Raw genomic sequence first — 57,671 nt, 5'->3', positions numbered from 1 at the left:
GAGTCTTGTTTTGCGTTTTGCTGAACAAGACTCTTTTTGTATTTGTTAAATGGTAAGAAAGTATAAAATTACTTCGTAGTTTCATTCACTGTATGATGTTTATCTATGTGTAATCTCAAGCACCTATCCCCTCCAGGGTCACTTCACCATTTCACCCTAAGGTAAAAAGCGCCTTCGTGTAAAATGCCTCCAGTGCTTGTCGGGGATGATCAAGGCGCTTGCGCTTTTCTTAATTGTCTAGCTCCAGCGCCTATCCCCTCGAGGTCACTTCACCATTTCACCCTAAGGCAAAAAGCGCCTTCGTGTAAAATGCTTCCAGTGCTTGTCGGGGATGAACAAGGTGCTTGCGCTTTTCTAAATTAGTCAGCATGTTATAATAATAATAGGCTAAGTTTGGAAATAGGAGGAATAAGATGACAGTGACTGATCGTGAACAACAAGTTTTAAATGATATAATTGCTTGGGAAAGTCGATTCTCTCAATTGAACCCGACAGACTTTGAATTATTATATGACAAATGGCTGCATAAATCTTTTCAACTTCTTCCTGATGATATAAGAACAGAGTTTTTTGTGAAGCTAGATAACTGGTTATTTCATTTACATGCAATGATTCAAGGATCACAGCCACAAATAGATACGAGAGAACAAATCATTACTTCTGCAAGATTATTTGATGAAGACATAAATCAATTAACAGATTTACAAACATTATCCATAGATCAGCTTACATATTTATGTGAACAGCAAGTTGCCAAGAGTAGATTATATTCTTTTGTTCAAGGTGGGATTACTGGTACAGGAGGAGCTCCGTTTTTAGGAATAGATTTACCTCTTATGTTAATTATCAACTTAAGGGCAGTTCAATTAATTGCTATGTCATATGGCAATGAAATAAATACACCTTCCGAAATGATGACAGCATTGAAGGTATTTCACGGTGCGACACTTCCAAAAAGATTACAAGGCAATGCATGGGGAAATTTGTTGAACGATATGGAAAATTCAACTCAGTCATTTTTTTATGAAGGAAATGAAAAACTAATGAATGAAGAGTGGCTGGACCAACCTCTTAAACAGATACTAAAAACAATGATGATTTACTTTTTCCGTAGAAAAATGATTCAAGGAATACCAATTGTCGGTATAGCGATTGGAGCGGGTATAAACTATCAATTAACTAGAAATGTTACAACATTCGCACAAAAATATTACCAATACTCTTATCTACATAAGAAAGGTGGGAATCCTTTATGAGCACAATAGAACATAAAAAAGAGGCCCCAAAGCTGGTTAGATGTAAAGTGATAACAATTAGTGATACGAGAGATAAAATGACAGATAAAAGTGGACAATTAATGATCTCTTTATTAAAGGATAGTGGTCATCAAGTTGTTGATTATGACATTGTGAAGGATGAACAGCAGCTTATTCACCGTTCAATAATAGCTGGGTGTGATCAACAAGATATTGATGTTGTTCTCACAAATGGTGGCACTGGTATTGCAAGACGAGATGTGACTATTGAAACAGTTAAAGATATGATAGACAAGGAGATAGTAGGTTTTGGAGAATTGTTTAGAATGTTAAGCTACACTGAAGATATCGGTTCTGCAGCTATTTTATCACGTGCGATAGCTGGTGTAGCAGGTGATACAGCAATTTTTTCTACACCGGGTTCTTCTGGAGCCGTTAAGCTTGCAATGAATAAACTTATTCTTCCGGAGCTTGGCCATGTAGTCCGTGAAATACGAAAGGACTTATAGTATTTATTTAGTTGCAGTGCTAACATGTGCACCTATCCTCTCTAGTCACTTCACCATCGACCCGAAGGCAAAAAACGCCTTCGGGTCGATGGCTTCTAATAATCAAGGTGCCTTCGGCTTTTTCTTATTGTCTAGCTCCGCCTCCTAGCCTCTCGAGTCGTTTCACCTTTACATCAGAAGACAAAAAGCGTCTTCAGTCGTAAAAGTTCCAACGCTTGTCGAGTCTGACCAGTCGGCTCCGCTTTTCTTAATTGTCTAGCTCCGCCTCCTACCTCTCGAGTCGTTTCACCTTTACATAAGAAGACAAAAAGCGTCTTCAGTCGTAAAAGTTCCAACGCTTGTCGAGTCTGACCAGTCGGCTCCGATTTTCTTAATTGTCTAGCTCCAGCGCTATCCCCTCGAGTCACTTCACCCTTTCACCAGAAGGTAAAAAGCACCTTCTAGTGAAAGGCTTCCAGTGCTTGTCGGGGATGATCAAGGCGCTTGCGCTTTTCTTAATTGTCTAGCTCCAGGCGCCATCGGCTCGAGGTCATAAGTCAAGCCGATGAGAAAGTTAAAAAGCAACCTTCTCGTCGGCTTTTCTTATACTTGTCTTATGCTTGTCGCCGATGACGGGACGCCTTCCGCTTTTCTTTACACATGTATTTTTTCGGTTACATTTTGGTTGATTCGATACCATAGCCATAAATCATTAATAATGGAGGCTAATTCTGCTATTTCTGAATTGAGTATGCATGAACGCTGAAAATCATTTTCATTTCCAAGTGCCGCTTGTTTGTTATTTATTATCTTTTCTAAATCTGCAATACGGTCAGGGATTTTCCCTCGAACCTTCTCCCAATGCAACAATATTGCTTGCTGATCATTTTTAGTAAAGTCTTCCCAATTCTTCTGAAGTTTAGGAATGGATATTCCTAAACGTTTATCCATTATAAAATTTTCTATCATTAACGTTCCTCCAAGACTAGTTACTTATCGTTATTGTACATTACTAAGTTCTTTTTATCCAATAGAGAATTTTTGTACTTATTATAAAAATTCTATTGAAATCTTGTAAAAGTGCTGTTAATATGTATGAATAAATATAAGTTATTGAGAATAAATATACAAAATAAATGAGGGAGAGTTAAGATGACTAATCAAAAAATTGTTTTAGCATATTCAGGTGGCTTGGATACTTCTGTAGCAATTAAATGGCTTCAGGAGCATGGATACGGGGTTATAGCGTGTTGTTTAGACGTTGGGGAGGGAAAGGATCTTCAATTTGTTAAGGAAAAGGCGTTAAAGGTTGGAGCAATCAAATCATATGTCATTGATGCTAAGGAGGAATTTGCAAATGATTACGCTTTAATATCATTGCAAGCACATACGTTATATGAAGGGAAATATCCATTAGTATCTGCATTATCAAGACCACTAATTGCAAAAAAGTTAGTAGAAGTTGCAGAGCTTGAAGGTGCAGTTGCTGTCGCTCATGGTTGTACTGGTAAAGGAAACGATCAGGTGCGTTTTGAGGTGGCTATTAAAGCACTCAATCCTAAATTGGAAGTGTTAGCACCAGTTAGAGATTGGAGTTGGTCTCGTGAAGAAGAAATTGCATATGCAAAAAACAAAAACATACCTATACCGGTTAATTTGGATAGTCCATTTTCCATTGATCAAAATCTTTGGGGAAGAAGTAACGAATGTGGTGTACTAGAAGATCCATGGGTAGCCCCTCCAGAAGAGGCTTACGAACTAACAGCTAGCATAGACAACACGCCAACTATACCTGATATTGTAGAAATTAGCTTTGAGAAGGGGGTTCCTGTATCTTTAAATGGCAAAAAATACTCCTTAGCAGAGCTTATATTAGAATTGAATTTATTAGCTGGAAAGCATGGGGTAGGTAGAATCGATCATGTTGAGAATCGTTTAGTCGGTATCAAATCTCGGGAGGTGTATGAATGCCCGGGAGCAATGACACTTATAAAAGCTCATAAAGAACTAGAAGATATAACATTAGTCAAGGAAGTGGCACATTTCAAACCACTCATTGAAAAACAGCTCACTGAATTAATTTATAATGGACTGTGGTTTTCACCATTAAAAGATGCGTTACTTGCATTTTTAGCTGAAACACAACAGTTTGTGAACGGTATCGTACGTGTGAAATTATTTAAAGGGCATGCGATCGTTGAAGGAAGAAAATCGCCAAACTCATTATATGATGAAAAATTAGCAACCTATTCTACGGAGGACGAATTTGATCATTCTTCAGCAGTAGGTTTTATAACACTGTGGGGGTTACCAACGAAAGTGAGCAGTATCGTTAACAATGAGAAGGTGATAGTGTGAAGAAACTTTGGGGAGGCCGTTTTACACAAACAGCTGAGGAGTGGGTTGAAGAGTTCGGTGCTTCTATTCCCTTTGACCAAGAACTAGTAGAAGAAGACATTAAGGGTAGCCTTGCACATGTAGCGATGTTAGGTAAATGTGGAATATTACCTGAAGGTGATGTTCAAAAGATTAAGCAAGGGCTTCAGTTATTAGAACAAAAAGCATTAAACAATGAAATGTCTTTTTCTGTGAGTGAAGAAGATATTCATCTTAATATTGAAAAAATGTTAATTGAAGAGATAGGGCCTGTGGGTGGAAAGTTACACACAGGCCGAAGTAGAAATGATCAAGTAGCAACGGATATGCATTTATATTTACAAAAAAATGTGAATGAAATTATATTATTAATTTGTGAATTCCAAGCTGCACTTGTTACGCAAGCAGAGCACCATATTGAAGCGATTATACCAGGTTATACACATCTACAACGAGCCCAGCCAATATCCTTTGCACATCACTTAATGGCTTATTTCTGGATGCTTGAGAGGGATAAAACTCGATATAAGGAATCATTAAAGCGTATAAACCAATCCCCGCTTGGTGCTGGAGCATTGGCTGGAACAACATTTCCCATTGACCGTGAATATAGCGCTTCATTGTTAGGTTTTAATAGTATTTATGAAAATAGTATAGACGCAGTTAGTGATAGAGATTTTATTGTTGAATTTTTAAGTAACAGCTCTATGCTAATGATGCACTTATCACGCTTATGTGAAGAAATGATTTTATGGTCTAGTCAAGAATTTCAATTTATTGAAATCGATGATCGTTTTGCAACAGGAAGTAGTATTATGCCACAAAAGAAAAATCCAGATATGGCCGAGCTAATTCGTGGGAAAACTGGCAGGGTTTATGGAAATTTATTTGGATTATTAACTGTCTTAAAGGGGACGCCGTTAGCTTATAACAAAGATATGCAAGAAGATAAGGAAGGAATGTTCGATACTGTAAAAACTGTTATTGGTTCACTACAAATTTTTACAGGCATGATTGCATCAATGGTTATCAACAAAAATCAAATGTCAGCAGCGACTAAGCAAGATTTTTCAAATGCAACTGAATTAGCTGACTACTTAGCATCGAAAGGATTGCCATTTCGTGAAGCTCATGAAATTGTAGGGAAGCTTGTACTAACATGTATTGATAGAGAATTTTATTTGTTAGATTTACCATTCAATGAATACAAAAATGCATGTCATTTATTCGAAGAAGATATATTTGATTATTTGGACCCATATACTGCTGTAAATCGTAGAAATAGTGTAGGAGGGACTGGGTTTCGGGAAGTAGAAAATGCAATATTACAAGCTAAATTACGCTTAGAAAAAAAGTAATCCGGGGTTATAAAACCCTGGATCATTTATTATAGTTAATTATTCAAAAGTTACAAATCTTTTTCAGTTCTAACGATTAATACGTCACATTTTGCATAACGTGTAATCGCTTCCGAAACGCTTCCGATAAAAAACCTTTCAATTGCATTTAGCCCTGTAGCGCCACAAATGATAAGGTCTACATTGTGTTTAGGTGCTATCTCTTTTGCAATATGTGCTTTAGGTGACCCAAAGTCTATATCAATAGTTATTTCTTCTACACCAGCCTTATTTGCTAGATCTTGATATTCTCCTAGGAGCTCTGTAGCATATTTCTCAGCTCTTTCTGCTATCATTCTGTCATAAGTCTCAACCGTGGCAAATGATCTTGTATCAACAATATGTGTTAGAACAATACCAGCATTATTTCTTTTGGCAATTTCAACAGCTTTCTTAAAAGCCCATTCAGCCTCTTTTGACCCATCCACTGCGACTAGAATTTTGTTATAAGTTATGCTCATATAAAAATCACCCCTTAGGATTTATATTTCTTTATATTACCAGTATAGCATGTTAAAAAAATTAGAAACTAATGATGTCTTGAAAATATTATGACAATTAAAAAGGGGTGTTGATGATGAACAAACATAAAAATAATACAGGTACTAAAAATCAGTATAACTATTTCGAAGAGGCTTCAGAGGAAATTAGTCAACAAATAACAGAGGCATACTCAAGTGGTGTAATTGAGCAACGATATGATAAACAACAAGAAGCTGAGGATATTAATAATAAATAATAAATAGTAAATAGTATAAACTAAGACATCATGACTTAAGAGGTCATGGTGTTTTTGGTTGGGAAAATATACAAAGAGAAACATCTTGTAATATAATAACAATGTACAACTTTACATATATAGAACATAGTCAATTAATGTTGGAAAAAATACATGTAATGATATTTAGGGGGAGGGTGAAATTGTGAGACATGCACTGATTACTGCAGGGGCAAAGGGGCTTGGTCGGAAAGTAACAGAAAAACTGTTAGAGAAGGGATACTCTGTGACAGTGAATTATCGTACGTATGATAGAGCTGTTAAAGATTTTCAAGATCAGTATAAGCACTTGGACGACCGATTGCAATTTATCCAAGGAGATGTAACGGATAAAACAAATTTAATTCAACTTGTTGATAAAACAATGGAGAGGTTTGGACGAATTGACTTCTTAATTAACAATGCAGGACCTTATATTTTTGAACGCAAAAATCTTATAGATTATGAAGAGGCTGAATGGTATGAAATGATTGAAGGCAATCTTAATAGTGTCTTTCATTTGCTCAAAAAAACGCTCCCGATAATGCGAAAACAACATTTTGGTCGAATCATTACATATGGGTTCCAAGGTGCTGATGCTGCTCAAGGTTGGATTCATAGGTCTGGGTTCAGTGCAGCTAAAGTTGGCCTAGTATCATTAACTAAAACAATTGCATTAGAAGAGGCTTCATATGGAATTACTGCAAATATGGTATGTCCAGGTAATATATTGGGTGATATGAAGGAAGCTTCTATTTCGGACGCTAGAAGCATGACAGGTATGAATCACACACCAATAGGTAGGTCTGCTACAGGAGAAGATATTGCAAGAACGATTACTTTCTTATGTGAAAATGACTCAGACATGATAACAGGTTCTATCATTGATGTGACAGGCGGGGAAAATGTAATAAACAGATTTAGGTAATTCAAACCACCTATTTTTGTAGCATTTAACTCCATTGTTCTTACAATCAGGTGAAGGTGGTTCTCCACCTGATTGTAAAGTGTGGTTTTACTCGAAAAATCCTTGAAGCCAAGGTTCAACATCTAAGATTTCATCTCGCATTTTAACTGCAAGTTCTTGAATTTCAGCCTGAGCATGAGTACCAGGCTTTCTTTTGCTATAAAAACTTAAGAAAGATGTTAGATTGCATGTCATTACAATATTTGTATTTACAGATTGTGGCAAAATAGCACGTGCGTCTTCAGGCTTAACCTTCATTTCTATTAGTTTATTATACATATTTTGTATATCATCCATGTAAGTTGAAAAAACCTCTAATTGTTCTTCATTTAATGAAACAGGGCTTGAATAAGTAAAGCCACCACTTTTACTATCACTGCCGTAATTTACATACCTTTGAGATTCGATGGAATATGAAAAGCCAACTCTGTGGCGCGTTAATTGAGCCATAAGCGCTCTTGAAACACCTTCAAGAGCAAACGTAAATGAGATATGTTCCATCGTAGAAGTATGTCCGCTATGAACAATATGTCGTATTAATCTGTCCATATCATTTCCACTTCCACCATCTGTAGCAGGTTTGTTTAGGTATCTATGCCCTTCTTGTTCAACAATTTCGGTTGGTAAAAGATAGGAATAACAGTTTCTTATTGCGGTAAAGGCAACTAATTTGCCATCTGTTACCCCTAAGTCTAGTACATCTTTTAGTTGTTCTCGTTTTTTATTGGATAGCTGGGTGTGAGAAAATAATTCAACTTTCATAATATACCTCCTGATTGTCTTGGTCAGCCTGCTTTTCTTAATTGTCTAGCTCCACGCGCCATCGGCTCGAGGTCATAAGTCAATCCGTCAAGAAGGTTAAAAAGCAACCTTCCAGCCGTCTTGTCTTATGCTTGTCGCCGATAACCAGGCGCCTTCCGCTTTTCTTAATTGTCTAGCTCCACGCGCCATCGGCTCGAGGTCATAAGTCAATCCGTCAAGAAGGTTAAAAAGCAACCTTCCAGCCGTCTTGTCTTATGCTTGTCGCCGATAACCAGGCGCCTTCCGCTTTTCTTAATTGTCTAGCTCCACGCGCCATCGGCTCGAGGTCATAAGTCAATCCGTCAAGAAGGTTAAAAAGCAACCTTCCAGCCGTCTGGTCTTATGCTTGTCGCCGATAACCAGGCGCCTTCCGCTTTTCCTGCTTCATGTGGGATGATCAAGGCGCTTGCGCTTTTCTATATAATAGTTAACTCCTTAGGGAATTTTGTTAAGGTTTCAATGCCGTTTTCAGTAATTACGACATCGTCTTCAATTCTAACCCCACCTATTTCAGGTATGTAAATTCCAGGTTCAATAGTATATACCATCCCCGGTTGTAATAGCATGTTGTTAGTTGCACTCATTGAAGGATACTCATGTACTTCAATACCGAGTCCGTGTCCAATTCTATGAGTAAAGTATTCACCATATCCTGCACTAGTAATAATATCACGGGCAGTCTTGTCTACTTTTCCAACTTCAACCCCAGGTTTGCTAGCCTCAAGTGCAGCTAATTCTGCTTTTAAAACAGTCTCATAAATCTGCTGTTGTTGGTCACTTATGTTACCTAATGCTACTGTTCTTGTTATATCTGAGCAATAGCCATCAATAACAACCCCTAAGTCAAACAAAATAAAATCTCCTTGCTGGATTTTATCAGTACTTGGGTTTCCATGAGGAGAAGCTGTTTTCTTTCCTGTTAAGACCATTGTTTGGAAAGACATTTGTTGAATCCCTTTTTTCTTGAGTTCATATTCAATCGTAGCCAGAATCTCCATCTCTGTTTTACCCTCTTTAATCTCGGAAACTCCAACTTCAATGCCGTAATCAGCTAGTTCTGCAGCCTGTCGCAAAATGTCAATCTCTTTGCTATCCTTTAACATTCTAAGCGTGTTTAGTTTTTCTTCTGCACGAATAAACGAAGCATTTGGATATAAGCTCTGAAGTAATTCTAGACGGCTAACATTCAGGTGGTCTTTTTCTACTGCAAGTGAATGGATGTTTATTTTTCTTTTGGCTATGGCAGTAGCAATAAATTCCCACGGATTGTCGGTATCGTTATATCCTATAATTTCATATGTCCAACCTGCGTCTTTTACTTGCTGTGTTTCCATTTGTGGACACACTAGTATAGGTTCTTCTTGCTGAAATACAAGTAACGCTAATAATCTTTCATGAGGGTCACTCAAGAAACCGCTATAATAGAAGACATTTGACGGATTCGTAACAAAGCACATAGAGATATCTTGCTCCGTTAGCCACTCTGAGAGTAGTTTAAGACGTTGATTCATTTAACAACACCATCCCTTTTGAAAAATCTTATTAATCTTGAGCCTAGCAGGGAAAGGTGAGAATGTAAACAGTTAATTACGATTAGCAAACGAAAATTAGTTTGAAAATAACAGCTATAGGATTATACTCATGAGTGTAAGGAGATTTTCATACATATAAAAAAAGGAGGGATTTTTGTGCAAGTATCGTTTCATGGCCATTCAGTTGTTGTGATAGAAACGAAAGGCAAAAAATTGATCATCGATCCATTTATTAATGGAAACAATTTAACAGATTTACAAGTGTCAGATTTACTAGTAGATGTGATTTTAATAACACACGGACATAAGGATCATGTTGGTGATACCGTTCAATTAGCTAAAAAAAATGATGCACTTGTTATTGCTCCATATGAATTAGCTACTTTCCTAAGCTGGCAAGGTGTAAAGGTCCACGGTATGCATATCGGTGGGTCTTTTGACTTTGATTTTGGTACTGTCAAGCTAACACAAGCATTTCACGGCTCTAGCTACATAGATGAAGAAAAGAAAGAAATTATTTATACCGGTATGCCTAGTGGTATACTATTTAGCTCAGAGGGTAAAACCATATACCATGCAGGAGATACCGCGCTATTTTCTGACATGAAAATGATTGGTGAGCTGAATAATTTAGATGTTGCATTTATTCCTATTGGAGATAATTTCACGATGGGTCCTACTGATGCACTTGTTGCTGCGGAATGGTTGCAGGCAAAGCTCGTTGTGCCAATTCATTTCAATACATTCCCAGTGATTGAACAAAATGCCGAACAATTTGTTAGCCAATTAAAAGGTAATGGAAAAGTATTACAGGTAGGCGAAGGCATTCGCGTCTAGATTAAATAACTGTTAATCAACAAGATAAATTAACATTTGAATAATGGTTTATACATTGAATGTTGAAATAAAGAGTTTGTTTTGAAAGCGATCAAAACAAGCTTTTTTTATTTGAAAAGGGAATGAGTAAATCATAAAGAATATTATATAACAAGGAAAAATCTTTTTCGTAAATCATGTTGCGAATAGCAAAATAAGATTTTAAGCTAGTTTCATCCAATAATAACCAAAGATTCTTTTCGTAAGTTTTCTTGATACTTTTAACAGTTTGATGAGTTTTATGAAAGCTTAATAATTGTAAAAGTAGAGAAGATGGTACGAATGCTATTTGTATACGTGCTTATAGAACGAAAAGCAACAAATAATACGAAAACAGCCAGGTGAAACGTAAAAAAAGCTTTATTTAGGGGGATAAGATTGACTACTGAAATTATTTTTGCTTCGAAAAAATTGGGGCATATTACTGATACACAGTTACAGTCTATGCTTCATAGATTTAACTTAGGTAAATTTGTCTCTTCAGAAAAAACAGCAAATGGTGTTATGGGACAAACTTTGCTTGTTACGTCTACTGAAGGAAGGTTTGTTCTCAAAGGAAATCCGCTTTTTTCTGGGCAGTTTGCTGAAGAGAAGTTTTTTGTAGAAAAAATACGTGATCGAACAAGCATAGCTGTTCCTACACCTTATCTTGTTGATGATAATGAAGATATATTTGGTTGGAAATATGCAATCATGCCATTACTTCCAGGTAAACATTTAAGAGAAGTTAGTAGTAGGCTGTTTTTAGAGGACAAATTTAAAATTGCTGAAGTGATAGCTGAAACGCTTACTGCACTACATAGTTGGAAAGTAAATGACTTTGGTGAGTTAAATACGAAAGATTTCAGTATACGTCCTTTTGATGGTACATACAGAACATGGCTATATAACAGAATTAATTATTGGTTGAATGATGCAAAAAAGTATTCAACTATAACTACTGAAGACATATTGTGGGTAGAGGAATTATTAAACAGTGCAAAAGGATATTTTGATAGCATCACTTCACCCGCATTCGTTATGGGAGACTTTAAACCAGAAAACTTTTTGTTACATACAAATGATAGAGGATGGAGTATTAGTGGTTTATTTGATTTCACGAACTCCTATTTTGGAGACCCAGTTTCAGATTTAATAAAGATGCTCATACTGTATATTGATAATGGCGAACAGGAAATTGCACGACATTTATTGTCTGTATACTTACATAATGTAGAAGAAAAAGAATCTTATCAACAACGAATAAAAGTACACATGCTCCAACAAAATGTACTAGATTGGGGCTGTGCGAAAGCTATGGGGATGGTTACATGGAAGCATGATCTATCATTTTCTAACTGGGCACAACAATATGTTGAAGCAGTAGCCGATTTAATAAACTAATAACACATACATAATTAGATGTTTTACCCTGGTAACTTGTTCCACATGTGAAAGTAGGAAATACGAAAGAGCCTTTTCCTTTTGTAAATGAGAGGAATTTATCTATTTTATGTATCTACTCGATCAGCTACTTCTTTTTAAGGCATAAGGTGCATATTAATTAGTACAAACTCTATTTGAAAGGATTGAAACAAATGAAAAATAGACTGTTGCTATGCCTTCTTATTAGTAGTGCGATCATATATATTGCGGTACCCTCTTTGTCTTTTACAACAGATACCTTGCATGGTGTTTATTCGCTCGTCTGGATTAGCTTTGGGATCATTGTTATAGGAGGTAATTTAGTGGGATTGTTGTATTTACCTAAGAACAAATCATCACAAAAGGTTAGATTATCTAAAAATCAAGTAAAAAAAGTAAAACAGTACCAATAGCTTCATTGAATCAATTTGCTCACACCTTTATAATAAAGAAAAATAGGGTTAGATAATCCAAGCGGTGTCCATATTTGGTAGTGTAATAGTAGGATTTTAACAAACTTCTAGCTACTACCAATAATGAAACCGAGAAAAAGGGTGAATAAATTGGCTACAAAACATGAACAAATATTACAACACATTGATAGCTTACCGGTAGGGGAAAAAATTTCAGTTCGCCAAATTGCAAAAGATATGAGTGTAAGTGAGGGAACAGCGTACCGTGCAATAAAGGATGCAGAAAATAAAGGCTATGTGAGTACGATTGAACGTGTCGGAACAATTAGAATTGAACGTAAGAAAAAAGAAAACTTTGAAAAGCTTACATATGCCGAGGTTGTAAATATTGTAGATGGGCAAGTTTTAGGTGGAAGAGAAGGCTTACATAAAACACTGAACAAAATGGTCATCGGTGCAATGAAGCTCGAAGCAATGATGCGATACACTGGGGCAGGAAATCTATTAATAGTTGGAAACCGGACGAAAGCACATGAACTTGCATTAGAGGCGGGAGCAGCTGTATTAATTACTGGTGGCTTTGATACTGATGATTATGTGAAAAAGCTAGCAGATGAACTACAATTGCCGATCATTTCTAGTAGTTATGATACGTTTACTGTTGCAACAATGATCAATCGAGCCATATATGATCAATTAATTAAAAAAGAAATTGTGTTAGTTGAGGATATATTGACTCCTATCGAAAATACCATTTATTTAAAGGTGAATGATCCGGTTTCAAAATGGTATGAATATAATACTGAGACAAAACATAGTCGATATCCAGTAGTTGATGATCAATTGAAAATTCAAGGCATGGTTACCGCAAAAGACATTATGGGGAGTAACAATGACACGGTGATAGAGAAAATAATGACGAAAAATCCATTGAACGTAAGTGGGAAAACGTCAGTAGCATCATGTTCTCATATGATGGTTTGGGAAGGGATTGAAATGCTCCCGGTTGTGAACCAATCAAATAAGCTTCAAGGAATAATTAGTCGGCAAGACGTGTTAAAAGCATTGCAAATGATTCAACGACAACCTCAAATCGGAGAGACAATTGATGATCTAGTGACGAGTCATTTTGTAAATATATCTACTAGTTCAAAAGAAAGTGAAATGTATCGGTGTGAAGTAACACCACAAATGACAAACCATCTTGGAACAATCTCTTACGGTGTATTTACGACAATCGTAACGGAAGCTGCTAATAGAGTTCTTCGTTCTTTTAAAAAAGGAGATATAGTTGTAGAAAACATTACAATCTATTTCATTAAACCTGTACAAATTGAGAGTATGATTGAAATACGTCCAAAAGTATTAGAAGTGGGTCGTAAATTCGGCAAAGTAGATGTAGAGGTTTACAATGAAGGGGTGGTTGTTGGAAAAGCTTTAATGATGTGTCAACTTATTGACCGGTCATAAGTGCTTTACCTTATCTTAGAGAATATGTGTGCGACCGAATTCTACTAAATACAAACACCTTACACGGTAGATTGTCATCGTCCAAGTAATAACAGAAGCGGAGATATGCTATCTCCGCTTTCATCCTTTATTTAAGTTCTTCAGCTTCTTTAATCGCTAGTGGTAAAAAATATTTATACGCTCGATACCCTGCCCAAATACTACCTCCACCAAACAATATCAATATCGTTCCAACAATGAATGTAATCGTTGTTGGGAATAATATTAGCTGGTTAATTGCAAATAATAAAACGAAGGTACCAAGTGCCATACTAGATTTAGCAGATATCCACTGACGTTCAATCGGCCTTTTTGTTCTGAAGTATTTTATTTTATAAAATAAATAAAATGAAATAGATAAAACGATAAATATAACGAATACAGGCATGCAGTTAAACCTCCATCTTGTTTGTCCATTATTATTTTAGCGATTAATAGCCTAAAAAGCTACAACTAACTATGCTATGCTCTTTCATGTTATGATAAAGAAAACCATTGAATGTTAGGAGATACTAATGAAAGATAATATTTTGCAAGCAATAAAACAGTTCGACACAATTATAGTTCATAGGCATGTTCGCCCCGATCCTGATGCATACGGTTCCCAATGTGGGTTGTCAGAAATCATTAGAGCGTCTTTTCCAGAAAAAAAAGTATTTTCAGTAGGTAGTGAGGAAAAGTCTTTGAACTTTTTAAGTAGATTAGATGACATCACGGATATAACATATAATGATGCTCTGGTGATAGTATGTGATACTGCCAATGAAGAAAGAATTGATGATACGAGGTATTCCTTAGGAAAGAAACTAATTAAAATAGATCATCACCCTAATGAAACGCCTTATGGTGATATTATTTGGGTAGATACAACTGCAAGTTCAACGAGTGAAATGATTTATGAGTTTTATAAATATGGTGAAAATGAAGGATTAGTATTAAATAAAAAGGCGGCAGAGTTGATATATGCAGGTATTGTAGGAGATACTGGGAGGTTTATGTTTCCTAATACGAACCCAATAACTTTTAAGTATGCCAGTGAACTAATTGAATATGGTTTTTCAATTAATAATCTTTATAATCAGCTATACGAAACGAAACTGAATGTTGCAAAGTTAAATGGTTATGTATTTCAAAACCTTACTGTGTCAGAAAATGGTGCTGCTTCTGTTATTATAACAAAGGAAATGCTAGATGAATTTGAGGTTACTCCTATGGAAGCTTCTCAATTGGTAAGTACAATCGGACATATTCAAGGGATAAAAGCTTGGGTATTTTTTGTTGAAGAGGAAGATGTAATTAGGGTACGTCTACGCTCGAAAGCGCTTGTAATAAATGGGGTAGCGAAGAAATACAATGGTGGGGGGCACCCACTCGCCGCAGGGGCATCAATTTATTCTTGGGATACAATGAATGATGTATTGGCAGATTTAGAAAAGGTTTGTGCTGAATAAAATAACGGGAATGAATCTCACTCATTCCTGTTATCTGCTTACTTTACGATTTCAATCGTTCCATGAATATATAATGTTGTGAAATATCCAATCTTTTTTATTCTTACTCGGTATGATTTTTCATTAATTGTAAATGGTTTGTTTTCAATTGATTTCTCTAACAAAGTACTATTTTTATAAACTGTTTCAATATCTTTCGCAAGCAAAGAGCTTAGTTCTTTTCTGATTTCTTCCTGAATAAAGATGATGCTATTTTGATCTAAGTTAAATTTTTCATGTGCGGTGATGTCTATTATTATTTCTTGTAAAGTTAGTTGTTTTTTATTCTTCTCATTTAACTCTCGATAATCATCCTGCCAAATTTTTATGTCATTATTAAGTTTGAAAATTTCTTTTTGCTGACGCTCAATCATACTAACTTGTTTTTCCTGTAAAACGCCAAACATATATAGAAACACTAACCAACTAATAATGGCACCAATAGCTACTCCAGCAAAAAATCGCTGCCAATTCGGTAATTGAAAATGTGGCGGTATCCTCATCGTGATATATGTTCCTGTGTAAACCAATGAATGATTTCCGTCCCTGTTTGAGCGCCTCCCATAGCTGAAACAATAAGTAAAATTTGTTTAAATACATCACGAGTTTCTCCAGAAAATATGCCGCGCTCAAAGCTATAAATCGCATCAAACGTTCCACCAATTGCCGCTACCAATGCCCATATCTTTAATCTGTTTGACAGACGAAACATTTCAGTTAAGGGTGGTTGCCCAGATATAAATGCTCCTAAACCACCAATTAAAGCCCCACCGAGTAGAACACCGAAGGCTATAAAATAGCTTTTTATAAACATTGGGATAAACGCTTCCTTCAATTCCATACTCATCACCCTTTCGATACATGTATATGGACAAACATAAGGAAATATGTTTTTGATTTGTATAGCTTGGTTACAACAAATATAATTATTAATAGAGGGATTTGAATGAAGTAAGGAACAAAACTGTACTTGTATGAAAGTGCTATATTCTGTTAACAAAAAAATGCAACAGCTTCTGTCATTCGACGGCTAAGCTAGCTACATATTTAAATGAATCTAAGTCTACAAGTGCATTCAATTCGGATTATTTATAAATGAACTCTAAAAGTAATGATGATAAGGTAGGGGTTTCTGTGTCTTTTGTTCACCTTCAAATAAAAAGTGCGTACAGCTTATTGAATAGTGCAGCATCAATTGAAAGTTTAGTTTTAAAAGCAAAACATCACGGTTATAGTGCTTTGGCATTAACAGATGAAAATGTCATGTACGGAGCTGTTACCTTTTATAAAACATGTTTAAAGCATTCAATAAAACCTATCATTGGTCTTACAGTCTCTGTACTTGTAAATGAAAGTTCAGATGCGCCTAGTGCTTATCCGTTAGTATTACTCGCAAAAAATAATAATGGCTATCAAAACTTAATGAAAATTAGTAGTTCGGTATTAACAAAAGCGAAGGAAGGTATTCCATTAAAATGGCTCCAGCATTATAGACAAGATCTTATTGCAATCACACCTGGTCGTCATGGTGAAATAGAACAATTGTTACTTAATAATGAGGTTGAAAAAGCAAGAGAACGTGCTAATTTCTACAAAAATTTTTTTGCTAATCATTGCTTTTTCTTTTCAATTCAACAACATAGACAACAAGATCGTGAATTAACTGAGATGCTAGTAACGTTAAGTAAAGATGTTGATCTCAGTGTTGTAGCAACAAATGATGTACATTATACCGAAAAGAAAGATGCTATTGCTTATGATTGCTTAACAGCTATTAAACAAGGGTTAAAATTATCCGACGATCATTTAACTAAACTAGCCTCAAATGAGTATTATTTAAAGAATCCAGAAGAGATGCTTGAACTTTTTAATAGCTATCCAAGCGCAGTAGCAAATTCTGTTGAAATAGCAAATAGATGTAATGCTGAGATAGCACTTGGTACGGCACAATTGCCAAGGTTTCCTGTTCCAGATGGCAAGCAGTCGAATGATTACTTAGCTTCTTTATGTTTGAAAGGGTTAAAGGAACGTTATCAAGAGCCGACGGACGAACATTATGACCGTCTAATGTATGAATTAGAAATTATAAATCGAATGAAATTTAGCGATTATTTTTTAATCGTTTGGGACTTTATGAAGTATGCGCACCATAACGGTATCCTAACTGGTCCAGGAAGGGGATCTGCTGCAGGTTCGCTAGTTGCATATGTCTTATACATAACTAATATAGATCCAATAAAGCACCAGTTGTTGTTTGAGAGGTTTTTAAATCCACAAAGGGTTACGATGCCTGATATAGATATTGACTTTCCAGATACCCGTCGTGACGAGATGATCCATTATGTAAAGAATAAGTACGGGCAATTGCATGTCGCTCAAATCATTACATTTGGTACGCTTGGTGCAAGAGCATCATTACGTGATGTCGGAAGAGTAGTGGGGGCATCACCAAAAGAAGTGGACTTTTTAGCTAAAAAAATACCGATGAAGCAAGGAATCACACTTGAGGAGGCGTATCGTCAATCTTCTGAGTTTAGGGAGCGTATACAACAAACCGATGTGGCGAAAAGAATATATGAAATAGCGTTAACAATAGAAGGCTTACCACGACATACATCTACTCATGCTGCGGGTGTAATTATAAGTGATCGACAATTAACGAATATCATTCCCATTCAAGAAGGTCATGCAGATGTATATTTAACACAGTATCCAATGGATATTTTAGAGGATATTGGTCTACTAAAGATGGATTTTTTAGGCTTACGTAACCTTACATTGATAGAAAATATTATAACTATGGTTGAAAAAAAGACTGGGAATAGCATTAACCTAGATCAAACTCCAATGGATGATAAGGTCACTTACTCTCTCCTTAGTCAAGGGCAAACAACAGGTGTTTTTCAGCTTGAATCCGAAGGCATGAAGCAGGTGCTCAAAAGATTGAAGCCGAGTAGCTTTGAGGATATTGTTGCTGTAAATGCACTATATAGACCTGGACCAATGGATAACATACCGATTTATATTGATAGGAAGCATAATAAGTCTCCAATTTCATATCCACATCCTGATTTAGAGTCTATATTAGCTAAGACCTACGGTGTGATTGTGTATCAAGAACAAATTATGCAAATTGCTGCGGTAATGGCAGGATTTTCGTTAGGTGAAGCGGATCTATTAAGAAGGGCAGTATCAAAGAAGAAAAAGGATGTATTAGACGAAGAAAGGGAACACTTTGTCAATGGCAGCGTTAGCAAAGGATACTCTGTGTCGGTTGCAAATTCTATTTATGATTTAATAGTTCGCTTTGCTAATTATGGATTTAATAGAAGTCATTCAGTTGCATATAGCATGATTGCGTATCATTTAGCTTATCTAAAAGCAAATTATCCAATCTATTTTTATGCAACAATCTTAACAAGCGTCATAAGTAAGGATGATAAGCTCGCTTCCTATATTAGAGAAGCTAAGCAGCAAGGCATAAAAATATTACCACCATCCATAAATCACAGCTTCTTTGGTTTTTCAGTTGAAAAACATGGACTTAGGTTTGGACTAGCTGCTATTCACCATGTTGGAGGAGCTGCTTTAAAAGAAATCTTTCGTAGCCGAAAACAAAAAAAGTTTAGTGATCTATTCGATTTTTGCATAAGAACTTCCGCGAAACAAATTAATAGACAAACGATAGAGTCATTAGTAATGGCAGGTTGCTTTGATGAGTTTGGAGAAAACAGAGCTACTATATTAGCTAGTATAGATATTGCATTAGAGCATGCTGAACTAGTTAGACCAGATAGCAAAGATCAAATTGAATTATTTCATGAGGAATTTATGCTCAAGCCAAAATATGCTCAAGTTGCAGAATTATCCGAAGATCAAATGTTAAAGTTGGAGAAAGAAGCTGTTGGATTCTATCTCTCAAGTTATCCAACAACGATGTATGAAGATTTATTCTTCTCCATACGTACGAGAAAAATTCATCAGCTTGCAGATAATAAATCAAATGAATTAGTGAAATTAGGTGTATATATTACAAATGATCGAGTAATACGTACAAAAAAAGGGGAAGTAATGTCATTTTATACGTTTAGTGATGATTCAGGAGATGTTGATGCGGTTGCGTTTCCAGCTGTTTATAAACAATATAGTAATATTCTGCACAAGGGCAATATCGTGGTCGTAGAAGGGAAATGTGAAAAAAGGTTAGAAAAGCTACAAATTATTATTAAAACCGTTTATACAATGGATGAAATGATCAAGTCATCTTCTAATAAATCTCTTTATTTGAGATTTGAAGACACACAAATGGCTGAAGGGAAAGTTCAAGAAATAAAAAATATATTATCATCATTCCCTGGAGAAACTGCGGTACTTATATATTATGAAAGAGAACAAAGAACAATTCGCCTACCTGAAGAATTTTTGGTAGACCCTTCACAAGAATGTATAGAGCAGATGACCGAGATATTGGGTGAAAGAAACGTTGTTTTAAAATGATATACTTCTTTACTTCTATCACTATTATGTTATATTGTATAGGTATCATTGGTCAGACCAATCTACTGCTGTTTGTGACATGAGTTATATTAACATATTGAAGGAAACGTGAGTTAATAAAACAATAGGAACATTGAGTGGCAGTAAGAGAGGTATATTTTTGCTATATATTTCGCTAACTTTGTAGTACATTAAGGAGTGAAATGACATGTCATTAAGAGAAGAAGCATTACATATGCATAGTATTCATAGAGGAAAGTTAGAGTCCAAATCTAAAGTTCCTGTTCGAAATGCAAAGGATTTAAGCTTAGCCTATTCACCTGGTGTAGCAGAACCTTGTAAGGATATTTATGATGATGTACAAAAAGTCTATGAATATACGATGAAGGGAAATATGGTTGCTGTAGTCTCTGACGGTACAGCTGTATTGGGGCTTGGTAACATTGGACCAGAAGCAGCTATGCCTGTCATGGAAGGGAAAGCTGTACTTTTCAAAAGCTTTGCAGGAGTTGACGCCTTTCCAATTTGTTTGAACACAACAGATGTTGATAAAATTGTTGAAACAGTGAAATTATTGGAACCGACATTCGGTGGGGTTAACCTTGAGGATATTGCAGCTCCAAATTGTTTCATCATTGAAGAACGCTTAAAGAAAGAAACGAATATCCCTATTTTCCATGATGACCAACACGGAACAGCTATTGTTACAGTAGCCGGTTTGGTGAACGCACTTAAATTAGTTGGGAAAAAGATGTCTGAAATCAAAATAGTAGCTAATGGAGCGGGTGCAGCTGGAATAGCAATTATCAAATTATTATATAACTTTGGTGTAAGAGATATAGTGATGTGCGATTCTAAAGGTGCTATATTTGAAGGCAGATCGTATGGGATGAACAATGTAAAAAATGAAGTAGCGAAGTACACTAATCGGGAAAAAATGGAGGGAACATTAGCCGATGTTATCAAAGGTGCTGATGTTTTTATAGGTGTTTCTGTTGAAGGTGCACTAACTAAGGAAATGATTCAAAATATGGATGATGATCCGATTATTTTTGCAATGGCAAATCCTAATCCTGAAATCATGCCTGATCAGGCGAAGGAAGCTGGAGCAAAGGTTGTTGGAACAGGTCGATCTGATTTTCCAAATCAAGTAAATAACGTCCTGGCTTTTCCTGGAATATTTCGAGGTGCGCTAGATATTCGTGCTACTCACATAAATGAGCAAATGAAGATCGCTGCCGTTAAAGCGATTGCAAGGCTTGTTTCAGATGAAGATCTACAGGCAGACTATGTCATTCCAGCTCCATTTGATCCTAGAGTAGCTCCAATGGTTGCTGCAGCTGTTGCGAAAGCTGCAATGGAAACAGGTGTAGCACGTATCCAATTAGACCCAGAGAGTATTGCAGAAAAAACCCGCAAACTTTCAATTATTGGTAATGAATAATAATGTCATCAAGATCTAAAGTATATATAGAGATTGTTCATCAATTACAATGCATAATTACAGAAGATAGATTAAAAGCTGGTGATAAAATCCCATCAGAACGTGAGCTTGCTGTTAGATTAAAAGCAGGCCGCTCTTCTGTACGTGAGGCACTGAGAGCGTTAGAATTACTAGGCATAATTGAAACACGACAGGGTGAAGGAACGTTCATCAAAGAATTTGGTGACCATAGCCTTATTGAGCTAATTGGAAGCTTTATTTTACAGGATGATAAGGCTAAAGAAGATATACTAGAGACCAAATATTTACTCGAGCGCAATTCTATTTTTTTATGTTGCAAAGTAAGTAATAAAAGCTATTTACAATGTTTGAAGTCGTTAACTTCTGGTAATAACTTTGATCATGATCAATTTATGAAAACAGTTGTAGAAGCGACAAATAATAGGCTGTTGCTAAGAATTTGGCTAGTGTTATTTGATTATTATAAGTTGGAATATCATTCTTATAACCTTCCGTTAGACTATTATACAGAACTCATAAATGCGCTTGAGGAAGAAAAAGTAGACTTAGCCCTTAGCACTTATGAAAACATAGCTGTAAAACAATTGTCGATAGATGCATGACAAACTTTGACAAAATTATTTATAACATTTAGTTAAAGTAGAGGTAGTATATAGAATTTGGTAAAGGGGATTTACACAATGCTTAAGGATTTTTTTGTAAAAAAGAAAAAGTATGCATCCATTCCCTCAGAGCAAGCAAAACAAGATGTGCCCGAAGGTATCATGACAAAATGTCCAAGCTGTAAAAAAATTATGTATACGAAAGAATTAAACAAAAATTTACGTGTATGCTTAAATTGTGATCACCATCATAGAATGACAGCTTTCGAAAGAATTGGCAGTTTGATAGATGAAGGGACTTTTCGTGAGTATGATCAAGGCTTGATCTCGGATAATCCACTAAACTTTCCTGGATATGAAGAAAAGATAGAAAAAGATCGTATCAAAACAGGTCTTAACGAAGGAATAGTTACTGGTGAGGGAGAAATTAGTGGCTTTAAAACAGTTATAGCTGTTATGGATTCACACTTTCGAATGGGTAGTATGGGGTCTGTAATTGGAGAAAAAATTACTCTTGCAATTGAAAAGGCCATGGAGCTGAATGTACCTTTTATTATATTTACTACTTCAGGTGGTGCGAGAATGCAGGAGGGTGTATTAAGTTTAATGCAAATGGCTAAAACAAGTGCAGCCCTTAAACTTTTTAGTGATCAAGGAGGACTCATTATATCTGTAATGACAGATCCTACAACCGGCGGGGTTTCAGCGAGTTTTGCATCTTTAGGAGATTATAATTTTGCTGAACCAGGTGCTTTAATAGGGTTTGCTGGTAGACGTATTATAGAGCAAACAATACGAGAAGAGCTTCCGGAGGATTTTCAAACTGCTGAATTTTTATTGGAAAAAGGGCAGCTTGATGCTGTAGTTCATCGGCATAATATGAAAGAAACTTTAGAGAATGTACTATCCATACATATAGGAGGTGATTTGGAATGGTAGCTGAGTTAGAATTTGAACGCCCTATAATTGAACTAACTAAAAAAATTGCTGAACTGAAGGAATTTACACAAAATTCTGATGTGGATTTATCTGCTGAAATTGAAAAACTTGAGCAACGGTTAAAGAAATTAGAAAGTGAAATATATGGAAATATGAAAACGTGGGATCGGGTTCAAATAGCTCGTCACCCAAATCGCCCAACAACATTAGATTATATTGAACGTTTGTTTACTAATTTTATGGAGTGTCACGGAGACCGATATTTTGGAGATGACGGTGCAATCGTTGGAGGAATAGCAAAATATTATGGGCTTCCTGTAACTGTTATAGGACATCAACGGGGTAAAGATACGAAAGAAAATATTCGTAGAAATTTTGGAATGCCTCATCCAGAGGGATACCGTAAAGCATTACGTTTAATGAAACAGGCAGAAAAATTTCAGCGCACGATCGTTTGTTTTATTGATACGAAAGGTGCTTACCCAGGAAAAGCAGCTGAAGAAAGAGGCCAGAGTGAAGCGATTGCAAAGAACTTGTTTGAAATGGCTGGATTAACAGTCCCAGTTGTTTGTATTGTCATTGGAGAAGGTGGAAGTGGAGGAGCTTTAGGTATTGGAGTTGGAAACCATATTCATATGTTAGAGAATTCAACATATTCAGTAATCACTCCAGAAGGTGCCGCATCTATTTTATGGAAGGATGCAGCCCTAGCCAAAAAAGCTGCTGAATCGATGAAAATTACTGCACCAGATTTAAAAGAGTTAGGTGTTATTGACGAAATCATTCCTGAAATTAAAGGTGGAGCTCACCGAGATGTTGATGAGCAAGCTAAGCTAATTGATGTAGTTTTAAAGCAATCCATTAGTGAGCTAAAGGAATTGGATTCCGCAACTTTGGTTCAGGAAAGGTATAGAAAATACAAAACTATCGGACAAATCTCTTATGAAAACGGTTACGTAGAGGTAAAATAATGCAACGTGCATCCAAAATCAATTTTGGATGCACGTTTTCCTTTTTTTTTCACATTTGTGATATTGTTTTCGTCGTAATGAAATGTTATTTTAAGAATACTTAGGTTCTGATGATGGAGGTCGGATGTATTTTTTTGTAAATCTCGCCTTCTCTTCTCAAGGCCGTTCATACAAATTAATGAGGTGAGACGTAATGAAAAGAATTGGTGTGTTAACGAGTGGTGGAGACTCCCCAGGAATGAATGCGGCAGTTAGAGCAGTTGTTAGAAAAGCAATTTATCATAATATTGAAGTATATGGAGTGTACCAAGGCTATGCAGGTTTAATGAGTGGTAATATTAAAAAGTTAGAACTTGGTTCCGTTGGAGATATCATTCATCGAGGTGGAACAATGCTCTATTCTGCAAGGTGTGAAGAGTTTAAAACACCTGAAGGGCAGAAACAAGGTATTGAGCAGTTAAATAAGCATGGAATTGAAGGGCTTGTTGTTGTTGGTGGAGATGGATCGTACAGAGGAGCAAAAGCGCTGACTGAGCATGGTTACCCTTGTGTAGGTGTACCAGGAACGATTGATAATGATATTCCTGGAACTGATTTTACTATTGGGTTTGACACTGCATTAAATACTGTAATAGATGCGATAGATAAGATTCGTGATACTGCTACTTCTCATGAACGCACTTATGTTATCGAAGTAATGGGAAGATTAGCGGGTGATATAGCGTTATGGGCTGGCTTAGCAGGTGGAGCAGAAACAATTCTAATACCTGAAGCTAACTATGACATGAATGAGATTACTAATAGATTAAGAAGTGGACATGAAAGAGGTAAGAAGCATAGTATCATTATCGTTGCAGAGGGTGTAGGCAGTGGTGTTGATATCGGTAATAAGATTCAAGAGGAAACTAACTTTGAAACACGTGTGTCTGTATTAGGTCATATTCAACGTGGTGGATCACCTACTGCATTTGACAGAGTATTAGCAAGCCGACTAGGTGCGAAAGCTGTAGAGCTTTTATTAGCTAGTAAAGGTGGCCGAGCTGTCGGTATTCAAAATAATAAACTCGTCGATCATGATATTATCGAAGCGTTGGCACAGCAACATCATATTGATGAAGATATGTATAAATTATCAAAAGAATTATCAATATAGAAAGAAAATTACTATTGGGGGTAGAAATTGATGAGAAAAACAAAGATTGTATGTACAATAGGTCCGGCTAGTGAAAGTGTAGATAAGTTAGTTGAGTTAATGGAAACAGGGATGAACGTAACTAGATTGAATTTTTCACATGGTGATTTTGAGGAGCATGGAGCACGTATAAAAAATATTCGTGAAGCTGCCAAAAAGACTGGAAAAAATATCGCTATTCTTCTCGATACGAAGGGTCCGGAAATTAGAACACATACGATGGAAAGCGGTGCAATTGAGTTAATTGATGGTTCTGAAGTAATTATTTCAATGGAAGAGGTTATTGGTACACCTCAAAAGTTTTCTATCACTTATCCAGGTTTAATTGAAGATGTTGAAGTTGGTTCTAAAATTTTGCTAGATGATGGTTTAATTGGCCTTGAAGTAATTGCAATTAATGCAGAACTTGGGGAAATAACAACAAAAGTATTAAATAACGGTGTATTAAAAAATAAAAAAGGGGTAAATGTTCCAGGGGTTAAGGTGAAATTACCAGGAATTACCGATAAAGATGCTAACGATATCATTTTTGGTATCGAACAAGGTGTAGATTTTATCGCTGCTTCTTTTGTTCGCCGTGCTAGTGATGTTCTAGATATTCGTGAGATATTAGAAAAACATGATGCACCAAATATACAAATTATACCAAAAATTGAAAACCAAGAAGGCGTTGATAATATCGACGATATACTTGAGGTTTCAGATGGATTAATGGTAGCTCGTGGAGATTTAGGTGTTGAAATACCAGCAGAAGAAGTTCCTCTTGTACAAAAAGAACTTATTAAAAAATGTAATGAGCTTGGAAAGCCTGTTATTACAGCAACTCAAATGTTAGATTCTATGCAACGAAATCCAAGACCTACACGTGCTGAGGCGAGTGATGTTGCAAATGCTATTTTTGATGGTACTGATGCTATCATGTTATCTGGGGAAACTGCTGCTGGATCGTATCCAGTAGAAGCTGTAGGTACAATGCACAGCATTGCATCCCGTGCCGAAACAGCATTGGAATACTCTCAAATTTTAGCAAAGCGTAGTAAACAAACAAATCCAACGATCCCTGATGCTCTTAGCCAATCGGTTGCTCATACTGCACTTAATTTAGGAGTTAATGCGATTATCGCTCCAACAGCGAGTGGATATACTGCTAGAATGATTTCTAAATATCGTCCAAAAGCACCAATTATTGCAGTAACAGGAGATAAATCTACTTCTCGCAAGCTTGCTCTTACTTGGGGTGTCTATCCAATAACGGCTAAACAAGCGAACTCAACTGACGAAATGCTTGAAGTAGCTGTCCAGGCATCATTAGACGCCAAACTTATTTCATGCGGTGATTTAGTCGTAATTACAGCAGGTGTTCCAACTGGTGAAAAAGGTGCTACCAACTTAATGAAAATTCATGTGGTAGGCAATGTTATCGCTAAAGGACAAGGTGTAGGTCGTAAATCAGCATTTGGAAAAGCGGTTGTTGTATCTAGTCAAAAAGATGCTAAACAAAAAATGACAGAGGGAGCTATATTAGTTACTCAATGTACAGATGCTGATATGATGTCATCTTTAGAAATGGCTTCAGCTATTATTACTGAAGAAGGTGGCCTTACAAGTCATGCAGCAGTAGTTGGACTGAGCTTAGGTATACCTGTCATCGTTGGTGTTGAAAATGCGACTAAGATTATTAAAGATGGAAATGAAATAACTGTTGATGGCGGCTTAGGAACGATTTATGAAGGAAGAACTAGTGTATTATAAATCCATCACTGGAGAGGGTGTTATGCCTTCTCTTTTTTTTATTTTAAGGTATAATAAGGACAAATAGATCAATATTGTTCAATGGTGATTGGAGGACCACAATATAATGTTGCAAATGATGATTGCACTTATCATTATAGTTCCAGCACTAGAAATTGGCTTATTAATATTGTCAGGTAATACTTTAGGTATATTTCCGACAATCGTTTTAATTATTTTAACTGGTGTTTTAGGAGCATGGCTAGCTAAAAAGCAAGGAATAGAAACATTACGTAATTTTCAACAACAAGTGAGCTACGGACGACCCCCAGGAGATGCAATTATAGATGGACTTTGTATACTAGTTGGTGGTGTAGTATTATTAACCCCTGGCTTTATTACCGATGCAATAGGTTTTATGCTACTAATCCCGATGACAAGAAATATTTTAAAGCCATTCCTACTCAAAGTCATCAAAAAGATGATCGACCGTGGAAATATAACGATTATAAGATAACACAATGGGATGGGTATACGAGTAGAAAATTTGCCCATAGATAAAAAAGAGTCCTTGTTTAGGACTCTTTTTTATCTATGATATAAGCATATAATTCATTAAATATATTTGCACTATGCAAGGTTTTAATAATTACCAATATAACAGGTCCAGCGATTAGCCCCAAAAACCCTAGCAGTTTAAATCCAATGAATAATGATACGAGCGTTGCTAAAGGATCTAAACCAATACTAGATGATAATACTTTAGGTTCCATAATTTGTCTTGTAATAAGGATGATGATATATAGTATCCCTAACCCAATTGCTAGAGATATATCTCCACTTACAGCTGCATAAACGATCCATGGCACTAAAATAAGTCCTGTTCCTAAGTACGGAAGTAGATCAACAAAACCTATTATTAAAGCGATTGTTATTGCATAATTTACTCTTAAAATGAGCAACCCTATTAATACGATAATTGCGGTAATCGATATTAAAGTTGCTTGAGCTTTTAAAAATCCGAAAAGAGCTTTTTTTAAGTCAAAAAAGACTTTTTTACCGCTAGTTCTTGCTTTTCTAGGTAACAGTTTACTCATTAATCCAGACAGACGATCCCAGTCCTTACTAATGAAAAAAGTAGCTAGTAGTGAAAAAACGACAACTGTTCCAGTGTTAGGAACCCAAGCTAATAAGTTTGGAATGTTTTCTAGTACTTGTTGGATGAAATCTCCGACACTTGACGCAATATTCGTACCGACTGATGAAATGTTTTGCATAATTGTATCTTGTTGCCCAGCATCTAGATTTTTAAAGAACACTGCAAGCTGGTTGTAGAACGGAATGATTTTACTTGCAATAAACACTTCAATATATTGCATTAGTGTGTTAAAGTGTTCAGGTACAACTTTAGCTAAATATTCTGTGCCTGCAACTATTTCGACAACTAATAGTGTAATTAAGCCTGCTATGATTCCGAATAATAAAATTAAGGTAATAAAGATTGATAGTGATCGTGGTATTTTTGCTTTACGTTCCAAGAGGTTTACGATCGGGTTTATTAAATAAGCGATTATTAGCGCAATAATGAACGGATATGTAACAGTTGATACATAATAAAGTCCTATGATTCCTATCGTTATTACTGCTAATACAAATAGTAGGCGTAGCCCACGGTAAACATATTCAAGATTCAATAAACAGCCCCCCTATCCCATATAAGTATTTTATAATAATATGGTTAAGAATGGAAAGGATAGTTTTGTGAATTTTATACATTATAAGGCGATTCTTTTACATTGACCAATTGTTTGTTATGATTGACCTGGTAGAGCGCAGCAAGGAGGATTGATTATATTGTTCTCTCAATCAACAGCATTCTTATTAATCTTACTAGCAATTGGAATCATCGCGAAAAATCAATCACTAATCATTGCTATTTTTGTCCTGCTACTAATAAAATTGCTTGGATTTGATTCGAAGCTATATCCTTATATTCAAGGTAAGGGAATTAATTGGGGTGTAACGATCATTACAGTTGCTGTATTAGTTCCTATTGCGACAGGTGAAATTGGGTTTAAACAACTTGTTGAAGCTCTTAAATCTCCATATGCTTGGATTGCATTACTGTCTGGAATGGCTGTTGCGATCATTGCAAAAAGTGGTTTAACGTTATTGGAGAATGATCCTCATATTACAGCAGCACTTGTATTCGGCACTATTTTAGCAGTAGCACTGTTTAAAGCTGTAGCAGTTGGCCCTTTAATTGGAGCAGGGATTGCATATATATGTATGAGAATTTTTAATATTTTTGGTTGATTATTTTCTTGTAATAATATTTTTTTAAATAAATAAGGTTCTTTTCATTCACAAGAGTCTGATAATTGTTTATAATAATACTAATATGTTATCTTTCTTATATTAATGCCCTTACTCACAATAAAATAGTAGAGGGGTATTTTTACATGTCTTAGCAGGAATGTTAATCTTTTGAAAAAAGCATAAAATGTAAGCATTTTCTTTTTGTGAGATAAGATCATTCGCACTTCCCCGTTTGTGAAAAAACAAATTTGCTCATATAAATGAGAGGGACTATAGACTAGGGAGCATGTTTTCTTAATTTAAGGAGGGAAACTTTCGCATGCTTATTAGTGTATTAGTGCACATATTTTCTTATTATATATAAATAGAATAACCTTGCTGTTGATGTGTATATGAAATAAGTAAGTTTTTTCCTAATTTGAGCAACCGCTCAATTTCTAGTACAGTAAATATAAAGGCTATGGGGAATTTTATTTAAAAAGGAGAGATTTTTATGACAGTAACACGCGGTCTGGAAGGGATAGTAGCAACAACATCATCTATTAGTTCAATCATAGATGACACACTAACATACGCAGGATATGACATTGATGATCTTGCAGAAAATGCTAGTTTTGAAGAGGTCATTTACCTACTTTGGAACCGCAAATTACCTAACAAGAATGAGCTTGCACAACTAACAAATGAATTAGCTGAAAATGCAAGCATTCCACAAGAAATCATTGATCATTTTAATATGTATCCTATTAACGAGGTTCACCCTATGGCGGCGTTACGCTCAGCTATTTCCTTGTTAGGATTATATGACGCTGAAGCTGATAAAATGGATGAAGAAGCAAATTATCGTAAAGCTATTCGTTTACAAGCAAAAATACCTACAATTGTTACTTCTTTTTCACGTATACGAAAAGGTCTTGAGCCAATATCACCACGTACAGATTTAGGTTTTGCTGCTAATTTCTTGTACATGCTTACAGGTGAAGAACCAAGTGACATCGCTATAGAAGCTTTCAATAAAGCGTTGGTATTACATGCGGACCATGAGCTCAATGCTTCAACCTTTACTGGCCGTGTGTGTGTCGCAACGCTATCTGATGTGTATTCTGGTATTACTGCTGCAATTGGTGCACTTAAAGGGCCTCTTCATGGCGGTGCAAATGAAGCTGTAATGAAAATGCTAACAGAAATCGGGTCTGTAGAAAATGTAGATCCTTATATTAAAAATAAATTTGAACAGAAAGAAAAAATTATGGGCTTTGGTCATCGAGTATATAGAAAAGGCGATCCTCGTGCGAAACATTTAAAGGAAATGTCTGAGAAACTAACAAGAATTACAGGTGAAACAAAGTGGTTTGAAATGTCTGTGAAAATTGAAGACCTAGTAACATCTGAAAAACCACTTCCTCCTAATGTAGATTTTTACTCTGCATCTGTCTACCACAGCTTAGGAATTGATCACGATATATTTACACCTATATTTGCTGTAAGCCGCATCTCAGGCTGGTTAGCACACATATTAGAACAATATGATAACAACCGTTTAATTCGTCCAAGAGCAGAATATACAGGACCGAGTAAACAAGTTTATATCCCTATGGAACAGAGATAATATAGAAAGTATTATATGTAAGGAAGTATTAAATGATAAAATAGTATTTGGTTGGAAAGGGAGCTCCTTCTCTTTCCAATGGATAATGTATTAATAAAAATAACAACAGCATCATGGATGGAGGTTTTTATGTTGACACAAGGGAAAAAAATTACGGTTGAAAATGGAAAATTAAATGTACCAAATAATCCTATCATTCCTTTTATCGAAGGTGATGGTACAGGGCCAGACATTTGGGCAGCAGCATCACGAGTGTTGGAGGCTGCAGTAGAAAAAGCGTACAATGGTGAGAAATCAATTATTTGGAAAGAAGTTCTTGCTGGTGAAAAAGCATTTAACCAAACAGGTGAATGGCTTCCTGAGGCAACACTTGATGACATTAGAGAGTACATAATTGCTATCAAAGGACCACTTACTACACCTATTGGCGGAGGTATACGTTCTTTAAATGTAGCTCTTCGTCAAGAACTAGATTTGTTTGTATGTTTAAGACCTGTTCGTTATTTCCAAGGTGTCCCATCACCTGTTAAGCGCCCAGAGGATACTGATATGGTTATTTTCCGTGAAAACACAGAAGATATCTATGCAGGGATTGAGTATGCAAAAGGCTCAGATGAAGTGAAAAAAGTGATTGAATTCCTACAAAATGAAATGGGAGTTGCCAAGATTCGCTTCCCAGAAACATCAGGTATCGGAATTAAGCCAGTGTCAGAAGAAGGCACATACCGCTTAGTACGTTCAGCAATAAATTACGCTATCAAAGAAGGACGTAAATCTGTAACGCTTGTTCATAAAGGTAACATCATGAAATTTACTGAAGGTGCATTTAAAAATTGGGGATATGAACTTGCGGAAAAAGAGTTTGGGGATAAAGTATTTACTTGGGCTGAGTATGATCGCATCGTTGAAGCAGAAGGAAAAGAGGCAGCGAATAAAGCTCAATCTGAAGCTGAAGCAGCAGGGAAAATTATCGTTAAAGATGCAATTGCTGATATTTTCCTACAACAAATATTAACTCGTCCAAAAGAATTTGATGTTGTTGCTACAATGAATTTGAATGGTGACTATATTTCTGATGCATTAGCAGCACAAGTTGGTGGTATTGGTATTGCCCCTGGTGCTAACATCAATTATGAATCAGGACATGCTATCTTTGAAGCGACACACGGTACAGCTCCTAAATATGCAGGTTTAGATAAAGTTAACCCATCTTCTGTACTTTTATCTGGGGTACTAATGCTTGAGCATTTAGGGTGGAATGAAGCTGCTGATTTAATCACAAAGTCTATGGAGAAGTCTATTGCTTCTAAAGTTGTAACTTATGATTTCGCACGTTTAATGGATGGTGCTACAGAAGTGAAATGTTCAGAGTTTGCTGATGAATTAATTAATAACTTATAAGCATTAATGACAAAATAGATGTTGATTAGGGGGAAATTTTCATGACATTAAAAAGAAAAAAAATCTCTGTCATCGGTGGAGGATTTACTGGTGCAACGACAGCATTTTTATTAGGGCAAAAGGAACTTGGAGATGTTGTATTAGTGGACATTCCTCAAATGGAAAATCCTACTAAGGGTAAGGCATTAGATATGTTAGAAGCAAGTCCTGTTCAAGGGTTTGATTCAAATATAATCGGAACATCTGATTATGCTGATACTGCTGATTCAGATATCGTAGTAATTACCGCTGGTATAGCACGTAAACCAGGAATGAGTCGCGATGATCTAGTGCAAACAAATCAAAAAGTAATGAAAAGTGTGACACAAGAAATTGTGAAATACTCGCCAAACTGTTATATCATTGTTTTAACGAATCCTGTTGATGCAATGACTTACACTGTATTCACAGAATCTGGATTTCCAAAAAATCGTGTCATAGGTCAATCAGGGGTACTGGATACTGCACGTTTTAGAACATTTATTTCACAAGAACTGAATATATCAGTTAAAGATATAACTGGCTTCGTATTAGGTGGTCATGGTGATGATATGGTGCCATTAGTACGTTATTCATATGCAGGTGGTATTCCACTCGAAACGTTAATTCCAAAGGAACGTCTAGATGCAATTGTAGAACGTACGCGTAAAGGTGGAGGAGAAATTGTTAACTTACTAGGGAATGGTAGTGCATATTATGCTCCAGCTGCTTCCCTTGTTGAAATGGTAGAGGCAATTCTTAAAGACCAACGTCGAGTCTTACCATCCATCGCTTATTTAGAAGGTGAATATGGCTTTGAGGGCATATATCTTGGTGTGCCAACAATCCTTGGAGCTAATGGTATTGAAAAAGTTATTGAGTTAGAGTTAATAGAGGAAGAAAAGAGTGCTCTGTCCAAATCAGCTGAAGCTGTGAAAAGTGTAATGAAAGTTCTCGTATAATCATTAGCATTCAAAAGGGTCTAACTCCACATACTATACAGTATATAGGGAATAAACTACCCTAATTGTTATAGAAATGTGGAGTATGACCCTTTTATTTTCAATGTGTTTTTACATAATTTCTAATATGTTCTATTTTTATATATGCACTGTGATGGTTCAAGCATAATCATATAAAGGTCTTCAGTGCTTTTTCGGGAATGAGTATGAACTAGCACATTCAATTTTACTGTATTTCGAATATAGGAGGTTTTGTATGTTGTTAGGCAAAAAAAGAAAATTAGGAAGATTGATTAATGAAATTTCAGTTGGTGAAAAATTATCTTTAACTGAAAAAATTGAGGATAAAGATTTATTACTCTATTTAGGACTAACAAATGATTCAAATCCATTATATATTCAGCATGACTATGCATCTCAGACACCTTATAAAAAACCAATAGCCCCTAATATTATGTTAACAGGAATTATTACCTCTGCAATCTCAAAGTATTTACCTGGACCAGGCAGTCATATACTCAAACAAGATATTTCCTTTATTCATCCTGTATATCATTATGGAACCGTACAATTTCTTTTTGAAGTCATAAACGTTGACGAAAGTAACCATACAATTGAAATTAAGATTGAAGCAACAAATGAGGAAGATGAAAAAGTATTAGAAGGTACTACACTTGTATGTCCACCCCATCGCTTAGAATCATTAGACGGGAATGCTTTAGAAAACTTTTAATATATACTGAAGAACGAAGAGCATTGATCCTCTTCGTTCTTTTAATTTTCGCATTGATTCTTAAATATAGGCAAGTTTACTTTAGTGTTGGTGGCATTTTTTCTGTGTTAAAATTACTGAGTTTCTATAAACGCATCATGCTGTTCAATGTTAATAAAAATAGTGAAAGGGTCTATATTAAAAAGGGCTAAATAAAGGCAGATAACATCGGTTACTACAATGTAAGTGAAAGAAAATCAACAAAGTTTATGAAAAGAGCCTATAATAAAAAAAGTTGGTTTGTCTATTTCTAATCGATTATAATTTATGTATGTAGGCTCTTTTCGTACACTTTCGTACTATAATATACAAAAGAACAAATAGTCGAAGTTGATGTGTTTCAATTCGTTTGTTTACCTCGAAAAGATGACCGAATGCTTATTAAAGGCTGTATTCGCATCGATTGTGTTTTTCGTATTAGATCACGTACACAACTAACGTTCGTGGCATCTTTTCTTATGGACAACGATGAATAACTTTATAAAACCATTTTTTATCGTAATGATTTGATAACAATAGCAACAATGTTTACGAAAAGAGATTTATTGAAAGATGTGTGTAATTCTGGATATGAAAACAAAAACACTGAATATGTAACAGAGTTCTGAGTGATGGATGGGGTTTAATACGTATACTTGGAGGTACATATGAGTACAAAAATATTAGTGGTTGATGATGAACAGTCTATTGTGACATTACTTACATATAACTTGCAGAAAGCTGGGTTTGAAGTTATTGTAGCGACTGATGGACAATCAGGTAAACAAAAAGCGAAAAGTGAAAAGCCTGATTTAATCATTCTTGACTTAATGCTACCTCAAATTGATGGTATTGAAGTATGTAAACAACTGAGATTAGAAAAGGTTTTTACGCCAATTTTAATGCTTACTGCAAAGGACGATGAATTTGATAAAGTACTTGGCTTAGAACTAGGGGCAGATGATTATATGACGAAGCCTTTTAGTCCAAGAGAGGTTGTCGCTAGAGTAAAAGCGATTTTACGGCGTATGCAAATATCAAATCAAGTCAACAGTGAATCTGTTGAAGATCAAGAAGCAATCATCATTGGAAATTTAAAAATCATTCCAGAGCACTATGAAGCGTATTTTCTTGGTGAGAAATTAGAACTTACGCCGAAGGAATTTGAGTTACTATTATACTTGTGCAAAAACAAAGGAAGAGTCTTAACGAGAGATCAACTACTAAGTGCAGTGTGGAATTATGACTTTGCTGGAGATACACGTATAGTTGATGTTCATGTTAGTCACCTTAGAGAAAAAATTGAAATGAACACAAGAAAGCCAATATATATTAAAACGATTCGGGGATTAGGTTATAAACTGGAGGAGCCTAAACTAGATGCTTAAATTTCGATCTCGCCTTCTCTTTGCATTGATTTCATTAATCGTCACAGTATTATTAGCCTTAGGTCTATTTATAGGACAATTATTTGAGTCATATTATAATAATTCATTTTTCGAGCAGATTGAAAAGGATGCAAAAATGGCTGCGTATACTATAGCTGAAGAAGGGATTGAAAGCGCGAATATTAACGAGAAGGCTAATTCAATAGGAGAGATTTTAAACACTGATGTTACCATTTTGGATCAACGAGGTAGAGAGAAATACCAATCAAATCCTAATAACAATATACTAACAAATGGAGATCTACAATATCTTCTAAAGCAAAATAAGGAAAATGACAGTGGATTTCATATAACTAACGAAGATGAGAACTTATATTCATATGGCATGTCTATTATAAAAGAAGATACTTTATTTGGTTATATCATTTTAACAACATCTAAGGCCTCATTAGATAAAATTAGCACACAGATTTGGGGACTAGTGATAAGTAGCCTTGGAGTCGGGCTAGTTATTATCATGCTATTAGCTATTAAAATAACAACACAATATACAAAGCCGCTTGAATCAGCTACTAAGGTAGCTATGGAGCTAGCAAAAGGAAATTATAAAGCGAGGACATATGAAGGTGAATTAGATGAAACTGGAATGTTAAGCCAGTCCATCAATGTTCTAGCTCGAACGCTCCAGGATATGAAAAAATCTCATGAAATGCAACAAGATAGATTGGAAACATTAATCGAAAATATGGGTAGCGGTTTACTCTTAATTGATAGTAAAGGTTACATTCATTTAGTAAATAAAGCTTTTACTGAAATCTTTCAAGTAAACCCTAATGATTTTTTGTATAAATATTATTATGAAGCTTTTAGTCATAAGGAAGTGATTTCTCTCGTTGAAGAAATTTTTATGACTGAAGAAAAGGTAAGAAAGCAATTACGCCTACCTATTTCAATTGAACGAAAGCATTTTGAGGTGTATGGTGGACCAATTATTGGAAATAACGATGAGTGGAAAGGTATAGTTGTAGTTTTCCACGATATTACTGAATTAAAAATGCTTGAACAAATGAGAAAGGACTTCGTAGCAAATGTTTCTCATGAATTAAGAACGCCAATTACTTCTATTAAAGGTTTTAGTGAAACATTATTAGATGGGGCAATGAAGGACGAAAACACTTTGCAGTACTTTCTTTCCATCATATTGAAAGAAAGTGAAAGGATGCAAAGCTTAATTCAAGATTTACTAGATCTTTCGAAAATTGAGCAACATGGATTTACTTTAAATATTGATCAAGTTGACATAAAGGTACTTATTGAAGAAATAATGGTCATTTTAGCTGGAAAAGCTGATGAAAAAAATATTAAAGTTACTATGAATACCCAAGCGACAGAAAACTTATTTGTGGCAGGGGATGCTGACCGTTTAAAGCAAATATTTATAAATCTAATATCAAATTCGATTGTCTATACTGGACCTGAGGGAAAGGTAGATATCATGATTGCTGAAAATACAGAAGAGGTATCTGTCAAAATAATAGACACTGGTATAGGTATAAAAGAGGAAGAAATTCCACGGATTTTTGAACGCTTTTACCGAGTTGATAGGGATCGAAGTCGAAATTCAGGTGGGACTGGATTAGGCCTTGCGATTGTAAAGCATATTATAGAAGCGCATCATGGGCAAATCTTTGTCGAAAGTAAGGTTGGGGAAGGAACGGTTTTTACAGTAGTATTGAAAAAACAATACGTCTAGCGTACAGTTAACATCATGGGATATGTTAACAATTAATTTACAGGGCGTTTAAGCAACCTTTACAATACTCTGCTAGTATATATAATGAAAACCCCTTCATCCAGAAGGAACCATCTTTGGGAACATGGAAACATGTTCTCTTTTTTTTTTTTTGTGTGTTTTTACAATGTTTTTGCTATTTTCTTTGTTAATATTCCGTTAAAATAAAATTGGGAACCATATGAAACCTTTTTATGTTTTGAACCGTACTACATATTAAGGCCTAAGAAAGAGAGGGAGAGACATGATTAGTATGAAGAGGATATATTCATTTATAGGGTTAGCAATTTTAGTCGTTCTGTTAGGTGTGAGCGCTTTAACGTCTTGGTACACCGTTGATGAATCAGAACAAGCAGTTATTTTAACTTTTGGTAAAGTAGAAGAAGGTATTAGTGAACCAGGGCTTCACTTTAAATTGCCTTGGCCTATCCAAAGTGTTCAAAAACTGTCAAAGGAGACATTTAGTTTACAGTTTGGATATGAGGAAAGGAATAATGAGGTAGTTCGTGAAAACCGTAATGATACGAAGATGATTACTGGTGACGAAAATATTGTTTTAGCAGATCTTGTAGTTCAGTGGAAAATAACAAACCCAGGGAAATTCTTATATAATTCCTTAGATCCTGAGCAAATTTTATACAATTCTACATCCGCTTCACTAAGAAGTATTATCGGTAGCTCAGCAATTGATGATGCTCTTACATCTGGGAAAGCAGAAATTGAGGCGGAAGTCTTTGAATTATTAACATCACTCGTTGATAAATATGACATTGGAATCTCCGTGTTAGCAGTTAAATTGCAAGATGTTGAATTACCAAATGATGAAGTAAGAAAAGCATTTACAAATGTTACTGACGCTAGAGAAACGATGAATACGAAGATCAATGAGGCAGAAAAATATGAAAACAAACGTAAGCAAGAGGCTGAAGGGGAAAAAGACGCTGTTATCTACAATGCAGAAGGAGATAAGGTGGCAAGAATTCAAAAAGCCGTTGGTGATGTAGCGTTATTTAATTCAATATATAGTGAATATAAAAATTCACCAGAAATTACGAAACAACGTTTAATCATTGAAACATTAGAGCAGGTGTTACCTAACACTCAGCTATATATTATGAATGATGACGGAAATACATTAAAATACTTACCTCTTAAACCACTTGAAAGTCAAACACCGCCAGTTAAGCAGGAAGGAAGTGAAGGTAATAATGAGTGATCAAAACATAGTTGATATTAATGAGCGGAAAGGGAATGTGGATTGGAAGAAATATAGAACTTCTGGAATTTTCTTGATTATATTTCTCGTCTTAGTTGGAATTATATTAAGTAACCTTTTTATCGTAAAAGAAGGTGAATATAAAGTCATCCGTCAATTTGGGGAAGTAGTAGATTATAAAGATGAACCAGGGCTAAGCTATAAAATCCCTTTTATCCAAACAGTAACTACTTTACCAAAATATCAAATGATTTATGATGTGGAAGAGGCTGAAATTAATACGAGAGATAAAAAACGATTAATTATTGATAATTATTCCGTATGGAAAATTGAGAACCCTAAGCTGATGATTGCAAATGCAAGAACTGTTGCAGGTGCAGAAGCTAAGATGGGCGAGTTCATTTATTCTGTCGTCCGTGCTGAGTTAGGGAAGCTAAACTATGATGAAGTTATTAATGATGAAAAATCATCAAGAGGTAGTTTGAACGATGTGGTTACCGAAAAAGTGAATGAGTTGCTAGTACGTGATAACTATGGGATTCAAGTAATTGATGTACGGATGAAAAGAACAGATTTACCTGTAGAAAATGAACAAACTGTTTTCACTCGAATGATTTCTGATCGTGAAAAGATTGCTCAGGAGTATTTATCAAGAGGAGATGCTGATAAAAATCGTATAATTGCAAATACTGATAAAGTAGTTAAAGAAATTTTATCTAAAGCAAAGGCTGATGCGGAAGTAATTCGAGGGGAAGGGGAAGCTGAAGCTGCCAAAATATACAATGAATCATTTTCTAAAGATGCTGAGTTTTATCAATTATTCCGAACTTTAGAGTCGTATAAAACGACGATTAATGGTGAGACGATGATAATCCTTCCTAGTGATTCACCTTATGCAAATCTACTGATGGGCAATTTACAATAACAAACATTTAAAAGTCGTTATTTTCCTTTCTTTTCTATATCATGCTACAATAGAAAGAAGGAATAACGGCTTTTTTTTGCGTTGAGGAGGGCTTTAATTGGATAAAAACAAGTTAGTGTTGATAGATGGAAACAGTATCGCATACCGTGCATTTTTTGCTCTACCTTTACTGAGCAACAATAAAGGGATACATACAAATGCAATTTATGGTTTTACGATGATGTTAAATAAAATTATAGATGAAGAAAAACCAACACATATGTTAGTAGCATTCGATGCTGGAAAAACGACTTTCAGGCATGAAACTTATAGTGAATATAAGGGAGGAAGGCAAAAAACTCCTCCGGAGTTATCAGAACAATTTCCATTTATTAGAGAACTATTAGATGCCTATAAAATTACTCGCTATGAACTCGAAAATTATGAAGCAGACGATATAATTGGCACTTTATCAAAACAAGCTGAACTGGATGGTTTTGATGTCAAAGTCATCACAGGTGATAAAGATTTAACTCAGCTTTCTACAAGTAATATTACTGTTAATATTACTCGTAAGGGTATTACTGATGTTGACACGTATACACCTGAGTTTATTGCAGAAAAATATGGTATTAAACCTGCTCAAATCATTGATTTAAAAGGTTTAATGGGTGATAGTTCAGATAATATTCCTGGAGTACCAGGAGTTGGAGAAAAGACTGCATTAAAGCTCTTAAAAGAATTTGGAACAGTGGAACAAGTGCTTGCATCAATTGATCAAGTAAGTGGAAAAAAGTTAAAGGAAAAATTAACTGATCATACAGAGCTTGCAATATTGAGTAAAGAGTTAGCAACTATTAACTGTGAAGCTCCTCTTAGTATTACTGTTAATGATGCTAACTTTAAGGGTATAGACAAAGAAAAAGTAAGTGGCATTTATAAAGATTTAGGTTTTGAATCAATGTTAGCAAAACTTGGCTACTCTGAGGAGGTAAATCAGGAGGAGTTTAACGAAATAGAATTTACAGTTGCTACTGAGGTAACTCAAGATATGCTAGCTGATCATTGTTCATTAGTTGTTGAGGTATTAGAAGAAAACTATCATTTGGGAGATATTTTAGGCATTGCAATTGAAAATACGAATGGCCGCTATTTTATTCCTACAGAAGTAGCAGTAAATTCTAATATATTTAAAGACTGGGCAAAAAATGAGGAAATGAAGAAAACTGTTTTTGATGGAAAAAAAGCAATGGTTTCCTTACATTGGAATGGCATACAATTAGCAGGAATTGATTTCGATACCATTATTGCTTCCTATATATTAGATCCATCCGACACGAATGATGAGGTCACAAGTATAGCAAAACGTTATGGTATGTCAGATATATTAACTGATGAACAAGTTTATGGAAAGGGTGCCAAGAGAAAAATTCCCGAGCAACAACAATTGATGGAACACCTCATACGTAAAGCAAATGCATTATATAAGATGAAGGATCAACTTATAAATGATTTGCAAGAAAATGAACAATTAGATTTGTTACTGAATTTAGAAATGCCACTATCTTCTATATTAGCAAAAATGGAAGAAATCGGTGTAAATGTGAACGTAGACAAGCTTAAACTAATGGGAGATGAGCTATCAAAGCAATTATCTAACTTAGAGAATGCAATATATGAACTAGCTGGAGAGAGCTTTAATATTAATTCTCCTAAACAATTAGGTGTTATTTTATTTGAGAAATTAAACTTACCTGTTATTAAGAAGACGAAAACTGGCTACTCTACTTCTGCTGACGTTCTTGAGAAACTAAAATCTAAACACAATATTATTGATAAAATTTTACATTATCGACAATTAGGTAAACTAAAATCAACATATATTGAAGGATTATTAAAGGTTGTACATAAGGATACATCCAAAATCCATACTCGATTTAATCAAGTTTTAACACAGACAGGGAGATTGAGTTCAATTGACCCTAACTTACAAAATATACCAATAAGATTGGAGGAAGGACGCAAAATTAGGCAGGCTTTTGTTCCTTCTAAAGAGGACTGGGTCATCTTTGCTGCAGATTACTCACAAATTGAATTAAGAGTGTTAGCACATATTGCAAATGATGCTAATTTAATTACTGCATTTAATCAAGATTTAGATATACATACAAAAACTGCGATGGATGTGTTTCATGTAAATGAAAATGATATAACATCAAACATGCGTAGGCAAGCAAAAGCTGTGAATTTTGGAATTGTTTATGGAATCAGTGATTATGGCTTGTCACAAAATCTTGGGATTACTAGAAAAGAGGCAGCAAACTTTATCCAGCGTTACTTTGATAGCTTCCCTGGTGTGAAAAACTATATGGATGATATCATTCAAGAGGCAAAACAAAGAGGTTATGTATCAACCCTTTTGCAAAGAAGGCGTTATATTCCTGAAATAACGAGTAGGAATTTTAATGTGAGAAGTTTTGCTGAACGAACTGCAATGAACACACCAATACAAGGAAGTGCAGCCGATATTATTAAATTGGCGATGATCAAAATGGCTAATCGCATACACCAAGAGGGCTTAGCAGCAAAGCTGTTACTTCAAGTACATGATGAATTAATCTTTGAAGCACCACAAGAAGAAATAGAAATACTGAAACAACTTGTTCCTGATGTGATGGAGAGTGCAGTAGAATTAACTGTTCCACTGAAGGTTGATTACTCATATGGCCCTACATGGTATGATGCAAAGTAGTGGTATAGCATATAGGGAATGGTTGAAAGGAGGAGTTCCTCATCCCGGAAGGACCAGAAGTACAACAAGTTTTAAACTCAATAGAGCCTAAAGTACTAGGTAAAATAATTTCAGAGGTATCTGTTCTACATCCGAAGATTACTATGCCTTTTAAAAAAATAGGAAGGCAAGAAGTTGAAACATTCTCTCAACGTCTAGAAGGAGGAAGTATAGAAAAGCTTGAAAGGAAAGGTAAGTACTTAATTTTCAATTTAAATCAAGCTGATACTTCCACCTTATACTTAGTCACCCATCTTGGCATGACTGGTGCTATTTTTCATGTAAACGATTTAGATGAAATTGCACCAAATTATCGAAAACATGTTCATATCATATTTAAATTAAATGACAAGTCATTAATGGTTTATTCAGATCAAAGGAGATTTGGATGGATGGGCGCTTTGAATAAACAAGAGTATACCGCTTATCGACCTCTTCAAGAGGTTGGTCCCGATCCAGCTTCTGAAGATACTCCAAGGATTTTTTTGGAAATAATAAGAAATAAAGCTTTCATTAACAAACCGATAAAACGTGTAATTATGCAACCAAATGTCATTCAAGGTGTGGGAAATATATACGCATCCGAATGTCTTTATAAAGCTAAGCTAAACCCATTAACATCTGTTGGGGAGGTTTCAGATGAAAAGCTGTTAGAATTATTGGGGCATATTAAAGAAACGTTTGAACTTGCAATAAAACTTGGAGGCTCATCTATAAGAGATTATGTAAATTCCGAAGGGAAAAAAGGAACATTCCAAGAGCTGCATATGGTTTATAATAAAGACTTTTGTCCTGAATGTGGAAGTTCTATTGAAAACCTAAAAATAGATCAGCGTTCATCATTTTATTGCCCTAACTGCCAAGCAAAAAGTTGATTATGTTTTCAAGCATATTTGTTGTAGTACTGCGCTTTTTACATGCAATCAACAGTGAAAACAGCCCTGTACAAAAGGCTCTTTTTCAAAAAGGTTATTGTTCGTAAAATAGAAGATTAAGATGCAGTTACACGCAACAGTCGTCAATATATAGTAGAAAAGATGCCACGAAATCTTACCAAATACGTGTTTATTTTTTGTGCGACAAGCAACAATTGATGCGAAAAAACAGCTGTAAAAGGCTCTTTTCGTAAGTATTTTGTTATTTTTACTAAAAATGGACATCATGATGAGTTTGAGAACTCAGTAATTTTACCAATAGAAAAAATGCCACGAAATCTTACCAAATACGTGTTTATTTTTTGTGGGACAAGCAACAAGCGATGCGAAAAAACAGCTTTAAAAGGCTCTTTTCGTAAGTATTTTGTTATTTTTACTAAAAATGGACATCATGATGAGTTTTATGAGAACTCAGTAATTTTATCAGTAGAAAAGATGCCACGAAATTTTACCAAATACGTGTTTATTTTTTGTGCGACAAGCAACAATCGTTGCGATAAAACCTCCTGTAAAAAAACATAGAGCTTCTTTTTGAACTTTGGATGGGCTTCTTCCATATACTACTGTAGCTAAATCGGAAGGAGCTCATGCAATGGTTCAATATATGTCGCTCATAATTTTAGCTTTTGCAGTTAGTTTAGATAGTTTTACTGTTGGCTTCACTTATGGCTTGCGAAAAATGAGTTTGCCAATAAAGTCAATTATCATCATTGCATTCTGTTCAGCAATTACTTTAAGTGTAGCAATGTTTTTTGGAAATATGATTTCAATGATTCTATCTCCAAGCATTGCAGAAAAAATTGGTGCGGTAGTACTTGTATGTATAGGTGCTTGGGTATTATTCCAGTTTTTTCGTCCTGCGAAAAATATGTTAGATGAGGATGAAGAAAAAATTTTATTTAATTTGGAAATTAGATCTTTAGGCGTAGTTATTAATATTCTTAGAAAGCCGATGGCGGCCGATCTAGACAAATCGGGAACAATTACTGGTATTGAAGCATTCCTACTTGGAGCAGCCCTTTCGTTAGATGCGTTTGGTGCAGGGCTTGGAGCAGCCCTTTTAGGTTATTCCCCGATTTTAATGGCTGCTTCAGTTGCATTGATGAGCATGCTTTTTTTATCATTAGGGTTAAAAAGTGGTATTTTATTTTCAGGACTAACATGGGTAAAAAAGTTCTCTTTTTTACCAGGAGTTATTTTAATTGTCTTAGGAATATGGAAGTTATAACGTTAAAACAAAGAGGAATGGGGTTACTACCCATTCCGAATATAAAATTACTTGCAGAAAATGGGGGATCGGTAATGACGCTTATCATAGGGCTAACAGGAGGAATAGCAAGCGGTAAAAGCACAGTAGCAAAAATGCTTGAAAAGCTAGGATTTCCTATAGTTGATGCAGATATAATTGCGAGAGAGGTAGTCACAGCTGGTGAATCTGCATATAAAAAAATAATTGCAACATTTGGTGAGAAGGTTACACAACCTAATGGAGAGTTAGATAGAGAGAAACTAGGTAATATTATCTTTCATGATGAAGAAAAAAGGCAACAATTGAACAGTATCGTGCATCCAGCAGTACGTAAAAAGATGTTTGAAAGAATGGATGAATACATGAAGCAAGGTTTACAAGTGGTTATTTTAGACATACCGCTATTGTTTGAAAGTAAATTAACTGATATGGTCGACAAAACGCTACTTGTATATGTAGACCCAGATGTTCAATTACATAGACTAATGCAAAGAAATAACTACCTTAAGCATGAAGCCCAAGCTCGAATTAATTCGCAAATGCCTCTAAAGGATAAAATTCCTTTAGCTAGTGCGGTGTTAAATAATAATGGTTCTATATTAAATACTGAGGAACAACTCCACAAACTCCTCCAAAACTGGAGTATACAAATATTGCCGAATCAGTAAGCTCATTAATCTTAGGTTGATTAAAGGCTTTTCCTACATGGGATACGCGCTGGTTTTCAATGCGGTGAGTAGAATTTTTCTCCATATTCACTCAGCGTTTACTTAACTAAAGTATACATAAAACTACTTCTAGTTCATGACCAACATAGTTTACGAAAAGAACATAAGCTTAGAGAACATTCCCCCACTTCTTATCGATAGATATAGAGGTAGGGGTCTTTTTGTATGTTGGAAAAAAATATGTGTATTTTAATTATCACAATTCTAGATAATTATGTTATACTAATTACACGAATGTAATGAAAAGTATAACATTATTTTCGAGGGGAGTAATATTATGAATACAAGAATTGCGATTAATGGTTTTGGAAGAATTGGAAGAATGGTATTTCGTCAAGCGATGACAAACAGCGAATTAGAAATAGTTGCAATAAATGCTAGCTATCCAGCTGAAACATTGGCACATTTAATTAAGTATGATACGAATCATGGCAAATTTGATGGTGAAGTGGTTGCAGAAAATGACTGCCTCATCGTAAATGGAAAAAGAATAAAGTTGTTAAGTACACGTGACCCAAAAGAATTACCTTGGGGAAGTCTTAATATAGATATTGTTATTGAAGCTACTGGTCAATTTAATGACCGAGCTAAAGCTAGCTTACACTTAGATGCAGGGGCAAAAAAAGTAATATTAACAGCACCTGGAAAAAATGAAGATATTACAGTCGTAATGGGAGTAAATGAGAGTAAATTTAATACAGAAGAGCACGATATTATTTCAAATGCTTCATGTACAACAAATTGCTTGGCACCAGTTGCCAAAATAATTGATGAACAATTTGGAATAGAAAATGGTCTAATGACAACAGTACATGCATATACGAATGACCAAAAAAATATTGACAATCCTCATAAAGATCTACGTCGTGCACGTGCGTGTGCGCAATCAATTATTCCTACAAGTACAGGTGCTGCGAAAGCGTTATCACTTGTTCTACCGCAGTTAAAAGGAAAATTACACGGTATGGCGCTACGTGTCCCAACTTCAAACGTATCACTTGTGGATTTAGTCGTGGATGTAAAGAGAGATGTAACAATTGATGAAATAAATGATGCATTTATCATTGCATCTAATACTTATTTAAAAGGGATTATTGATTTTACAACAGAGCCGTTAGTATCAGTTGATTTTAATACAAATCCCCATTCTTCGATCATTGATGGTTTATCAACAATTGTTTTAAATAATCGTAAAATAAAAATTCTTGCTTGGTATGATAATGAGTGGGGTTATTCATGTCGAGTTGTAGATTTAGTTAAATATGTAGCATGTGAAATGATGAAAAAAACAGAAATGAAGGTTGGGTAAAAAAGCATAAGGATATGGTTTATATAGCTAAAGAGTATGTTTATTTAAATATACTCTTTTTTCTTTGGTTGTCATCGTATAGATAGTTATTTTTGAGCTACGGATTCTACTAGGGTTCGTGTCATCGTTACCTCAATTTAACGATGACAATCGTATATAACCACTACTAGCTGTTCAATTGGATACAAATAACAACATTTACGATTATAGTGTTATTAAATCATGAATTGTTGTTCGTATATTAAGAAATAACCCTAAACTTTTCACTATATAGTTTTAATGGATATGGACATATTATTTATTATCATGAGATGTAAATGATCTTTTTGAGTGAGCAATGTTATTTCTCAGAAAAGAAAATGTTTCTTTCGATGAGGCAATGTTAATGGAAGTTCAGTAAAATACCCATTCCAAGATCAAGAGCTCGTCTTCTACTTGAAGTTGACATCAGCAAGAAGACATCAGACAGACATTCTGCAGTGCAGTTAATCATAAGACTTTGGAGGAATTGACGTGCAACTTTTGTTATTTCCACAAGTTTTATCGGATATTTGTTATAAAAAAGGAAAATGTAAATAGTATCACCACAAATCAATACTGCCCTTAACTTACGCGAATAAAAATAGAAAAGGTTGTTGCAAAAATCACACAAACAAAGTATACTATTTTTCGTGAACTTCTTGATGAATAGATACTGTAGCTACTTAAAGGGTTAGGACCTCTTTGGACTAACTTTCCCCCGTGGTAGTTATGAAAAATATCTGTTAGAAGAAATTCATGTCTGAATAATATTTATCGCTTAAGGGGGACTAGCATATGGAAACAATGGGTAGACACGTTATTTCTGAGCTGTGGGGTTGTAATTTTGAGAAGTTAAATGATATCAATGAAATTGAAAAGATTTTTGTTGATGCAGCATTAAAGTCAGGTGCTGAAGTTAGAGAAGTTGCTTTCCATAAATTTGCTCCTCACGGAGTAAGTGGTGTCGTAATTATTTCTGAATCTCATTTAACAATACACAGCTTTCCCGAGCATGGTTATGCTAGCATAGACGTTTATACATGTGGTGATCGTATTGACCCTAATGTTGCTGCTCAACATATTGCAGAAGCTTTAGGTGCTGAATCACGTGAGAATATTGAATTACCTCGTGGAATGGGTCCAGTGCAAGTGCAAAAATCAAAATTAAAAGTTCTATAACAATCATATAAATGTTCGAACAAAAAAGGGGTATATCAATATACCTCTTTATTTTTATGCTTGTACTTAGTTTCGTCTTTTTATATCATTAGAGTATAGAGAATAAGAAACAAAGGAAAGCTATGTTCTCTTCTATTAAGGCTCTTTGCGTAAATTTTGTTGCTTTTTTACTTACATTAGAAAAACTGATATGTATTATATGCTTCTTATAGTCTTTAGAAAAGATGTACCAAAACCTAGTAGTTGTATACGTTAGTACGAGAACAGCTTATTACGACAAGTAACAATTAATGCGAAAGAAGCCTATATTAAAAACTCAGCAAGAAAAGAACGGAGCTGATTGTATGAAATGCCCTTCTTGTCAACATAATGGAACTAGGGTATTAGATTCTCGGCCTGTAGATGAAGGACGCGCTATAAGAAGAAGACGTGAATGTGAAGTGTGTCAATATCGGGTTACAACGTTTGAAAAAGTGGAAGAACTACCACTTATCGTTGTTAAAAAAGAAGGAACAAGAGAAGAGTTCAGTCGCGAAAAGATTCTACGTGGCCTTATTAAAGCTTGTGAAAAAAGGCCTGTTTCCTTAACTCAATTAGAAGATATCATTAACTTCATTGAGAAGGACTTAAGAAGCCAAGGTTATTCCGAAGTAGGTAGCGAGATGATAGGTGAGATGGTCATGGAAAAGTTGGCCAAAATTGATGAAGTATCATACGTTCGTTTTGCTTCTGTTTACAGACAATTTAAAGATATCAACGTTTTTATAGAAGAATTAAAAGAACTAATTAAAAAAGAAATTTAGATAGGAGCTTAAGAATATTCTTCAAGCTCTTTTTTTAATATATTGAACATAGGAATAGTTAGAATATCTATGAAAGGTTAGGTTATATAGTGGAACATCATTGGAAAGAATTAATTCCTGTAGATCGATATTATGTGAGTTGTAAAACAATTTTACAAGAGTTTGATCGAAAAATAATAACGTTGCTCTATCAACCATTAATTGAAAATGGTGCTTTTAGTTTATTTATGACTCTATGGGCTGAACTTGAAGAAAATAGATTGTGGAGTGAAGAATCTACACACCATAGTTTAATGGGGCTTATGCAGTGTAATTTACATGAAATTTTTAGACAAAGGCTTAAGCTTGAGGGAATTGGACTATTAAAAACATATGAAAAAAAAGAAAATGATGTTCGTCATTTTATTTATGAGCTGCAACCTCCATTATCTCCTGATCAATTTTTTAATGACGGAGTATTAAATGTTTTTTTGTATAATAGAGTTGGGAAAAATAAATATGCAAAGCTAAAACGTTTCTTCTCAGACAAACAAATCGACAGCATTCAATATACACCTATAACAAAATCGTTTAATGAGATTTTTAAATCTATTCACCCTTCCGAAATGGTATCTAACGCTAACGATGAGATCATTGAACAGTTAATACCTCAAGAAGGAAATAACTATATCAATAATGCTGCAAAAAATGAACCAACTTATTTGCAAGAAGCATTTAACTTTAATTTATTTTTCGCTGGCTTATCCGAAAGTATGGTACCAAAAAAGGCGATTACTGATAAAGTAAAAGACATGATAACAAAGCTATCGTTTTTATATGAAATAGACCCAATAGAAATGCAAAAAATTACGATGAGTTCGTTAACTATGGATGATAAAATTGATATAGAAAAACTTCGCAAAGAAGCACGAGACTGGTATAAATTTGAGAATGGTGATCGGTTACCTTCTATTGTCGAGCAAGTACAACCGATCACACAAAGGACAATGAATGATCAACAAGTAGAAACGAAGGAAGACCAACTGATAAAACAACTTGAATTAATATCACCAAAGAAGGTTTTAATGGATCTTGCGGATGGTTCTGTACCATCAGCTGCTGACCTTCAAATTATTGAAGATGTGATGGTTAATCAGAAATTATTACCAGGAGTTGTGAACGTTTTAATATATTATGTGTTGCTTCGTACTGATATGAAGCTCACAAGAGGTTACGTTGAAAAGATAGCTAGTCATTGGTCGAGAAAAAATATTAAAACCGTGAAACAAGCGATGGAGCTTGCTAAACAAGAGCATCGGCAATATCAAACATGGGCGAATACAAATAATAAAAAACGTTCTGCCTCAACAAAAAAACCAGTTCGTAAAGAATTGTTACCTGATTGGTTTGTTGAAGAGAAACAGGATCAGGTAAGTGAAGAAAAAGTGGAAGAAGTAGATTTTGAAAAGGAAAGGCAAAAGCTTCAGGAGCGAATTAATAAATATAAAGGAAACTCAAAATAGGAAAAGAGGGGAGCAGAGTGGAGCGAATTAACGAAACGATGTCTAAATTGTTCCAAAATGATAAGTTTCAACTACGTCTAAATCAGATGAAAACTGAAATACTCCAAAATCCTGATATCCAACAATTTTTAAATCAACATCATGATAGAGTCACAGGAGATATGATTGACCGTAGCTTAAATAAATTATATGAATATATTAGCCAGTCGAAAAATTGTCAGAAATGTATATCTTTCGATCGGTGTTCAAATATGATCAAAGGGTACGAGCCAACTTTAATTATTAGTGGAAATTCAATTGATATACAATATGATAAATGTAATAAAAAACTAAAATACGATGAGCAAAAAAAGCAACAAGATCTTATACAGTCCATTAATATTCCAAGTGAAATACTTCTAGCTACTATTGATCAAGTTGCTTTAGATGATAAAAGTAGACTAAAAGCTGTTCATTTAATACAAGACTTTATAGAAAAGTATGATAAAGACAAGAACGGAGGGAGAGGTTTATTCTTTCATGGCCCGTTTGGAGTAGGTAAGACATATCTTTTAGGGGCCATTGCAAATGAATTAGCAAGCAAAAACGTCGCTACAATGCTAATATATCTCCCAGAATTTTTACGTGAACTGAAAGGTTCATTTCAGGATCAATCGTTAAATCATAAAATTGAAGTGGTAAAAAAGGTGTCGGTACTTATGCTTGATGATATTGGAGCTGAATCTATGACAAGCTGGACACGTGATGAGGTTTTAGGGCCCATTTTACAGTATCGAATGCTTGAGAACTTACCAACATTCTTTACATCCAATTTTAGTTATGATCAACTTCAGCATCATCTATCTTATTCTCAACGGGGCGAAGAAGAAAAGCTGAAAGCAGCGAGGATTATGGAACGAATAAAATATTTAACGATTCCTGTTGAAATTACTGGGAAAAATAGAAGATACGACAAGAATTGATCTGATACGGCTATCCTTACTATGGATACGCCGTTTTTAGTTGGTTGTATAGTTTTGCGTTTTACCACAAAGCTTCCTCTCCACCTTCTTAGTATGAAAACCACCAGTTGTCGAGATGTATATATACGTTTTACTATTGCACTGTTATAGGGAATCTTTAAAAGTGAATTTCGTCTCTAATGGTCTTTACAAGCTTACAGCAGAAAACGGCGTTAAAGGGTTTGTAGATGAAATTCAAATTGTATACGGTGCTATTTCGTAGAAGGACAAGTAATAATGGGTAAACGGCCTTTCTTATAAACAGCGAAAATGAAACTTCTAAAATAATCATATCCCCCATATATATATAAACAGGTGTTGGCAAAAGGGGGGACAAACTTGATTGAAATTTATTTTCAAAATAAATTAGATGCAAGTGAAGTGTGTGTTAGGTTAAAAAATGGAGCTGACCATTCAGTTCTAATTACATATGATTTTGCCCATTTAGTTAAAATCGGCCCTGACAAAGATATGAAAAAGATTATAGATATGCTTGTTATCCCTGTGCTTCTAAACTACATAATTGATAAAAAGGAGGATGAGTGGTTACAATCATTTATTGTAAATTCATTTTATTTTAAGAATACGGACGAGCAAAGACAAATAATCGAGATAGCACATACAATATTTAATGGGGAGAGGAATGATATCCCGGCTATGAAATGTGCCCGATCTAGAATAACACTTATTAGACAATCATTAGAAGATTTTTTGCACGAATCTATATCGTTTTCATTCGATTCATTTATCCGTTTTCGCTTAAAGAAATATTTTGAACAATTATTGGAATACACTGAACTAGCTATAGATGAGTATAAGCTTGAGCAGGAATATCAAAATTTTATTCAAACATTACGTGACTTACTACATGTACGACAAGCGGTTTATTCTAAAATCCATCTGTTACATGACAATGGACATTTATTCCATTTTTTTAATGATCGATATGTACAATTGCCAAGGGAAGATTTGACGAAACAAATAGATCGGAAAATGATGATTTCACAATCTATTTACATAGATTCATCTGTCATTGCACCTCTTGTATCGCTAGCACCACAATCTGTAATGATTTATAGTGATGAAATTGATCATAGTTTAATACAAACCATCCACAACATCTTTCAAGAACGTGTAAAGATCTATCCAAAGCAAGATTTCCAGCAATTAAGTCACTACAATAGATAATGGACTGAAAAATAATTGTATAATAGGCTTGATTTTCGACACTAATAAAAATATAATTACCTACATAAATAATTTTTGAACAACTTCTTTAAAGGTTATGATGAGGACATGGGTATCATTTTTACGGTTTATAGAGAGGGAAGACTCGGCTGAAATCTTCCTAACACGAAAAATATACTTACCACCTCTAAACTTCAGTAGTGAACGATTGTTTCAATTTATTAATTACTGGCGGGATATCCGTTATCTATGTCTTGAGCTTACTATATCTATCTTTGCATGCAGATAAGTAAGAAACAAGGGTGGAACCACGAGACCAAACTCGTCCCTTTTTTAGGGATGAGTTTTTTTGTTTTTCGATGTTTTCCACAACGGATTGTTATTTTTGAGGTAGTTACATTAAATGATGAAAAAAGGAGTGAGTAGGATGTCAGAAATGATTAACATGACATTTCCAGATGGAGCTATTAAGGAGTATGAGAAAGGAATCACGACAGAAGATATTGCGGCATCCATAAGTCCGGGGTTAAAGAAAAAGGCAATTGCAGGAAAATTAGATGGTGAGCTTATTGATCTTCGATCACCAATTTTACAAGATGGTACTATTTCAATCATTACACAAGGTGAGGATGAGGCGTTAGAAATTTTACGTCATAGTACAGCTCACTTATTGGCACAGGCAATCAAACGTGTTTATAAAAATGTGAAGCTTGGTGTAGGTCCAGTAATTGAAAATGGATTTTATTACGATATTGATATGGAAGAATCTATTCGTCCAGACGATTTACAAAAAATAGAAAAAGAAATGAAAAAAATTGTTAATGAAAATATTGAAATTGTACGTCATGAAGTGAGTCGTGAAGAGGCAATAAAGCGTTTTGAAGAAATAGATGATAATCTAAAGCTTGAGTTAATAAATGATATTCCAGCAGGTGAGACTGTATCAATTTATGAGCAAGGCGAATTTTTTGACCTTTGCAGAGGAGTTCATGTACCCTTTACGAGCAAAATTAAAGAATTTAAGCTACTAAGCATCGCTGGAGCATACTGGCGTGGCGATAGTAAAAATAAGATGCTTCAACGTATTTATGGAACAGCTTTCTTTAAAAAAGAAGAGTTGAAGGAACATTTACGCTTTCTAGAAGAGGCAAAAGAACGCGACCATCGAAAAATAGGAAAAGAACTAAACTTATTTTCTAATTCAATAACAGTTGGGCAAGGCTTACCGTTATGGCTACCAAAAGGTGCTACTATTCGAAGAGTCATTGAGCGTTATATCGTTGATAAAGAAGAAAAGCTAGGATATCAACACGTATATACTCCAGTATTAGGAAGTGTAGATTTATACAAGACTTCTGGACACTGGGATCATTATCAAGAAGACATGTTTCCAAAGATGGAAATGGATAATGAAGAATTAGTATTAAGACCGATGAATTGCCCACATCATATGATGATTTATAAAAATGAAATCCATAGCTATCGAAAACTACCAATTCGAATTGCTGAGCTTGGTACGATGCATCGTTACGAAATGTCAGGTGCTTTATCCGGCTTACAACGTGTACGGGGTATGACATTAAATGACGCTCATATTTTTACTAGGCCTGATCAAATCAAAGATGAATTTATTCGTGTTGTCCGACTTATTCAAGAAGTATATAAAGACTTCGGTATTAATGACTATTCCTTCCGTTTGTCTTATAGGGATCCTGAAGATAAAGAAAAATATTTTGACGATGATGTGATGTGGGAAAAAGCACAAAGTATGCTAAAAGAAGCGATGGATGATCTCCAATTAGAATATTATGAAGCAGATGGAGAAGCGGCTTTTTATGGACCAAAGCTTGATGTTCAAGTTAGAACTGCATTAGGTAAAGACGAAACTTTATCAACTGTACAACTTGACTTTTTATTACCTGAACGTTTTGATCTCACATACGTTGGTGAGGATGGGAAACAGCATCGCCCAGTTGTTATTCACCGTGGGGTTGTATCTACAATGGAAAGGTTCGTAGCCTTTTTAATTGAAGAGTACAAGGGAGCCTTCCCTACATGGTTAGCTCCTGTACAAGTTGAGGTCATTCCAGTCTCTCCTGATGTTCACCTAGCGTATGCTAAAGAGGTACAGGAACAGCTTCAAGCTCAAGGGTTTCGAGTTGAATTAGATGAACGTGATGAAAAAATTGGATATAAAATTCGTGAGCATCAAATGCAAAAAGTTCCTTATATGCTTGTTGTTGGTGATAATGAAATTAGTGAAAAAGCAGTGAATGTGCGAAAATATGGAGAGCAGAAATCTGAGACAGTTCCATTTGTTGAATTCTTAGAAGGATTAACAAAAGAAGTTAATCGTTAAGTACTAATATTTTCATGTTGCATATTAAAATGGAATTTGATAGAATAATAAACGTTGCTTGTTAATATTCTTTTTCTTGACACAATAAATTGTTAATGATAAAATAGCTAAGGTGATAAAAGAATACTTGTTTGTTAAAAAGAAGAAGCACCCGCTTCTCACCTGTTTGACGCATGTTTGCAGTTGCCAGGTATACGATATGTGTCTTTACTAATAAATCGTAAAGTGTGGGTGCCTTGTGTACTCACACTTTTTTGCATGATTGGTCATAATTATCCATGATTACAGTGGAACAATACTTATCAATTGTTGTAGAGTACACAATAGTTCAAATAATGTGTTTAAAAAACCTTGGAGGTGGCTACTTATTAGCAAGGATATGTTCGTCAATGAGAGCATACGTGCTCGCGAAGTTCGTTTAATTGGTAAAGATGGTGATCAGCTTGGAATTAAATCTAAGCATGAAGCATTAGAAATTGCAGCCAGAGCGAATCTTGATTTAGTTTTAGTTGCTCCAAACGCGAAACCGCCAGTTTGTCGTATTATGGACTATGGAAAATTCCGTTTTGAACAACAGAAAAAAGATAAAGAAGCACGCAAGAATCAAAAAGTTATTAGTCTGAAAGAAGTTCGCTTAAGTCCAACTATTGAAGAGCATGACTTTAACACAAAACTTCGTAACGCTCGTAAGTTCCTTGAAAAAGGAGACAAAGTTAAGGCGTCAATTCGTTTTAAAGGGCGAGCAATTACTCATAAAGAAATTGGTCAACGTGTATTAGATCGCTTTTCAGAAGCTTGTAATGATATAAGTGTAGTTGAATCAAAGCCCAAAATGGAAGGGCGTAGCATGTTTTTAATATTAGCACCAAATAATGAAAAGTAATGAAATGAGGAGGAACACCTTATGCCTAAAATGAAAACTCATCGTGGCGCTGCAAAGCGTTTTAAGAAAACTGGATCAGGGAAACTGAAGCGTTCACACGCTTATACTAGCCATTTATTTGCTAACAAATCTACAAAGCAAAAACGTAAACTACGTAAAGGTACATTAGTAAGCTCAGGCGATTACAAACGTATTCGTCACTTGCTTGATAACTTAAAATAATTCGTTTTATATACAGGGAGTTCAAATTAGTGGAGAAGAACAAGCCGATGATTAGTGTATAGCATTCACGAAGAGTGAAAGTAAGCTAACACACTTATCTAAAGCTTAATTCTCCTGATATTTTGATCATCTTATCGATTTTAGGAGGAAACTACTATGCCAAGAGTAAAAGGCGGTACAGTGACGCGTCAACGTCGTAAAAAAGTAATAAAATTAGCTAAGGGATATTACGGTTCTAAACATACATTATATAAAGTTGCTAATCAACAAGTAATGAAATCATTAATGTATGCATACCGTGATCGTCGTCAGAAAAAACGTGACTTCCGTAAGCTATGGATCACTCGTATTAACGCAGCAGCACGTATGAATGGTCTTTCATATAGCCGCATGATGAACGGTTTGAAAATTGCTGGTATTGAAGTAAACCGTAAAATGCTAGCTGATCTTGCTATTCATGATGAAAAAGCATTTGCTGAGTTAGCAACAGTTGCAAAAAACAGCTTAAATAAATAATGATAAAAAAGGTCATTCTCAACGTTGAGAATGGCCTTTTTATGAGATAAGAAAGTTTATATTTTTAAAAGTTTTAAATGCTGTATGTCGGTAAATCTAGTGGTTAGGAAAAACCATATTAAAGTGAAAAGTGTTGGTAGGTGGAGTCTGGATGACATTGACATACAGGATGTGGGTGTTCTTAGGTTGATTTGGAGGCACATGGTAGTTTGTAGGAGGGAGGGAGAATGAATGAAAGAGGTATTTTTACTTTTATATGTAATATTAAATTTAGTTGGATATGTTGTCATGTATATTGATAAAAGGAAAGCAAAACAGCAAAAGTGGAGAATTTCAGAGAAGTCACTTTGGTATACCGCGCTAGTTGGAGGAGCGTTCGGTTTATGGATAGGAATGTACCGACATAGACATAAAACAAAACATAAAATGTTTACTATTGGACTCCCTATAGTAGCAACCGCCCACTTATTAATTTTTGCATCAATATTGGTTGTTTTGTCATAATTGCTACTTGCGAAGTATATCATGAAATAGCACTGCTATTGTCGTTCACATTATAAATGCCTTTAGAATCAAAACCAAAGATAAATATCCTCTCTTGCACTTAATAGTTGTGCAGCATAGATCGATGGGGTGAGCTTGTGAATGAAGCTATGACAATGTTATTTGTTATTACTGATTCTAGTGGTTACATGGCACCGATCATTTTTATTTTTTTTCATTTGGTTCGACAATTTATTTTTATTCCAGTACCGATTGTATGTATAGCAGGTGGAGTGTTGTTTGGAGCTGTTTTAGGAACGGTATATTCAATCATTGGTTTATCAATGGCGGGTATTATGTTTTTTATTTTATTTCAATATATTCCTAAAGTATTTCAAAAAATGCTATCTTTAAAAAAGAAATGGTTAGGAGATCACGTGAATTTTACAATTGCTCAAATATCAATTTTGCGCTTAATTCCTTTTATCCACTATCATTTGTTATCGTTGTGTATAGTAGAAATATCCAAAAACTTCAAAGACTATTTAAAGTTCTCTGTAATGGCAAATATTCCAGTAGCCTTATTTTACACAGTATTTGGCCAGTTTATGAAACAGTTTTCTCCAACGCTAATTATTACAATTTTGCTATCATTGACTTTATTATTTTATCTTTTAAGGGAAAAGCAAGTGATCATTAAGTGGGGAGATTTTTTTTCAGAAAAATAAAAATAAAGGTAACTTCTGCGTTCAGTTACCTTTATTTTTGAGTGACTATGCCGCTTAGCTCTCCAGCAAGTTTCATTCAGTGTTCAAAAAATTTCAAATGGTACGATTTCTACTGCATGGATCAAGAGTTCCGTTATTGTTTTTGTTATGGATGTGTTTGCACAACTAGCTCTCCTGATCTAACTGTTTAATCTAGAAACAATAGCAACATCAAAGTCTAATTTAAAAATTCTTTAATAGGACTTTTCCAATCGATTTTTGCATTTGGATAGTGTGTTTTTAAGTGCTGTTCAATAATTAAAAAATCGTCACGATTGAGTCCTTGTAATGTTGAAACATCTTTTGCCCACACAAACATTGATACTACCTCAAACGCTTTATCGGTTGTCCCTAAATACTTCTCACCTTCAAAAAGAACCCCTTGGTACGTTAACAGAAAGTTTTTATGAACGTTATTTGGATTATCTAATAAGAAATATTTTTTTTGCTCGTGTGCCAGTTCAAGTTTTCTTTTAGGATTTAAAATGTATTTGACCATTCTATATATAATAAAAATAAGAAGTACAATGATAGCAAGACGAATGAATAATACAAACATGTTCAACACCCTCACAAAATATAGTTTGCTATCTATACGAATGAAATTTAAAAAGGTTTCAAATATATTTTAATTTGTTATAATTTTTTTATTAAATAGTACAGAATATTTTTATGTGGTTAATGTAGTATAGGAGGATATATATGACGAAGC

The 57,671-nt window shown here is 35.0% G+C and carries 54 protein-coding genes and 2 other annotated features; of the genes, 44 read left to right on the top strand and 10 right to left on the bottom strand.

Translation table 11 applies throughout. The features are described from left to right. Nucleotides 1-413: 413 nt before the first annotated feature. On the top strand, nt 414-1,256 hold the full coding sequence (locus JM172_RS07880; RefSeq protein ID WP_214481627.1) for an EcsC family protein: 843 nt from the start codon (nt 414-416) through the stop codon (nt 1,254-1,256). Further along, complete coding sequence (locus tag JM172_RS07875; RefSeq protein WP_214481626.1) at nt 1,253-1,765, top strand: MogA/MoaB family molybdenum cofactor biosynthesis protein; 513 nt, start codon at nt 1,253-1,255, stop codon at nt 1,763-1,765. Before JM172_RS07880 ends, JM172_RS07875 begins: the two co-directional genes overlap by 4 nt. Nucleotides 1,766-1,938: 173 nt before the next feature. Here the strand turns inward: JM172_RS07875 and JM172_RS07870 are convergent, their stop codons facing one another. After that, nucleotides 1,939-2,172, bottom strand: coding sequence for a hypothetical protein (locus tag JM172_RS07870; RefSeq protein WP_214481625.1), 234 nt, complete (start codon nt 2,170-2,172; stop codon nt 1,939-1,941). 226 nt (nt 2,173-2,398) lie between these two features. After that, on the bottom strand, nt 2,399-2,713 hold the full coding sequence (locus JM172_RS07865; protein WP_214481624.1) for a hypothetical protein: 315 nt from the start codon (nt 2,711-2,713) through the stop codon (nt 2,399-2,401). A 183-nt stretch (nt 2,714-2,896) separates the two neighbouring features. On the opposite strand from JM172_RS07865, the gene JM172_RS07860 reads away from it, so the two are divergent. Both JM172_RS07860 and argH read left to right on the top strand, forming a co-directional pair. Beyond that, complete coding sequence (locus JM172_RS07860) at nt 2,897-4,102, top strand: argininosuccinate synthase (RefSeq protein WP_214481623.1); 1,206 nt, start codon at nt 2,897-2,899, stop codon at nt 4,100-4,102. Then, entirely contained in the window at nt 4,099-5,478 is a 1,380-nt protein-coding gene (argH, locus tag JM172_RS07855; protein WP_214481622.1) for an argininosuccinate lyase, read from the top strand. The genes JM172_RS07860 and argH overlap by 4 nt, the downstream gene beginning before the upstream one ends. Before the next feature lie 50 nt (nt 5,479-5,528). Here the strand turns inward: argH and JM172_RS07850 are convergent, their stop codons facing one another. Further along, the gene (locus tag JM172_RS07850; protein WP_214481621.1) at nt 5,529-5,978 is read right to left on the bottom strand and encodes a universal stress protein; all 450 of its coding nucleotides are present in this window, start codon (nt 5,976-5,978) and stop codon (nt 5,529-5,531) included. 116 nt (nt 5,979-6,094) lie between these two features. On the opposite strand from JM172_RS07850, the gene JM172_RS07845 reads away from it, so the two are divergent. Then, nucleotides 6,095-6,256 (top strand): hypothetical protein, encoded by a 162-nt coding sequence (locus JM172_RS07845; RefSeq protein ID WP_214481699.1) that lies wholly within the window; start codon nt 6,095-6,097, stop codon nt 6,254-6,256. Nucleotides 6,257-6,440: 184 nt separating this feature from the next. Then, on the top strand, nt 6,441-7,202 hold the full coding sequence (locus JM172_RS07840; RefSeq protein WP_214481620.1) for an SDR family oxidoreductase: 762 nt from the start codon (nt 6,441-6,443) through the stop codon (nt 7,200-7,202). Between the two features lie 87 nt (nt 7,203-7,289). Here the strand turns inward: JM172_RS07840 and thyX are convergent, their stop codons facing one another. Both thyX and JM172_RS07830 read right to left on the bottom strand, forming a co-directional pair. Then, complete coding sequence (gene thyX / locus JM172_RS07835) at nt 7,290-8,003, bottom strand: FAD-dependent thymidylate synthase (RefSeq protein ID WP_214481619.1); 714 nt, start codon at nt 8,001-8,003, stop codon at nt 7,290-7,292. Nucleotides 8,004-8,458: 455 nt separating this feature from the next. Further along, a complete protein-coding gene (locus JM172_RS07830; RefSeq protein WP_214481618.1) occupies nt 8,459-9,553 on the bottom strand; it encodes a M24 family metallopeptidase in 1,095 nt (364 codons plus the stop codon). Nucleotides 9,554-9,730: 177 nt separating this feature from the next. On the opposite strand from JM172_RS07830, the gene JM172_RS07825 reads away from it, so the two are divergent. From JM172_RS07825 to JM172_RS07815, 3 genes are all read left to right on the top strand, one after another. Beyond that, nucleotides 9,731-10,411: a metal-dependent hydrolase gene (locus tag JM172_RS07825; RefSeq protein WP_214481617.1), complete on the top strand. Its 681-nt coding sequence runs from the start codon at nt 9,731-9,733 to the stop codon at nt 10,409-10,411. A 417-nt stretch (nt 10,412-10,828) separates the two neighbouring features. After that, the gene (locus JM172_RS07820; protein ID WP_214481616.1) at nt 10,829-11,833 is read left to right on the top strand and encodes a phosphotransferase family protein; all 1,005 of its coding nucleotides are present in this window, start codon (nt 10,829-10,831) and stop codon (nt 11,831-11,833) included. A gap of 584 nt (nt 11,834-12,417) precedes the next feature. Continuing rightward, entirely contained in the window at nt 12,418-13,737 is a 1,320-nt protein-coding gene (locus JM172_RS07815; protein WP_214481615.1) for a CBS domain-containing protein, read from the top strand. Nucleotides 13,738-13,864: 127 nt separating this feature from the next. On the opposite strand, the gene JM172_RS07810 is transcribed toward JM172_RS07815, so the two are convergent. Continuing rightward, complete coding sequence (locus JM172_RS07810; protein WP_214481614.1) at nt 13,865-14,164, bottom strand: YtpI family protein; 300 nt, start codon at nt 14,162-14,164, stop codon at nt 13,865-13,867. A gap of 127 nt (nt 14,165-14,291) precedes the next feature. Between JM172_RS07810 and JM172_RS07805 the strand changes: the two genes are divergently transcribed. Beyond that, nucleotides 14,292-15,227 (top strand): DHH family phosphoesterase, encoded by a 936-nt coding sequence (locus JM172_RS07805; protein ID WP_214481613.1) that lies wholly within the window; start codon nt 14,292-14,294, stop codon nt 15,225-15,227. A gap of 38 nt (nt 15,228-15,265) precedes the next feature. Here JM172_RS07805 and ytrI read toward each other — a convergent pair whose 3' ends face one another. Further along, entirely contained in the window at nt 15,266-15,769 is a 504-nt protein-coding gene (gene ytrI, locus JM172_RS07800; RefSeq protein WP_214481612.1) for a sporulation membrane protein YtrI, read from the bottom strand. Further along, nucleotides 15,766-16,107 (bottom strand): sporulation membrane protein YtrH, encoded by a 342-nt coding sequence (gene ytrH / locus JM172_RS07795; protein ID WP_214481611.1) that lies wholly within the window; start codon nt 16,105-16,107, stop codon nt 15,766-15,768. Before ytrH ends, ytrI begins: the two co-directional genes overlap by 4 nt. A gap of 293 nt (nt 16,108-16,400) precedes the next feature. Here ytrH and dnaE point away from each other — a divergent pair, with 293 nt between their 5' ends. The 8 genes from dnaE (at nt 16,401) to JM172_RS07755 (ending at nt 27,180) form a co-directional block, all read left to right on the top strand. Further along, nucleotides 16,401-19,763 (top strand): DNA polymerase III subunit alpha, encoded by a 3,363-nt coding sequence (gene dnaE / locus JM172_RS07790; RefSeq protein WP_214481697.1) that lies wholly within the window; start codon nt 16,401-16,403, stop codon nt 19,761-19,763. 208 nt (nt 19,764-19,971) lie between these two features. Beyond that, nucleotides 19,972-21,207 carry an NADP-dependent malic enzyme gene (ystJ, locus tag JM172_RS07785; protein WP_214481610.1) on the top strand — a complete coding sequence of 412 codons (1,236 nt, stop codon included), beginning with the start codon at nt 19,972-19,974 and terminating at the stop codon, nt 21,205-21,207. Between the two features lie 2 nt (nt 21,208-21,209). After that, complete coding sequence (locus tag JM172_RS07780) at nt 21,210-21,830, top strand: FadR/GntR family transcriptional regulator (RefSeq protein ID WP_214481609.1); 621 nt, start codon at nt 21,210-21,212, stop codon at nt 21,828-21,830. Between the two features lie 78 nt (nt 21,831-21,908). Continuing rightward, on the top strand, nt 21,909-22,769 hold the full coding sequence (accD, locus tag JM172_RS07775) for an acetyl-CoA carboxylase, carboxyltransferase subunit beta (protein WP_214481608.1): 861 nt from the start codon (nt 21,909-21,911) through the stop codon (nt 22,767-22,769). Further along, on the top strand, nt 22,763-23,740 hold the full coding sequence (accA, locus tag JM172_RS07770; RefSeq protein WP_214481607.1) for an acetyl-CoA carboxylase carboxyl transferase subunit alpha: 978 nt from the start codon (nt 22,763-22,765) through the stop codon (nt 23,738-23,740). Before accD ends, accA begins: the two co-directional genes overlap by 7 nt. A gap of 193 nt (nt 23,741-23,933) precedes the next feature. After that, nucleotides 23,934-24,893, top strand: coding sequence for a 6-phosphofructokinase (pfkA, locus tag JM172_RS07765; RefSeq protein WP_214481606.1), 960 nt, complete (start codon nt 23,934-23,936; stop codon nt 24,891-24,893). 30 nt (nt 24,894-24,923) lie between these two features. After that, nucleotides 24,924-26,684, top strand: coding sequence for a pyruvate kinase (gene pyk / locus JM172_RS07760; RefSeq protein WP_214481605.1), 1,761 nt, complete (start codon nt 24,924-24,926; stop codon nt 26,682-26,684). 106 nt (nt 26,685-26,790) lie between these two features. Beyond that, nucleotides 26,791-27,180: an FxsA family protein gene (locus JM172_RS07755; protein WP_214481604.1), complete on the top strand. Its 390-nt coding sequence runs from the start codon at nt 26,791-26,793 to the stop codon at nt 27,178-27,180. Between the two features lie 58 nt (nt 27,181-27,238). Here JM172_RS07755 and ytvI read toward each other — a convergent pair whose 3' ends face one another. Then, nucleotides 27,239-28,357 carry a sporulation integral membrane protein YtvI gene (gene ytvI, locus JM172_RS07750; RefSeq protein ID WP_214481603.1) on the bottom strand — a complete coding sequence of 373 codons (1,119 nt, stop codon included), beginning with the start codon at nt 28,355-28,357 and terminating at the stop codon, nt 27,239-27,241. Between the two features lie 160 nt (nt 28,358-28,517). On the opposite strand from ytvI, the gene JM172_RS07745 reads away from it, so the two are divergent. The 26 genes from JM172_RS07745 (at nt 28,518) to JM172_RS07625 (ending at nt 56,920) form a co-directional block, all read left to right on the top strand. Next, nucleotides 28,518-28,979 carry a DUF441 domain-containing protein gene (locus JM172_RS07745; protein WP_214481602.1) on the top strand — a complete coding sequence of 154 codons (462 nt, stop codon included), beginning with the start codon at nt 28,518-28,520 and terminating at the stop codon, nt 28,977-28,979. 496 nt (nt 28,980-29,475) lie between these two features. After that, the gene (citZ, locus tag JM172_RS07740; RefSeq protein WP_214481601.1) at nt 29,476-30,591 is read left to right on the top strand and encodes a citrate synthase; all 1,116 of its coding nucleotides are present in this window, start codon (nt 29,476-29,478) and stop codon (nt 30,589-30,591) included. A 132-nt stretch (nt 30,592-30,723) separates the two neighbouring features. Next, entirely contained in the window at nt 30,724-31,992 is a 1,269-nt protein-coding gene (gene icd / locus JM172_RS07735) for an NADP-dependent isocitrate dehydrogenase (protein ID WP_214481600.1), read from the top strand. Between the two features lie 41 nt (nt 31,993-32,033). Further along, nucleotides 32,034-32,972 carry a malate dehydrogenase gene (mdh, locus tag JM172_RS07730; protein ID WP_214481599.1) on the top strand — a complete coding sequence of 313 codons (939 nt, stop codon included), beginning with the start codon at nt 32,034-32,036 and terminating at the stop codon, nt 32,970-32,972. Nucleotides 32,973-33,228: 256 nt separating this feature from the next. Continuing rightward, the gene (locus JM172_RS07725; RefSeq protein WP_214481598.1) at nt 33,229-33,705 is read left to right on the top strand and encodes a MaoC/PaaZ C-terminal domain-containing protein; all 477 of its coding nucleotides are present in this window, start codon (nt 33,229-33,231) and stop codon (nt 33,703-33,705) included. Nucleotides 33,706-34,391: 686 nt separating this feature from the next. Further along, nucleotides 34,392-35,111, top strand: coding sequence for a response regulator transcription factor (locus tag JM172_RS07720; protein ID WP_214481597.1), 720 nt, complete (start codon nt 34,392-34,394; stop codon nt 35,109-35,111). Further along, nucleotides 35,104-36,864: a two-component system histidine kinase PnpS gene (pnpS, locus tag JM172_RS07715; RefSeq protein WP_214481596.1), complete on the top strand. Its 1,761-nt coding sequence runs from the start codon at nt 35,104-35,106 to the stop codon at nt 36,862-36,864. The genes JM172_RS07720 and pnpS overlap by 8 nt, the downstream gene beginning before the upstream one ends. A gap of 283 nt (nt 36,865-37,147) precedes the next feature. Beyond that, complete coding sequence (hflK, locus tag JM172_RS07710; protein ID WP_214481595.1) at nt 37,148-38,119, top strand: FtsH protease activity modulator HflK; 972 nt, start codon at nt 37,148-37,150, stop codon at nt 38,117-38,119. Then, the gene (gene hflC, locus JM172_RS07705) at nt 38,112-39,044 is read left to right on the top strand and encodes a protease modulator HflC (protein ID WP_214481594.1); all 933 of its coding nucleotides are present in this window, start codon (nt 38,112-38,114) and stop codon (nt 39,042-39,044) included. Before hflK ends, hflC begins: the two co-directional genes overlap by 8 nt. Before the next feature lie 97 nt (nt 39,045-39,141). Next, entirely contained in the window at nt 39,142-41,775 is a 2,634-nt protein-coding gene (polA, locus tag JM172_RS07700; RefSeq protein ID WP_214481593.1) for a DNA polymerase I, read from the top strand. Between the two features lie 41 nt (nt 41,776-41,816). Then, nucleotides 41,817-42,689 carry a bifunctional DNA-formamidopyrimidine glycosylase/DNA-(apurinic or apyrimidinic site) lyase gene (gene mutM / locus JM172_RS07695; protein WP_214481696.1) on the top strand — a complete coding sequence of 291 codons (873 nt, stop codon included), beginning with the start codon at nt 41,817-41,819 and terminating at the stop codon, nt 42,687-42,689. 652 nt (nt 42,690-43,341) lie between these two features. Next, a complete protein-coding gene (gene ytaF / locus JM172_RS07690; RefSeq protein ID WP_214481592.1) occupies nt 43,342-43,977 on the top strand; it encodes a sporulation membrane protein YtaF in 636 nt (211 codons plus the stop codon). Between the two features lie 74 nt (nt 43,978-44,051). Beyond that, nucleotides 44,052-44,666 (top strand): dephospho-CoA kinase, encoded by a 615-nt coding sequence (gene coaE, locus JM172_RS07685; RefSeq protein WP_214481695.1) that lies wholly within the window; start codon nt 44,052-44,054, stop codon nt 44,664-44,666. Between the two features lie 337 nt (nt 44,667-45,003). After that, nucleotides 45,004-46,035 (top strand): glyceraldehyde-3-phosphate dehydrogenase, encoded by a 1,032-nt coding sequence (locus JM172_RS07680; protein ID WP_214481591.1) that lies wholly within the window; start codon nt 45,004-45,006, stop codon nt 46,033-46,035. Between the two features lie 816 nt (nt 46,036-46,851). Continuing rightward, nucleotides 46,852-47,235, top strand: a complete 384-nt coding sequence (gene speD / locus JM172_RS07675) for an adenosylmethionine decarboxylase (RefSeq protein WP_214481590.1) — start codon at nt 46,852-46,854, stop codon at nt 47,233-47,235. A 344-nt stretch (nt 47,236-47,579) separates the two neighbouring features. Then, complete coding sequence (gene nrdR / locus JM172_RS07670) at nt 47,580-48,038, top strand: transcriptional regulator NrdR (protein ID WP_214481694.1); 459 nt, start codon at nt 47,580-47,582, stop codon at nt 48,036-48,038. An 89-nt stretch (nt 48,039-48,127) separates the two neighbouring features. After that, the gene (locus JM172_RS07665; protein ID WP_214481589.1) at nt 48,128-49,540 is read left to right on the top strand and encodes a replication initiation and membrane attachment family protein; all 1,413 of its coding nucleotides are present in this window, start codon (nt 48,128-48,130) and stop codon (nt 49,538-49,540) included. A 17-nt stretch (nt 49,541-49,557) separates the two neighbouring features. Beyond that, the gene (gene dnaI, locus JM172_RS07660) at nt 49,558-50,502 is read left to right on the top strand and encodes a primosomal protein DnaI (protein ID WP_214481588.1); all 945 of its coding nucleotides are present in this window, start codon (nt 49,558-49,560) and stop codon (nt 50,500-50,502) included. Between the two features lie 136 nt (nt 50,503-50,638). After that, nucleotides 50,639-50,764, top strand: coding sequence for a hypothetical protein (locus JM172_RS25135; protein WP_284730442.1), 126 nt, complete (start codon nt 50,639-50,641; stop codon nt 50,762-50,764). A gap of 116 nt (nt 50,765-50,880) precedes the next feature. Beyond that, complete coding sequence (gene ytxC, locus JM172_RS07655; protein ID WP_214481587.1) at nt 50,881-51,729, top strand: putative sporulation protein YtxC; 849 nt, start codon at nt 50,881-50,883, stop codon at nt 51,727-51,729. 88 nt (nt 51,730-51,817) lie between these two features. Beyond that, nucleotides 51,818-52,062: a binding site (T-box leader), on the top strand. A 94-nt stretch (nt 52,063-52,156) separates the two neighbouring features. Continuing rightward, complete coding sequence (gene thrS / locus JM172_RS07650) at nt 52,157-54,088, top strand: threonine--tRNA ligase (RefSeq protein WP_214481586.1); 1,932 nt, start codon at nt 52,157-52,159, stop codon at nt 54,086-54,088. 133 nt (nt 54,089-54,221) lie between these two features. After that, nucleotides 54,222-54,350 (top strand) — a sequence feature (ribosomal protein L20 leader region). 117 nt (nt 54,351-54,467) lie between these two features. After that, complete coding sequence (infC, locus tag JM172_RS07645) at nt 54,468-54,971, top strand: translation initiation factor IF-3 (RefSeq protein WP_214481693.1); 504 nt, start codon at nt 54,468-54,470, stop codon at nt 54,969-54,971. Between the two features lie 21 nt (nt 54,972-54,992). After that, the gene (gene rpmI, locus JM172_RS07640) at nt 54,993-55,193 is read left to right on the top strand and encodes a 50S ribosomal protein L35 (protein WP_214481585.1); all 201 of its coding nucleotides are present in this window, start codon (nt 54,993-54,995) and stop codon (nt 55,191-55,193) included. A gap of 156 nt (nt 55,194-55,349) precedes the next feature. Next, entirely contained in the window at nt 55,350-55,709 is a 360-nt protein-coding gene (gene rplT / locus JM172_RS07635; RefSeq protein WP_214481584.1) for a 50S ribosomal protein L20, read from the top strand. 231 nt (nt 55,710-55,940) lie between these two features. Continuing rightward, a complete protein-coding gene (locus JM172_RS07630; RefSeq protein ID WP_214481583.1) occupies nt 55,941-56,213 on the top strand; it encodes a DUF1294 domain-containing protein in 273 nt (90 codons plus the stop codon). Nucleotides 56,214-56,350: 137 nt separating this feature from the next. Next, nucleotides 56,351-56,920, top strand: coding sequence for a TVP38/TMEM64 family protein (locus JM172_RS07625; protein ID WP_214481582.1), 570 nt, complete (start codon nt 56,351-56,353; stop codon nt 56,918-56,920). A gap of 217 nt (nt 56,921-57,137) precedes the next feature. Here JM172_RS07625 and JM172_RS07620 read toward each other — a convergent pair whose 3' ends face one another. Then, complete coding sequence (locus JM172_RS07620) at nt 57,138-57,518, bottom strand: sigma-w pathway protein ysdB (RefSeq protein ID WP_214481581.1); 381 nt, start codon at nt 57,516-57,518, stop codon at nt 57,138-57,140. Between the last annotated feature and the right edge of the window lie 153 nt (nt 57,519-57,671).

Origin of the sequence: Bacillus sp. SM2101 (genome assembly GCF_018588585.1) — a bacterium.
GTDB lineage: Bacteria > Bacillota > Bacilli > Bacillales > SM2101 > Nanhaiella > Nanhaiella sioensis.
The sequence above is the reverse complement of the archived record's forward strand: the minus strand, read 5'-3'. Positions and strand labels throughout refer to the sequence as shown.

What these genes read in the sequence shown, in the direction of transcription:
- JM172_RS07880 (WP_214481627.1), top strand. Translation starts at nt 414, where the DNA reads ATGACAGTGACTGATCGTGAACAACAAGTTTTAAATGATATAATTGCT.
- JM172_RS07875 (WP_214481626.1), top strand. Translation starts at nt 1,253, where the DNA reads ATGAGCACAATAGAACATAAAAAAGAGGCCCCAAAGCTGGTTAGATGT.
- JM172_RS07865 (WP_214481624.1), bottom strand. Translation starts at nt 2,713, where the DNA reads ATGATAGAAAATTTTATAATGGATAAACGTTTAGGAATATCCATTCCT.
- JM172_RS07860 (WP_214481623.1), top strand. Translation starts at nt 2,897, where the DNA reads ATGACTAATCAAAAAATTGTTTTAGCATATTCAGGTGGCTTGGATACT.
- JM172_RS07850 (WP_214481621.1), bottom strand. Translation starts at nt 5,978, where the DNA reads ATGAGCATAACTTATAACAAAATTCTAGTCGCAGTGGATGGGTCAAAA.
- JM172_RS07845 (WP_214481699.1), top strand. Translation starts at nt 6,095, where the DNA reads ATGAACAAACATAAAAATAATACAGGTACTAAAAATCAGTATAACTAT.
- thyX (WP_214481619.1), bottom strand. Translation starts at nt 8,003, where the DNA reads ATGAAAGTTGAATTATTTTCTCACACCCAGCTATCCAATAAAAAACGA.
- JM172_RS07830 (WP_214481618.1), bottom strand. Translation starts at nt 9,553, where the DNA reads ATGAATCAACGTCTTAAACTACTCTCAGAGTGGCTAACGGAGCAAGAT.
- JM172_RS07810 (WP_214481614.1), bottom strand. Translation starts at nt 14,164, where the DNA reads ATGCCTGTATTCGTTATATTTATCGTTTTATCTATTTCATTTTATTTA.
- JM172_RS07805 (WP_214481613.1), top strand. Translation starts at nt 14,292, where the DNA reads ATGAAAGATAATATTTTGCAAGCAATAAAACAGTTCGACACAATTATA.
- ytrI (WP_214481612.1), bottom strand. Translation starts at nt 15,769, where the DNA reads ATGAGGATACCGCCACATTTTCAATTACCGAATTGGCAGCGATTTTTT.
- ytrH (WP_214481611.1), bottom strand. Translation starts at nt 16,107, where the DNA reads ATGGAATTGAAGGAAGCGTTTATCCCAATGTTTATAAAAAGCTATTTT.
- ystJ (WP_214481610.1), top strand. Translation starts at nt 19,972, where the DNA reads ATGTCATTAAGAGAAGAAGCATTACATATGCATAGTATTCATAGAGGA.
- JM172_RS07780 (WP_214481609.1), top strand. Translation starts at nt 21,210, where the DNA reads ATGTCATCAAGATCTAAAGTATATATAGAGATTGTTCATCAATTACAA.
- accD (WP_214481608.1), top strand. Translation starts at nt 21,909, where the DNA reads ATGCTTAAGGATTTTTTTGTAAAAAAGAAAAAGTATGCATCCATTCCC.
- accA (WP_214481607.1), top strand. Translation starts at nt 22,763, where the DNA reads ATGGTAGCTGAGTTAGAATTTGAACGCCCTATAATTGAACTAACTAAA.
- pfkA (WP_214481606.1), top strand. Translation starts at nt 23,934, where the DNA reads ATGAAAAGAATTGGTGTGTTAACGAGTGGTGGAGACTCCCCAGGAATG.
- pyk (WP_214481605.1), top strand. Translation starts at nt 24,924, where the DNA reads ATGAGAAAAACAAAGATTGTATGTACAATAGGTCCGGCTAGTGAAAGT.
- JM172_RS07755 (WP_214481604.1), top strand. Translation starts at nt 26,791, where the DNA reads ATGTTGCAAATGATGATTGCACTTATCATTATAGTTCCAGCACTAGAA.
- citZ (WP_214481601.1), top strand. Translation starts at nt 29,476, where the DNA reads ATGACAGTAACACGCGGTCTGGAAGGGATAGTAGCAACAACATCATCT.
- mdh (WP_214481599.1), top strand. Translation starts at nt 32,034, where the DNA reads ATGACATTAAAAAGAAAAAAAATCTCTGTCATCGGTGGAGGATTTACT.
- JM172_RS07725 (WP_214481598.1), top strand. Translation starts at nt 33,229, where the DNA reads ATGTTGTTAGGCAAAAAAAGAAAATTAGGAAGATTGATTAATGAAATT.
- JM172_RS07720 (WP_214481597.1), top strand. Translation starts at nt 34,392, where the DNA reads ATGAGTACAAAAATATTAGTGGTTGATGATGAACAGTCTATTGTGACA.
- pnpS (WP_214481596.1), top strand. Translation starts at nt 35,104, where the DNA reads ATGCTTAAATTTCGATCTCGCCTTCTCTTTGCATTGATTTCATTAATC.
- hflK (WP_214481595.1), top strand. Translation starts at nt 37,148, where the DNA reads ATGATTAGTATGAAGAGGATATATTCATTTATAGGGTTAGCAATTTTA.
- hflC (WP_214481594.1), top strand. Translation starts at nt 38,112, where the DNA reads ATGAGTGATCAAAACATAGTTGATATTAATGAGCGGAAAGGGAATGTG.
- ytaF (WP_214481592.1), top strand. Translation starts at nt 43,342, where the DNA reads ATGGTTCAATATATGTCGCTCATAATTTTAGCTTTTGCAGTTAGTTTA.
- coaE (WP_214481695.1), top strand. Translation starts at nt 44,052, where the DNA reads ATGACGCTTATCATAGGGCTAACAGGAGGAATAGCAAGCGGTAAAAGC.
- JM172_RS07680 (WP_214481591.1), top strand. Translation starts at nt 45,004, where the DNA reads ATGAATACAAGAATTGCGATTAATGGTTTTGGAAGAATTGGAAGAATG.
- speD (WP_214481590.1), top strand. Translation starts at nt 46,852, where the DNA reads ATGGAAACAATGGGTAGACACGTTATTTCTGAGCTGTGGGGTTGTAAT.
- nrdR (WP_214481694.1), top strand. Translation starts at nt 47,580, where the DNA reads ATGAAATGCCCTTCTTGTCAACATAATGGAACTAGGGTATTAGATTCT.
- thrS (WP_214481586.1), top strand. Translation starts at nt 52,157, where the DNA reads ATGTCAGAAATGATTAACATGACATTTCCAGATGGAGCTATTAAGGAG.
- infC (WP_214481693.1), top strand. Translation starts at nt 54,468, where the DNA reads ATGTTCGTCAATGAGAGCATACGTGCTCGCGAAGTTCGTTTAATTGGT.
- rpmI (WP_214481585.1), top strand. Translation starts at nt 54,993, where the DNA reads ATGCCTAAAATGAAAACTCATCGTGGCGCTGCAAAGCGTTTTAAGAAA.
- rplT (WP_214481584.1), top strand. Translation starts at nt 55,350, where the DNA reads ATGCCAAGAGTAAAAGGCGGTACAGTGACGCGTCAACGTCGTAAAAAA.
- JM172_RS07630 (WP_214481583.1), top strand. Translation starts at nt 55,941, where the DNA reads ATGAAAGAGGTATTTTTACTTTTATATGTAATATTAAATTTAGTTGGA.
- JM172_RS07620 (WP_214481581.1), bottom strand. Translation starts at nt 57,518, where the DNA reads ATGTTTGTATTATTCATTCGTCTTGCTATCATTGTACTTCTTATTTTT.